At 74.2% G+C, this 57,671-nt stretch carries 18 protein-coding genes and 2 pseudogenes (1 of these 20 running past the window's edge); 12 read left to right on the forward strand and 8 right to left on the reverse strand.

From position 1 onward, the window contains the following. The 3 genes in view from JQN84_RS05270 to JQN84_RS05280 are tightly spaced (at most 59 nt apart) and all read left to right on the forward strand, a layout consistent with a single transcriptional unit that may run on beyond the window. A protein-coding gene (locus JQN84_RS05270) for a type I polyketide synthase (protein ID WP_443673886.1) crosses the window boundary here: on the forward strand, positions 1-3,820 show its 3' portion. The gene continues 944 nt to the left of window position 1, outside the view; 3,820 of the gene's 4,764 nt are visible here — the last part of the coding sequence; the start codon falls outside the window, past its left edge; the stop codon is at positions 3,818-3,820. Positions 3,821-3,879: 59 nt separating this feature from the next. Further along, a complete protein-coding gene (locus JQN84_RS05275) occupies positions 3,880-19,890 on the forward strand; it encodes a type I polyketide synthase (RefSeq protein WP_204957226.1) in 16,011 nt (5,336 codons plus the stop codon). Between the two features lie 11 nt (positions 19,891-19,901). Next, a complete protein-coding gene (locus tag JQN84_RS05280; protein WP_204957227.1) occupies positions 19,902-20,807 on the forward strand; it encodes a proline iminopeptidase-family hydrolase in 906 nt (301 codons plus the stop codon). A gap of 24 nt (positions 20,808-20,831) precedes the next feature. Here the strand turns inward: JQN84_RS05280 and JQN84_RS05285 are convergent, their stop codons facing one another. Further along, positions 20,832-21,296: a winged helix-turn-helix transcriptional regulator gene (locus JQN84_RS05285; RefSeq protein WP_204957228.1), complete on the reverse strand. Its 465-nt coding sequence runs from the start codon at positions 21,294-21,296 to the stop codon at positions 20,832-20,834. A 121-nt stretch (positions 21,297-21,417) separates the two neighbouring features. Here JQN84_RS05285 and JQN84_RS05290 point away from each other — a divergent pair, with 121 nt between their 5' ends. Further along, the gene (locus JQN84_RS05290) at positions 21,418-22,284 is read left to right on the forward strand and encodes an aldo/keto reductase family oxidoreductase (RefSeq protein ID WP_305070786.1); all 867 of its coding nucleotides are present in this window, start codon (positions 21,418-21,420) and stop codon (positions 22,282-22,284) included. 64 nt (positions 22,285-22,348) lie between these two features. Here JQN84_RS05290 and JQN84_RS05295 read toward each other — a convergent pair whose 3' ends face one another. Next, positions 22,349-22,603, reverse strand: a complete 255-nt coding sequence (locus JQN84_RS05295; RefSeq protein ID WP_204957229.1) for a phosphopantetheine-binding protein — start codon at positions 22,601-22,603, stop codon at positions 22,349-22,351. A 157-nt stretch (positions 22,604-22,760) separates the two neighbouring features. Here JQN84_RS05295 and JQN84_RS05300 point away from each other — a divergent pair, with 157 nt between their 5' ends. Further along, positions 22,761-24,356, forward strand: coding sequence for a D-alanine--poly(phosphoribitol) ligase (locus JQN84_RS05300; protein ID WP_204957230.1), 1,596 nt, complete (start codon positions 22,761-22,763; stop codon positions 24,354-24,356). Between the two features lie 129 nt (positions 24,357-24,485). Here JQN84_RS05300 and JQN84_RS05305 read toward each other — a convergent pair whose 3' ends face one another. The 4 genes from JQN84_RS05305 to JQN84_RS05320 all read right to left on the reverse strand — a co-directional run bounded on the left by JQN84_RS05305 (position 24,486) and on the right by JQN84_RS05320 (position 29,682). Next, positions 24,486-26,030, reverse strand: a complete 1,545-nt coding sequence (locus JQN84_RS05305; protein WP_204957231.1) for an AMP-binding protein — start codon at positions 26,028-26,030, stop codon at positions 24,486-24,488. 25 nt (positions 26,031-26,055) lie between these two features. After that, the gene (locus JQN84_RS05310) at positions 26,056-26,985 is read right to left on the reverse strand and encodes an ACP S-malonyltransferase (protein WP_204957232.1); all 930 of its coding nucleotides are present in this window, start codon (positions 26,983-26,985) and stop codon (positions 26,056-26,058) included. 64 nt (positions 26,986-27,049) lie between these two features. Continuing rightward, a complete protein-coding gene (locus tag JQN84_RS05315; protein ID WP_204957233.1) occupies positions 27,050-28,306 on the reverse strand; it encodes a pyridoxal phosphate-dependent aminotransferase in 1,257 nt (418 codons plus the stop codon). Between the two features lie 29 nt (positions 28,307-28,335). Then, positions 28,336-29,682, reverse strand: coding sequence for a KamA family radical SAM protein (locus JQN84_RS05320; protein WP_204957234.1), 1,347 nt, complete (start codon positions 29,680-29,682; stop codon positions 28,336-28,338). A 356-nt stretch (positions 29,683-30,038) separates the two neighbouring features. On the opposite strand from JQN84_RS05320, the gene JQN84_RS05325 reads away from it, so the two are divergent. The 5 genes and pseudogenes from JQN84_RS05325 (at position 30,039) to JQN84_RS05340 (ending at position 53,312) form a co-directional block, all read left to right on the forward strand. Further along, positions 30,039-31,226: a cytochrome P450 gene (locus JQN84_RS05325; protein WP_204957235.1), complete on the forward strand. Its 1,188-nt coding sequence runs from the start codon at positions 30,039-30,041 to the stop codon at positions 31,224-31,226. Continuing rightward, positions 31,223-31,459: a ferredoxin gene (locus JQN84_RS05330; RefSeq protein ID WP_088642118.1), complete on the forward strand. Its 237-nt coding sequence runs from the start codon at positions 31,223-31,225 to the stop codon at positions 31,457-31,459. The genes JQN84_RS05325 and JQN84_RS05330 overlap by 4 nt, the downstream gene beginning before the upstream one ends. A gap of 158 nt (positions 31,460-31,617) precedes the next feature. Then, positions 31,618-50,913: pseudogene (locus JQN84_RS05335) on the forward strand (SDR family NAD(P)-dependent oxidoreductase); the annotation flags it as partial. A 114-nt stretch (positions 50,914-51,027) separates the two neighbouring features. Next, positions 51,028-52,827, forward strand: a pseudogene (locus JQN84_RS32640) (type I polyketide synthase); the annotation flags it as partial. A gap of 218 nt (positions 52,828-53,045) precedes the next feature. Beyond that, positions 53,046-53,312 (forward strand): PqqD family protein, encoded by a 267-nt coding sequence (locus JQN84_RS05340; RefSeq protein WP_204928161.1) that lies wholly within the window; start codon positions 53,046-53,048, stop codon positions 53,310-53,312. 106 nt (positions 53,313-53,418) lie between these two features. Here JQN84_RS05340 and JQN84_RS05345 read toward each other — a convergent pair whose 3' ends face one another. Further along, positions 53,419-54,027, reverse strand: coding sequence for a TetR/AcrR family transcriptional regulator (locus JQN84_RS05345; protein ID WP_204957237.1), 609 nt, complete (start codon positions 54,025-54,027; stop codon positions 53,419-53,421). 82 nt (positions 54,028-54,109) lie between these two features. Here JQN84_RS05345 and JQN84_RS05350 point away from each other — a divergent pair, with 82 nt between their 5' ends. Continuing rightward, positions 54,110-55,858: an MFS transporter gene (locus JQN84_RS05350; protein ID WP_204957238.1), complete on the forward strand. Its 1,749-nt coding sequence runs from the start codon at positions 54,110-54,112 to the stop codon at positions 55,856-55,858. A 300-nt stretch (positions 55,859-56,158) separates the two neighbouring features. Continuing rightward, positions 56,159-56,935 (forward strand): thioesterase II family protein, encoded by a 777-nt coding sequence (locus JQN84_RS05355; protein ID WP_204957239.1) that lies wholly within the window; start codon positions 56,159-56,161, stop codon positions 56,933-56,935. Between the two features lie 174 nt (positions 56,936-57,109). Here the strand turns inward: JQN84_RS05355 and JQN84_RS31915 are convergent, their stop codons facing one another. Beyond that, the gene (locus JQN84_RS31915; RefSeq protein WP_204957240.1) at positions 57,110-57,379 is read right to left on the reverse strand and encodes a DUF5988 family protein; all 270 of its coding nucleotides are present in this window, start codon (positions 57,377-57,379) and stop codon (positions 57,110-57,112) included. Between the last annotated feature and the right edge of the window lie 292 nt (positions 57,380-57,671).

Below are 57,671 nucleotides of genomic sequence, written 5' to 3' on the forward strand. Positions count from 1 at the left end.
CCGGCTCGCCGGGCAGGAGATCGACGCGGTCGAGGCGCACGGCACCGGCACCCGGCTCGGCGACCCGATCGAGGCGCAGGCGCTGTTCGCCACGTACGGCCGGGACCGGCCCGCCGACCGGCCACTGTGGCTCGGCTCGCTGAAGTCCAACATCGGCCACTCGCAGGCCGCCGCCGGGGTCGGCGGGGTGATCAAGATGGTGCAGGCGATGCGGCACGGGGTGCTGCCCCGTACCCTGCACGTCGACGAGCCCAGCGGCGAGATCGACTGGTCGCCCGGCACGGTCAAGCTGCTCACCGAGCCGGTGGAGTGGCCGCAGACCGGCCGGGTCCGCCGCTGTGCGGTCTCCTCCTTCGGCATCAGCGGCACCAACGCCCACGTCGTGCTCGAAGAGGTGGCCCCGGCCGAGGAGGACGAGCAGCCGGCCACCCCGGCGGTGCTGCCGTGGGTGCTCTCCGGGCACACCGACCGGGCGCTGCGGGCCCAGGCGCGGCGGCTGCTGTCGCACCTGGACGCCGTACCTGCCGACCCGGCCGCCGTGGGGCGGACGCTGGCCGGCCGGGCGCGGCTCGACCATCGGGCCGTGGTGCTCGGCGGCGACCTGCCGGACCTGCGGACGGCGCTCGGCGCGGTCGCCGACGGGCTGCCCGCCGCCACCTCGGTCACCGGCACCGCCGACGCCGCCGGTCGGGTCGTCTTCGTCTTCCCCGGCCAGGGCGCCCAGTGGGTCGGCATGGCCGCCGCGCTGCTGGACTCCTCGTCGGTGTTCGCCGAGCAGATGGGCCGCTGCGCCACCGAGCTGCGCGCCTACGTCGACTGGGACCTGCTCGACGTGGTCCGGGGGGTGCCCGGCGCACCCTCCCTGGAATGGGTGGACGTCGTCCAGCCCGCCCTGTGGGCGATGATGGTCTCCCTCGCCGCCACCTGGCGCAGCTACGGCGTCGAACCCGACGCGGTGGTCGGCCACTCGCAGGGTGAGATCGCCGCCGCCTGTGTGGCCGGCGGGCTCTCCCTGGCCGACGGGGCGCGGGTGGTGACCCTGCGCAGCCGGGCCATCGGCGAGAAGCTGGCCGGCCGGGGCGGCATGGTCTCGGTCGGGCTGCCGGCCGACCGGGCGCAGGAGCGGATCGCCAGGTGGGCGGGCGACATCTCCCTCGCCGTGGTCAACGGTGCCGGTTCGGTGGTGGTCTCCGGCACCCCGGAGGCGCTGCGCGAACTCATCGCCGAGCTGAGCGAGGAGGGGGTGCGGGTCAAGCAGGTCGCCGTCGACTACGCCTCGCACTCCGCGCAGGTGGAGCTGCTGGAACACCGGCTGCTGGAGGACCTGGCCCCGATCAACCCGAAGACCGGGACGATCCGGATGCTCTCCACCGTCACCGGCGACTGGGTGGACACCGCCACCCTCGACGCCCGCTACTGGTACGACAACCTCCGCAACACGGTCCGGTTCGACCCGGCGATCCGCTCTCTCGCCGGGCAGGGCTGGACCGGGTTCGTGGAGGTCAGCCCGCACCCGGTGCTCGGCATGGGGATGCAGGAGACGCTGGAGTCGGCGGATCGGCCGACGGTGGTCACCGGCACCCTGCGCCGCGACGACGGCGGCCTGGACCGGCTGCTCACCTCCCTGGCCGAGCTGTACGTGCGGGGCGTCGACGTGGACTGGGCCGCCGCCCTGCCCGGCACCCGCCGGGCCGACCTGCCCACGTACGCCTTCCAGCACGAGCGTTACTGGATCGCGCCGACCGTCGCCGCCCCGGTTTCCGGCGGCACCGACGCCGGGTTCTGGGACGCCGTGGAACGCGCCGACGTCGACCTGCTCGCCGACGGGCTCGGCGTCGACAGCGCACTGGTCGGGGAGGTGCTGCCCGGCCTGACGTCGTGGCGGTCCCGGCAGCGTGACGTCGCCACCGTGGACGGTTGGCGGTACCGGGTGGTGTGGCGGCCGACCGAGGTGCCCACCGGCGGGCAGCTCACCGGCGTGTGGTGGGTGGTCGCCCCGGCGGCGCTGGCCGACGACGAGCGGCTGCGTACGCTCGCCGACGGCCTGACCGCCCGGGGCGCCGAGGTGGTCACCGTCACCGGCACCGACCACGCCGGCCGGGAGGCCCCCGCCGGGGTGCTGTCCCTGCTCGCCCTGGACGACGGCCCCGACCCGCTGGGTGTCGGCCTGTCCGCCGGGATCACCGCCACCGTGTCGCTGGTGCACGCGCTGGCCGCGTCCGACTTCAGCGGCCGGCTCTGGTGCGTCACCGCCGGTGGGGTCGGGGTGGACCGGTTCGAGCCGGTCGCCGACCCGGCCCAGGGCGCCCTGTGGGGCCTGGGCACGGTGCTCTCCCTCGACTACCCCGGCTGGTGGGGCGGCCTGGTCGACCTGCCCGCCGAGTGGACGCCGCAGACCGTCGACCGGCTGGCCGACGTGCTGACCGGCGGCGGCGAGGACCAGGTGGCGCTGCGGGCGGCCGGCACGCTGGCCCGCCGGATGGTCCGCCGTCCGGTGACCGGGGCGCCCGAGCGGCGTTGGCGACCCGCCGGCACCGTCCTGGTCACCGGCGGCACCGGCGGGGTCGGCGGGCACGTCACCGAATGGCTGGTCGGCAACGGCGCGCAGCGGGTGGTGCTGGCGAGCCGGCGCGGCCCGGACGCCCCGGGCGCGGCCGAGCTGACGGCCCGGCACCCGGAGGTCGAGGTCGTCGCCCTCGACGTGGCCGACCGGGACGCGGTCGCCGCGCTGCTGGCCGACCTCGGTGACGAGCTGACCGCCGTGTTCCACGCCGCCGGGGTGCTGCACCCCGAGGTGCCGTTGGGGCAGACCGGCCTGGACGACTTCGCCGACGTGTGCCGGGCGAAGGTGCTCGGCGCGGTGCACCTCGACGAGTTGACCGCCGACCGGCCGTTGGACGCGTTCGTGGTGTTCTCCTCAGGCGCTGCGGTGTGGGGCAGCGCCGGGCAGGCCGGGTACGCGACCGCGAACGCGTACCTGGACGCGTTGGCGCACCGGCGGCGCATTCGGGGCGCGGTCGCCACCTCGGTCGCCTGGGGTAGCTGGGGCGGCGGCGGTGGCATGGCCGGCGGCGAGGTCGGCGCGCACCTCGACCGGCTCGGCGTCGGCGTGATGGACCCCCGACTCGCCGTCGATGCGCTCGGACAGGCCCTCGACCACGACGAGAGCCACCTTGTCGTCGCCGACATCGACTGGGCCCGGTTCGCTCCCATCTACACCCTTTCCCGGCCCCGGCCGCTGCTGGCCGAGCTGCCCGACGCCGCACCGGAGGCCGCCGAGACCACCGAGGCGGGGGCGTCGTCGGCGCTCGCCGACCGGCTCGGCACGCTGCCCGAGGCCGAACAGCGCGCCCTGCTGCTGGAGACCGTCCGCACCAACGTGGCCGCCGTCCTCGGCTACGGCGACGCCGACCTGGTCGAACCGCAGCGGGCTTTCAAGGAACTCGGCATGGACTCGGTGACCGCCGTCGAGCTGCGCAACCGGCTCAGCGCCGCCACCGGCGTACGGCTCTCCGCCACCCTGGTGTTCGACCACCCCAACCCGACCGCCCTGGCCGACCAGCTCCGGGCCGAACTCGGCTACACCGGCGACACCGCCGGCGGCCTGCTGGCCGAACTGGACCGCCTGGAGGTCACCGTGGCCGGCCTGACGCCGGAGGAGATCGAACGCAACCGGGTCACCGCCCGGCTCCAGTCGCTGCTGGCGAAGCTCAACGAGACGCTCAGCACCACCACCGGCACCACCCTCGTCGACCGGCTGGAGACGGCCTCCGCGGACGACGTGTTCGACCTGATCGACAAGGAACTCGGCATGACCTGAGCCGCCACCGCGCTCCCGGAGCAACGTGTCCCGCTGGCAACGAGTTTGGTGAGGTTCGGATGGCGAACGAAGAGAAGCTCCTCGAGTACCTGAAGCGGGTCACCGCCGATCTGCACCGCACCCGGGAGCGGCTGCGCGAGGTCGAGTCGCAGGAGCAGGACCCGATCGCGATCGTCGGCATGGCCTGCCGCTACCCGGGCGGGGTCAACTCGCCCGAGGACCTGTGGCGGCTGGTCGCCGACGGTGTCGACGCCATCGGCGAGTTCCCCACCGACCGGGGCTGGGATACCGCCGCCCTCTACGACGCCGACCCGGACGCCGCCGGCAGCAGCTACGTCCAACAGGGCGGGTTCGTCCACGACGCCGACGAGTTCGACGCCGAGTTCTTCGGCATCTCTCCCCGCGAGGCGTTGGCCATGGACCCGCAGCAGCGGCTGGTGCTGGAGACGAGCTGGGAGGCGTGCGAACGGGCCGGCATCAACCCCGACACGTTGCGCGGCGGCCCGGTCGGCGTCTTCGTCGGCTGCGGCGGCCAGGACTACTGGGACCGGCTCACCGTGCTGCCCGAGCCGGTCGAGGCGTACATGAGCACCGGCAGCTCCGGGGCGGTCATCTCCGGCCGGGTCGCGTACAGCCTCGGGTTCGAGGGGCCGGCCGTCACCGTCAACACCGCCTGCTCGTCGTCGCTCGTCGCGCTGCACCTCGCCGCGCACGCGCTGCGGCAACGGGAGTGCGGGCTGGCGCTGGCCGGTGGCGTCACCGTCATGTCGACGCCCGGCGCGTTCGTCGCGTTCAGCCGGCAGCGGGGGCTCGCCTCCGACGGCCGCTGCAAGCCGTTCTCCGACGACGCCGACGGCACCGGCTGGGGTGAGGGCGTCGGCATGCTGCTGCTGGAACGACTCTCCGACGCCCAGCGCAACGGCCACCGGGTGCTCGCCGTCATCCGGGGTTCCGCGATCAATCAGGACGGCGCGTCCAACGGGCTCACCGCCCCCAACGGGGTGGCCCAGCAGCGGGTCATCCTCCAGGCGCTCGCCAACGCCGGCCTCACCTCCGGCGACGTCGACCTGATCGAGGCGCACGGCACCGGCACCACCCTCGGTGACCCGATCGAGGCGGAGGCGCTGATCGCCACGTACGGGCGGGACCGGCCGGCGGACCGGCCGCTCTGGCTCGGCTCGGTCAAGTCGAACATCGGCCACGCCCAGGCCGCCGCCGCCGTCAGCGGCGTGATCAAGATGGTGATGGCGCTGCACAACGGCGTCCTGCCCAAGAGCCTGCACGTGGGGGAGCCGTCCACCCACGTCGACTGGTCCGCCGGCACGGTGCAGCTGCTGACCGAGGCGCGGCAGTGGCCCGACCACGGCCAGCCGCGCCGGGGCGGGGTGTCGTCGTTCGGGGTGAGCGGCACCAACGGGCACGTGATCCTGGAGCAGGCTCCCCCCGTTGAGGTCGTCGAGTCGGCCGGGACCGCCGAGCCGCCGGTGGTGCTCTGGCCGCTGTCCGGCCGGTCGGCGGCGGCGCTGGCCGGGCAGGCCGCCCGGCTGCGGGAGTTCCTCACCGACGAACGGCCGGTCGACGTCGGGTTCTCGCTGGGCACCACCCGGGCCGCCGGCGCGTACCGGGGTGTGGTGCTCGGCGACGACGTGGCCGGTCTGGAGGCCCTGGCCGCCGGCGGTGGTGTGTCGGGTCGGGTGACCTCCGGTCGCACGGCGGTGGTGTTCACCGGGCAGGGTGCGCAGCGGGTGGGGATGGGTCGTGAGTTGGCGGCGGCGTTCCCGGTGTTCGCTACCGCTCTGGACGAGGTGTGTGCGGCGTTCGGGCCGTTGTTGGATGGTGATCTGCGGGAGGTGATGTTCACCGATCCGGATGGTGTGTTGGATCAGACGGGGTGGACGCAGCCGGCGTTGTTCGCGGTCGAGGTGGCCCTGTTCCGGCTGGCGGAGTCGTGGGGGTTGAAGCCGGATTTCGTGGCGGGTCATTCGATCGGTGAGTTGGCTGCCGCGCACGTCGCCGGAGTCTGGTCCCTCGACGATGCCTGTCGGGTCGTGGCAGCGCGTGGTGGTCTGATGCAGGCCCTCCCGGCGGGCGGGGCGATGCTGGCGATCGCCGCCCCGCTTGCCGAGCTGGACCTCGGTGACATCGACGTGGCGGCGGTGAACGGCCCCCGCGCGGTGGTGGTGTCCGGCACGGAGGAGCAGATCGGCGCGCTGGAAGCCTCCCTTGCGGTGAAGACCCGTCGACTGCGGGTGTCGCATGCGTTCCACTCGCATCTGATGGACCCGATGCTGGCCGAGTACGGGCGGGTCGTAGACGGCGTGACGGCGAGCCCGGCGGGTATCCCGCTGGTGTCGACCGCGACTGGTGATCTCGCCACCGATGCCGAGTTGGGTTCGGTCGGGTATTGGCAGGGTCAGGTGCGGGGGACCGTCCGGTTCGCCGACGCGGTGGCGGCTCTCGCGGCCCGTGGGGTGACCCGGTTCATCGAGATCGGGCCGGACAGTGTGCTCACCGCGATGGTCGCCAACTGCGTCGACGACGCGGTGACCGTCGCGTTGCAGCGGCGGGACCGGGAACAGGTCACCGCGTACGCCGCCGGGATGGCGCAGGCGTGGATCAACGGCGTCGACCTCGACTGGGCGGCGGTCAACCCCGGCGGCCGGACCGTCGACCTGCCCACCTACGCCTTCCAGCACCAGCGGTTCTGGCTGGACGCCCCGGCCGACCCCGGTGACGCCACCGCGATGGGCCTGGACTCCGCCGACCATCCGCTGCTCGGCGCGGCCGTCACCCTCGCCAACGCCGACGGGGCCGTCCTCACCGGCCGGCTCTCCCTCGACCGGCACCCGTGGCTCGCCGACCACGCCGTCGGCGGCGCGGTGGTCTTCCCCGGCACCGGCTACGTCGACCTCGCCCTGCACGCCGGGGCGCAGGTCGGCGTCGAGACCGTCGACGAGTTGACCATCGAAGCCCCGCTGGTCCTGCCCGAACACGGCGGCGTCCAGCTCCAGGTCGTCGTCGGCCCCGCCGGCACCGACCACACCCGCACCCTCCAGGTGTACGCCCGCAGCGCCGACACCGACGCCCCGTGGACCCGGTACGCCAGCGGGGTGCTCGCCCCCGGGCCGCGTACCACCGGGACCGCGCTCACGCAGTGGCCGCCGGCCGACGCCGAACCGGTGCCCATCGACGACCTCTACCAGCACCTGGCGGCCGGCGGCCTCGGCTACGGCCCGGTGTTCCGGGGCCTGCGCCGGGTCTGGCGGCGCGGCGACGAGTTCTTTGCCGAGGTCACCCTGCCGGAGGGGGTGGACGCCGACGGGTTCGGCCTGCACCCCGCCGTGCTCGACGCCGGCCTGCACGCCCTCGGCCTCGCCGACGGGGACACCTTCCGGGGACTCCCGTTCGCCTGGACCGGCCTCACCCTGCACGCCACCGGCGCGGCCGGTGTCCGGGTCCGGCTCACCCCGGTCGGCTCCGGGGTCCGGATCGCGGTCGCCGACGCGGTCGGCGCACCCGTCGCCACCGTCGACTCGCTGGTGCTGCGCCCCGTCCAGGCGACCCGCCCCGGCGGGGTCGCCGACGCGCTGTTCGACCTGACCTGGCCGGAGATCGGCACCCTCACCGGCACGGTCGTCCCCGCCTGGGCCCACCACCCGGCCACCGGCACCGCGCCGGCCACCCCCGACGTGGACCTGCTGGTGCTGACCGCCGGCAGCGCCGGGGACGTCACCGGTCCGCAAGCAGTGCACGACGAGGTGAACCGGGTCCTCGGCCTGGTGCAGGAGTGGCTGGCCGGCCCCGACACCCACCGGCTCGTGGTGCTCACCCGGCGTGCCGTCGGCGGCGACGGGACCGACCTGACCGGGGCGGCCGTCTGGGGGCTGCTCCGCTCGGCGCAGGCCGAGAACCCCGACCGGCTGCTGCTGGTCGACACCGACCCGGACGCGGACGTGGCCGGGACGCTCGCGCTGGCCCTGGCCACCGGCGAGCCACAGGTACGGGTCCGCGACGGCGTGGTCTCGGTGCCCCGGCTCACCCGTCAGGTCGTCGAACCGTCCACCCCGGACGCCCCGCTCTACGGCAGCGGCACGGTGCTGGTCACCGGTGCGACAGGTGCCCTCGGCGCGGCCGTGGCCCGGCACCTGGTGACCACGCACGGGGTGACCCGGCTGCTGCTGGTGTCCCGCCGGGGTCCCGCCGCGCAGGGGGCCGACGACCTGGTCGCCGAGCTGACCGCGGCCGGCGCGCGGGTCGAGTTGGTCGCCTGCGACGTGGCTGACCGGGATGAGTTGACCGCCGTGTTGGCCGGTGTGTCGGACCTGTCGGCGGTGGTGCACACCGCAGGTGTGCTCGACGACGGCGTGGTGTCGTCGCTGACCCCGGACCGGGTCTCGGCGGTGCTGCGGCCCAAGGTGGATGCGGCGTGGCTGCTCGACGAGGCGACCCGGGGTCGGGAGCTGTCGGCGTTCGTGTTGTTCTCGTCGTTGTCCGGGGTGCTGGGTGCGCCGGGGCAGGGCAACTACGCGGCGGCGAACGCGTTCCTGGACGCGCTTGCCACCACCCGTCGCGCTGCCGGGCTGCCGGCGGTGTCGTTGGCGTGGGGGCTGTGGGGTGAGGGTTCGGCGATGACCGACCGGCTCGGCGACGCCGACCGGGAGCGGATGTCCCGGGGCGGGGTGCTGCCGCTGACCACCGCCGACGGGCTGGCCCTGCTCGACACCGCCGTGGCCAACCCGTACCCGACCGCGGTGCCGGCCCGGCTCGACCTGGCCGCCCTGCGTACCCTCGGCGAGGACCTGCCGTTGCCGTTCCACGGCCTGGTCCGCCCGGCCCGGCGGACGGCCGCCCGTGCCGCCGCCGGCGTCGCCACCGGGTGGGCGGCGGACCTCACCGCGCTGTCCGCCGAGGAACGCGAACGCGCCGCGACCGCCCTGGTCCTCAGCCAGGTGGCGGCGGTGCTCGGGCACGCCTCCGCCGAACGCATCGACGCCGGCCGGGCGTTCCAGGAACTGGGCTTCGACTCGCTCACCGCCGTCGAGCTGCGCAACGGGCTCTCCGCCGCCACCGGCCTGCGGCTGCCCGCCACCCTGATCTTCGACTACCCGTCGCCGCGTGACCTGGCCCGGCACCTGCTCAGCGAGATCGCCGGCCCGGACGGCGTCGACGCCGTCCGGAAGGTCGCCACGACCGTCGCCGAGGACGAGCCGCTGGCGATCGTCGGGATGGCCTGCCGCTACCCCGGCGGCGTCACCTCGCCCGAGGACCTGTGGCGGCTGATCGCCGACGGCGCGGACGCCATCGACGGTTTCCCCACCGACCGGGGCTGGGACCTGGCCCGGCTCTACGACCCGACCAGCACCCGCCCCGACACCACGTACGTGGACAGGGGTGGTTTCCTCACCGACGCCGCCGAGTTCGACCCGGTCTTCTTCGGCATCTCCCCCCGCGAAGCGGTGATCATGGACCCGCAGCAGCGGTTGCTGCTGGAGGTGTCGTGGGAGGCGTTCGAGCGGGCCGGCATCGACCCGGGCACGCTGCGCGGCTCGTCCACCGGCGTGTTCGCCGGGGTCATGTACCACGACTACGTCTCCGGGCACAGCGCCGGCAGTGTCGTCACCGGTCGGGTGGCGTACACGCTCGGGCTGGAGGGGCCGGCGGTGTCGGTCGACACGGCGTGTTCGTCGTCGTTGGTGGCGATGCATCTGGCGGGTCAGGCGTTGCGGTCGGGTGAGTGTGATCTGGCGTTGGCCGGTGGGGTGACGGTGATGGCGACGCCGGAGACGTTCGTGGAGTTTTCGCGGCAGCGGGGGTTGGCGCCTGATGGTCGGTGTAAGCCGTTCGCGGCGGCGGCTGACGGGACGGGGTGGTCCGAGGGCGTCGGCGTGCTGGTGTTGGAGCGGTTGTCCGACGCGGTGCGCAACGGGCACCGGGTGCTGGGCGTGGTTCGCGGTTCGGCGGTGAACCAGGACGGCGCGTCGAACGGGCTGACCGCGCCGAACGGTCCCTCGCAGCAGCGGGTGATCCGGCAGGCCCTGGCGAACGCCGGGGTGTCGGCGGCTGAGGTGGACGTGGTGGAGGCGCACGGTACGGGCACCACGTTGGGTGATCCGATCGAGGCGCAGGCGATTCTGGCGACGTACGGTCGGGATCGGGAGCGGCCGTTGTGGTTGGGTTCGGTGAAGTCGAACCTGGGTCACACGCAGGCGGCGGCTGGTGTGGCGGGGGTGATGAAGATGGTGTTGGCGATGCGGCACGGGGTGGTGCCGCGTACGTTGCACGTGGACGCGCCGAGCCCGCACGTGGACTGGTCCGCCGGCGACGTACGGCTCGCCACCGACGAGGTGAGCTGGCCGGAGCTGGACCGGCCGCGTCGGGCGGCGGTGTCGTCGTTCGGCATCAGCGGCACCAACGCCCACCTGATCCTGGAACAGGCCCCCGAAACCGCGCCGCCCGCGCCGCCGGCCCCGACGCCGGTGCCGCTGTGGCCGGTCTCCGGCCGGTCGGCCAGCGGCCTCGCCGCCCAGGCTGCCCGTCTCGCCGACTTCCTCGCCGACGCCGACCTGGACCCCGCCGACGTGGCGTTGACCCTCGGCACCGGCCGGGCGGCCCTGGAGCACCGGGGGGTGGCCGTCGGTGACGGCGTCGCCGGTCTCCGCGCCCTCGCCGCCGGCCAGGGCGTGCACGGCCACCTGACCACCGGTCGTACGGCGGTGGTGTTCACCGGTCAGGGCGCGCAGCGGGTCGGCATGGGCCGTGACCTCGCGGCGGCGTACCCGGTGTTCGCCGCTGCCCTGGACGAGGTGTGTGCCACGTTCGCGCCCCTGCTGGACGGTGGTGATCTGCGGGAGGTGATGTTCGCCGACCCGGACGGTGTCCTGGACCAGACGGGCTGGACGCAGCCCGCTCTGTTCGCGGTCGAGGTGGCCCTGTTCCGCCTGGCCGAGTCGTGGGGGTTGAAGCCTGACTTCGTGGCCGGGCACTCCATCGGTGAGCTGGCCGCCGCCCACGTCGCCGGGGTGTGGTCCCTGGAGGACGCGTGCCGCGTGGTGGCGGCCCGGGGTGGCTTGATGCAGGCCCTTCCGGCGGGTGGGGCGATGCTGGCGATCGCCGCCCCGTTGGCCGAGTTGGACCTGGGCGACATCGACGTGGCGGCGGTGAACGGTCCCCGTGCGGTGGTGGTGTCGGGGACCGAGGAGCAGATCGCGGCGCTGGAAGCCTCCCTCGAGGTGAAGACCCGTCGGTTGCGGGTGTCGCACGCGTTCCACTCGCACCTGATGGACCCGATGCTCGCCGGGTACGGGCAGGTCGTCGAAGGGGTCACCGCCAACCCGGCGGGCATCCCGCTGGTGTCCACCGCGACCGGCGGCCTCGCCACCGACGACGAGTTGGGTTCGGTCGGATACTGGCAGGGTCAGGTGCGGGGCACGGTGCGGTTCGCCGACGCCGTCGCCGCCCTCGCCGCGCGGGGGGTGACCCGGTTCGTCGAGATCGGGCCGGACAGCGTCCTCACCGCCATGGTCGCCGACAGCGTCGGCGACGCGGTGACCATCGCGTTGCAGCGCCGGGACCGGGAGCAGGTCACCGCGTACACCACCGGGATGGCGCAGGCGTGGACCACCGGCGTCGACCTCGACTGGGCCGCCATCCACCCCGGCGCCCGGCAGGTCGACCTGCCCACCTACGCCTTCCAACGCCAGCACTACTGGCTCTACGACCCGGCCCTCGTCGGCGCCGGGCTGCTCGCCGCCACCCACCCGCTGCTCGACGCCACCGTGCCGCTGGCCAACACCGACGGCGTCGTCTTCACCGGCAGGTGGTCGCTGCACACCCACCCGTGGCTCGCCGACCACGCCGTCGGCGGGACCGTCGTGTTCCCCGGCACCGGCCTGGTCGAACTCGCCATCCACGCCGGCGACCAGGTCGGCGTCGGCCTGCTCGACGAACTGACCCTGCACGCGCCGCTCGTCGTCCCCGCCGCCGGCAGCGTCGAGGTGCAGGTCGCCGTGGAGCCGCCCGACCCGACCGGCCGTCGGGCCGTCCTGGTGCACTCCCGGGAACGCGACGACGTCCCGTGGACCCGGCACGCCACCGGCGTCCTCACCGCCGGGGACACCCCGGGTGTCGCGCTCACCGCGTGGCCCCCCGCCGACGCCGAGCCGCTGCCGCTGGTCGGCCTCTACGACGACCTCGCCACCGGCGGCCTCGACTACGGCCCGGTCTTCCAGGGCCTGCGCCGTGCCTGGCGGGCCGGTGACGAACTCTTCGCCGAGGTCGACCTCCCCGGCGGTACGGAGAGCGACGGCTACGGCCTGCACCCGGCCCTGTTCGACGCCGGCCTGCACGTCCTCACCCGCGCCGACGGCGACACCCCCCGGGGGCTGCCGTTCGCCTGGTCGGGGGTGACGCTGCACGCCACCGGCGCGACCAGCCTGCGGGTCCGGCTCACCCCGGCCGGCAGCGGGGTCCGGATCGCCGTCGCCGACGCGGTCGGCGCACCCGTGGCCACCGTACGGTCGCTGGTGCTCCGCCCCGTGCAGGTCACCGCCGGCACCGGTGTCGCCGACGCGCTGTTCGGCCTGGACTGGCAGCCGGTCACCGTCATCCCGACCGCCACCACCTGGACCTGGCACCCCGACACTGTCGGTGCCACCCCGACCGACGGCGGCTCCGCCGACGCGGTGGTGCTGCGGGCCGGCGGCACCGCCGACGTGCACGCCGAGCTGCACCGGGTGCTGGCGGTCACCCAGCGCTGGCTGGCCGGGGACGACCCCGCGCCGCTGGTCGTCCTCACCCGCCACGCCGTCGGCGACGACGTGACCGACCTGGCCGGCGCGGCGGTCTGGGGGCTGCTGCGTTCCGCGCAGGCGGAGAACCCCGACCGCATCCTGCTCGTCGACGCCGACACCGACCGGCCCGACGACGCCCTGCCGGCGGCCCTGGCGGCCGGCGACCCGCAGGTGTCGATCCGCGACGGCGTCGTCCGGGTGCCCCGGATCGTCCGCCGGACGCTCCCGGCGACCCCGTCGGACGCCCCGCTCTACGGCACCGGCACGGTGCTGGTCACCGGTGCGACAGGTGCCCTCGGCGCGGCCGTGGCCCGGCACCTGGTGACGGCGCACGCCGTGCCGAGGCTGCTGCTGCTCTCCCGCAGCGGCCCGGCCGCCGCCGGTGCCGACGACCTCGTCGCCGAGCTGACTGCCGCTGGCGCGCGGGTGGACCTGGTCGCCTGCGACGTGGCCGACCGGGACCAGTTGACCGCCGTCCTGGCCGATGTGCCGGACCTGTCGGCCGTGGTGCACACCGCCGGTGTGCTCGACGACGGCGTGGTGTCGTCGCTGACCCCGGACCGGGTCTCGGCGGTGCTGCGGCCCAAGGTGGATGCGGCGTGGCTGCTCGACGAGGCGACCCGGGGTCGGGAGCTGTCGGCGTTCGTGTTGTTCTCGTCGTTGTCCGGGGTGCTGGGTGCGCCGGGGCAGGGCAACTATGCGGCGGCGAACGCGTTCCTGGACGCGCTCGCTGCCACCCGCCGCGCTGCCGGGCTGCCGGCGGTGTCGTTGGCGTGGGGGCTGTGGGGCGAGGGCTCGGCGATGACCGACCGGCTCGCCGACGCCGACCGGGAGCGGATGTCCCGGGGCGGGGTGCTGCCGCTGACCACCACCGACGGGCTGGCGCTGCTCGACACCGCCGTCGCCGGCGGACCGGCCACCCTCGTCCCGGCCCGGCTCGACGTGCCGACACTGCGTACCCTCGGCGACCGGCTGCCCCCGGTGTTCCGCGCCCTGACCGGGCCGACCCGGCGCACGGCCACCGCCGCCAGCGCCGTCGACCGGGCGGGCGGCGACTGGCTGGCCGGCCTGCCGGAGCAGGAGCGGGCCGGTGCCGTCCGGCACCTGGTGCACACCCACGTCGCCGCCGTGCTCGGCCTCGCCGGCCCGGACGCGGTCGAGGCGGACCGCACCTTCCAGAGCCTCGGCTTCGACTCGCTCACCGCCGTCGAGCTGCGCAACGCGCTCTCCACGGCGGCCGGTCTGCGACTCCCGGCCACTCTGATCTTCGACTACCCGACGCCGGTGGCCCTCGCCGAGTTCCTGTACGGCGAGCTGAGCGGCGCGCTCGACGTACCGCAGGAACGGCGCAGCGCCACCACGGCGTTCGGTGACGAACCGGTGGCGATCGTCGGGATGGCCTGCCGCTACCCCGGCGGGGTGTCCTCCCCGGAGGACCTGTGGCGGCTCGTCGCCGACGGCGTCGACGCCATCGACGGCTTCCCCACCGACCGGGGCTGGGACCTGGCCCGGCTCTACGACCCGACCAGCACCCGCCCCGACACCAGCTACGCCGACCAGGGCGGCTTCCTGCCCGGCGCGGCCGGCTTCGACCCGGCGTTCTTCGGCATCTCGCCCCGCGAGGCCGTGCTGATGGACCCGCAGCAGCGGCAACTGTTGGAGGTCTCCTGGGAGGCGTTCGAGCGGGCCGGCATCGACCCCTCCTCGGTCCGCGGCTCCGCCACCGGTGTCTTCGCCGGCCTGATGTACCACGACTACGTGACCGGGCACAGCGCCGGCAGCGTCGTCTCCGGGCGGATCGCCTACACCCTCGGCCTCGAAGGCCCCGCCGTCACCGTGGACACCGCCTGTTCGTCGTCGTTGGTGGCGATGCACCTGGCGGGTCAGGCGTTGCGGTCGGGTGAGTGTGATCTGGCGTTGGCCGGTGGGGTGACGGTGATGGCGACGCCGGAGACGTTCGTGGAGTTCTCGCGGCAGCGGGGGTTGGCGCCGGATGGTCGGTGCAAGCCGTTCGCGGCGGCGGCTGACGGGACGGGCTGGTCCGAGGGCGTCGGCGTGCTGGTGCTCGAACGCCTCTCCGACGCCCGGCGGAACGGACACACCATCCTCGGTCTCGTCCGGGGCTCGGCGGTGAACCAGGACGGCGCGTCGAACGGCCTGACCGCCCCCAACGGGCCGGCGCAGCAGCGGGTGATCCGGCAGGCCCTCGCCAACGCCCGGGTGTCGGCCGCCGAGGTGGACGTGGTGGAGGCGCACGGTACGGGCACCACGTTGGGTGATCCGATCGAGGCGCAGGCGATTCTGGCGACGTACGGTCGGGATCGGGAGCAGCCGCTCTGGTTGGGTTCGGTGAAGTCGAACCTGGGTCACACGCAGGCGGCGGCGGGTGTCGCCGGGGTGATGAAGATGGTGCTGGCGATGCGGCACGGGGTGGTGCCCCGCACGTTGCACGTGGACGCGCCGAGCCCGCACGTGGACTGGTCCGCCGGCGACGTACGGCTCGCCACCGAGGCGGTCGACTGGCCCGCCAACGGCCACCCCCGTCGGGCGGCGGTGTCGTCGTTCGGCATCAGCGGCACCAACGCCCACGTCATCGTCGAGGAGTACCCGCAGCCCGTCGTGGCCCCCGAGCCGACGCCGGCACCGGCCGTGGTGCTCTGGCCGCTCGCCAGCCGCTCCACCACCGGCCTCACCGCCCAGGCCACCCGGCTGCGGGACTTCCTCACCGACGAACGGCCGGTCGACGTCGGGCATTCGCTGGCCGTCGGTCGGGCGGCGCTGGATCACCGGGCGGTGGCCGTCGGGGGTACGGCCGCCGACCTGGCCTCCTCCCTGGAGGCGCTGACCTCGGGTGCCGGCCTGTCGGGTCGGGTCACTGCGGGTCGTACGGCGGTGGTGTTCACCGGGCAGGGTGCGCAGCGGGTGGGGATGGGTCGTGAGTTGGCGGCGGCGTTCCCGGTGTTCGCGGCTGCGTTGGACGAGGTGTGTGCGGCGTTCGCGCCCCTGCTCGATGGTGATCTGCGGGAGGTGATGTTTACCGATCCGGATGGTGTGTTGGATCAGACGGGGTGGACGCAGCCGGCGTTGTTCGCGGTCGAGGTGGCCCTGTTCCGGCTGGCGGAGTCGTGGGGGTTGAAGCCGGATTTCGTGGCGGGTCATTCGATCGGTGAGCTGGCCGCCGCGCACGTCGCCGGAGTCTGGTCCCTCGACGATGCCTGTCGGGTCGTGGCAGCGCGTGGTGGTCTGATGCAGGCCCTTCCGGCGGGCGGGGCGATGCTGGCGATCGCCGCCCCGCTTGCCGAGCTGGACCTCGGTGACATCGACGTGGCGGCGGTGAACGGCCCCCGCGCGGTGGTGGTATCCGGCACGGAGGAGCAGATCGGCGCGCTGGAGGCGTCGCTTGCGGTGAAGACCCGTCGACTGCGGGTGTCGCACGCGTTCCACTCGCACCTGATGGACCCGATGCTGGCCGAATACGGGCAGGTCGTCGACGGCGTGACCGCCAACCCGGCGGGCATTCCGCTGGTGTCGACCGCGACCGGTGACCTGGCCGGTGACGACGAACTCGGCTCGGTCGAATACTGGCAGGGCCAGGTGCGGGGCACCGTCCGGTTCGCCGACGCGGTAACCGCCCTCGCCGCACGCGGAGTCACCCGGTTCATCGAGATCGGGCCGGACAGTGTGCTCACCGCGATGGTCGCCGACAGCCTCGACGACATGGTGACCATCGCGCTGCAACGCCGGGACCGGGAACAGGTCGAGGCGTACGCCACCGGGATGGCGCAGGCGTGGACCACCGGCGTCGACCTCGACTGGGCGGCGGTCAACCCCGGCGGCCGGACCGTCGACCTGCCCACCTACGCCTTCCAGCACCAGCACTACTGGATGCAGGACACCGGCGCGGACCGGGACGTCACCGCCGCCGGGCTGCTCGACGCCGGGCACCCGCTGCTGTCGGCCGTCACCACCCTGCCCGACACCGACGGGCTGATCGCCACCGGGCTGCTGTCCCGGCGTACCCACCCGTGGCTGGCCGAGCACGCGCTGGGCGACACGATCGTGCTGCCCGGCACCGGACTCGTCGAACTCGCCGTCCGGGCCGGGGACCAGGTCGGCTGCGGCCGGCTGGCCGAACTCACCCTCCAGGCGCCGCTGGTCGTCCCCGACGACGACGGCGTCCAGGTGCAGGTGGCCGTCGGCGCGCCCGGCGAGGACGGCGGCCGGCCGGTCACCGTCTACTCCCGGCACCGGGACGCGCCGTGGACCCGGCACGCCACCGGCCTGCTCACCCCGGCCCCGGCCGACCCACCGGCCACCCCGGCGACCGTCTGGCCGCCGGCCGCCGCCACCCCCGTCGACGTCGACGGGATCTACGAGCGGATGGCCGACGCCGGACTGGTCTACGGCCCGGTCTTCCAGGGCCTGCGGACCGCCTGGCGGCACGGCGACGAGGTGTACGCCGAGGTGGCGCTCCCCGCCGACGTGCTCGACGCCGACCGGTTCCACCTGCACCCCGCCCTGTTCGACGCGGCCCTGCACGCCGTCGGGCTGAGCCGGGGCGAGGGCCGGCCCGGCGTCCCGTTCTCCTGGACCGGGGTCACCGTCCACGCCACCGGTGCCGCCGCGCTGCGGGTCACCGTCACCCCTGCCGGCCCCGACGAGGTCGCCCTCACCCTCACCGACCAGGACGGCGCACCCGTCGCCCGGGTCGACTCGCTGGTGCTGCGGGAGATCGACGCGGGTCAGCTCACCGCCGCCCGCGCCAGCCGGCAGGAACACCTCTACCGGGTCGACTGGACCCCGGTGCCGCTGCCCGCCACCCCGGCCACCGGCCGGTGGGCGCTGGTCGGCGTCGACGAGTTCAAGGTGGCCGCCGCGCTCGACACCGTCGGCCTGCTCGCCGAAACACACCCCGACCTGACGGCCCTCACCGCAGCCCTGGACGCGGGCAGGGCCGCACCGGACGTGGTGCTGGTCGCCAGCGTCCAACCCGACGCCCGGGACCTCGCCGCCGGTGCCCGGCACACCACCGGGCAGCTGCTCACCCTGCTCCAGGGCTGGCTCGCCGACGAGCGGCTGGCGTCGTCCCGGCTGCTGGTGCTCACCCACGGCGCGCAGGGCACCCGGGTCACCGAACCGGCCGCCGCGGCGGCCTGGGGTCTGGTCCGGTCGGCCCAGTCGGAGAACCCGGGCCGGATCGTCCTGGTCGACCTCGACGACCACGACGGGTCGGCCCAGGCGCTCCCGGCGGTGCTGGCCGGCGGCGAACCGCAGCTCGTCGTCCGCGAAGGCGTCGCCCACGCCGCCCGGCTGGTGCCCGCCGCCGCGCCCGACGGCACCCCCGGCAGCACCTTCACCGACGGCGGGACCGTGCTGCTCACCGGCGCCACCGGCACCCTCGGCGGGCTCGTCGCCCGGCACCTGGTCGACACGTACGGGGTGCGGCACCTGCTGCTGGCCAGCCGGCGTGGGCCGGACGCCGACGGGATGGCCGCGCTGCGCGACGACCTCACCGCCCGGGGAGCGGAGGTCACCGTGGCCGCCTGCGACCTGGCCGACCGGGACGCGGTCGCCGCACTGCTCGCCGGGGTGCCCGCCGGGCACCCGCTGACCGGGGTGGTGCACGCCGCCGGGGTGCTCGACGACGGGATCATCCCGTCACTGACCCGGGACCGCCTCGACGCGGTGCTGCGCCCCAAGGTCGACGCCGCCACCCACCTGCACGAGTTGACCCGCGACGCGGACCTCACCGCGTTCGTGCTGTTCTCCTCGGCGGCCGGCGTGCTGGGCGGCCCGGGGCAGGGCAACTACGCGGCGGCGAACGCCTTCCTCGACGCGCTGGCCGGGGCACGGCGGGCCGCCGGACTGCCCGCCCAGTCCCTGGCCTGGGGGCCGTGGGCCGGCGGTGGGATGGCCGACGACCTCGGCGGCACCGACCGGGCCCGGATGTCGCGGGGTGGGGTGTTGCCGATGTCCACCACCGAAGGGCTGGCTCTGCTGGACGCGGCGCTGGCCCGCACCGAGGCGGTGCTCGTCCCGGTCAAGGCCGACCTGGGCACCCCGGCGGGCGACGAGGTGCCGGCGATCCTGCGGGCCCTGGTCACCCCGACCCGGCGGGCCGCGTCGGCAACGAACCGGCCCGACCCGGCCGCGCTGCGGCGTACCCTCGGCGGGCTGGACGCCGACGGCCAGCAGGCGCTGCTGGCCGACCTGGTCCGCTCGCGCGCCGCGACGGTGCTCGGCCACGGCGACGCCGCCGACCTCGACCCGGCGCTGCGCTTCGTCGAGCTGGGCTTCGACTCGCTCACCGCGATGGAGCTGCGCACCGCGCTCAACGAGGCGACCGGACTGCGGCTGGCCACCGGGGTGGTCTTCGACCACGGCAGCGTCGACGAACTCGCCGCGCTGCTGCGCACCGAGCTGGCCGCGCCACCGGCCGAGGAGCGGGCCGGCACGCCCGACGCCGCCGCCGACACGATGAGCGCGCTGTTCCGCACCGCCGTCAAGAGCGGCCGGGTGCAGCAGGGCCTGTCCCTGCTGTACGCGGTGGCCGACATCCGGCCCACCTTCGACGGGCCGGCCGACCTGCCGCAGGTCCCCGCCCCGCGCCGGCTCGCCCGGGGCGACCAGGGGCCGGCGATCATCTGCTTCCCGTCGCCGATGGCCCTCGGCGGCGACCAGCAGTACGCCCGGTTCACCGCCGAGTTCGGCGGCACCCGGGACGTATGGACCCTGCCGGTGCCCGGATTCGGCCGGGACGAGAGCCTGCCCGCCTCCGCCGACGCGGCGGTACGGGTCTTCGCCGAGATGGTCCGTCCGATCGCCGAGCAGGGGCCGTACGTGATCGTCGGATACTCCTCCGGCGGGTTGTTCGCCCACGCCACCGCCGGTGAGCTGGAGCGGCAGGGGCACGGCCCGGCCGGGGTGGTGCTGCTGGACACCTACCTCACCACCGGCAGCACCACGGCGACGTTCTTCACCCACATGCTCGACTCGCTGCTGGACCGGGAGGCCACCTTCGGCGAGTTCAGCAGCGCCCGGCTGTCGGCGATGGGCCGCTACGTCCGGCTGTTGCAGAGCTGCCCGGTGGAGGCGATCGACACGCCGGTGCTCTTCGTCCGGCCGCAGGAGTCCATCGTGGCCGGCGGGGACGACGACGGGTGGCGGGCCACCTGGGAGACCCCGCACACGCTCCGGGAGGTGCCCGGCGACCACTTCACCATGATGGAGGGGCAGGTCGCCACGACCGCCGGGGTGGTACGGGACTGGATCGCGCAGTGACGACACCGGGAGTGGACGACATGACACTGGCACCGACCGCGAAGGGCACCGTCGAGTTCGGTGACCACCGGACCTGGTACCGGGTGACGGGCGAGCTGCACGACGGCAAGCCGCCGCTGGTGGTGCTGCACGGCGGGCCCGGCAGCACCCACGACTACCTGCTGAACATGGCCGGGTTGAGCCGGTCCGGCTGGCCGGTGGTGCACTACGACCAGCTCGGCAATGGCGGCTCCACCCACCTGCGGGGCCGGGGCGCCGACTTCTGGACCGTCGAGCTGTTCCTCGCCGAACTCGACAACCTGCTGGACCGCCTCGGCATCGCCGAGGAGTACGTGCTGTTCGGGCAGTCCTGGGGCGGGGTGCTGGCGGCGGCCCACGCGGCCGACCGGCCGGCCGGGCTGCGCGGCCTGGTGATCGCCAACGCGCCCGCGTCGTACCCGCTGTGGCTGCCGGAGCTGGACGTGCTGCGGGCCGCGCTGCCCCCCGGGGTGGACGCGACGCTGCGCCGGCACGAGGCCGCCGGCACCACCGGCAGCCCGGCGTACACGGCCGCGATGATGGTGTTCTACCAGCGGCACGTGTGCCGGCGGAAGCCGTTGCCGCCGGAGCTGATGGCCACCTTCATGGAGATCAACGGCGATCCGACCGTCTACCACGCGATGAACGGGCCGAGCGAGTTCCACATCACCGGCACGCTGCGCGACTACTCGCTGCTCGACCGGCTGCCGCAGATCGACACCCCGACCCTGGTGATCAGCGGCGAGTACGACGAGGTCACCCCGGCGGCCGTGCGCCCCTTCCACGATCTCGTCCCCGGGGCCCGCTGGGAGATCATCGAGGGGGCCAGCCACCTGCCCCACCTGGAGACCCCGGAGCGGTTCACCGAGATCCTCACCCAGTTCCTCGACAAGCTCTGAGCCCCGACCGCCCCGGCGGCCCGCTCAGGCGGGGCGGGCCGCCGGGGCGGGGTGCCGGGCGTCGTAGGCCGCCCGGTGGGCGTGCACGTCGTCCAGGTGCGTTTCGGCCCACGTCTTGAGGGCACGCATCGTCTCGTGCAGCGAGAAGCCGAGGTCGGTCAGCTCGTAGGTGACCGTGACCGGCACGGTCGCCGTCGCGGTCCGGCTGACCAGGCCGTCGCGTTCCAGGGTGCGCAGCGTCTGGGTGAGCATCTTCTGGCTGACCCCGGCGAGCAGGCGGGACAGCTCCGAGTAGCGCATCGGTCGGGGGGTGCCGGCGCAGTCCGCGCCGAAGGGGTGCGACCCGTCGGTACGCAGCGCGGCCAGCACCAGCGCGACCCACTTGTCGGAGATCCGGGCGAGCAGTTCCCGACTGGGACACTGTGCCACGAACGCGTCGTACGCCACCGCCGTCTCCGCGCGGCGCTCGGCCGCCGTCCTCGTCGTCATCGCCGTTCCTCCCACAGTCGGTGTGCTACGCACTTTGAGGTGCCTACTTCCCATCAGAAACCTACCTCACCGATAGTGGTCCGGTACCAGCCCGTTCACCAAGAAAGGCCGAGGTAACCGCATGCTCACCCGTACTCTGCCCGGCGGCACCTGGACGCTGGGCGACCTGACCGTCAGCCGGTTCGGCTACGGCGCCATGCAGCTCGCCGGCCCCGGGGTGATGGGACCGCCCGCCGACCCGGACGCCGCCCTGGCCGTCCTGCGGGAGGTCGTCGCCCTCGGCATCACGCACATCGACACCAGCGACGCCTACGGGCCGCACGTCACCAACCGGCTGATCCGCGAGGCCCTGCACCCGTACCCCGAAGGGCTGCACCTGGTGACCAAGGTCGGCGCGACCCGGGACCCGCAGGGCGGCTGGCCCATCGCGCGCGAGCCGGAGCAACTGCGCCGGGCCGTCGAGGAGAACCTGGAAAACCTCGGCGTCGAGGCCCTGGACCTGGTCAACCTCCGACTCGGCGACGCCATGGGCCCCGCGGCCGGCTCCCTCGCCGAGCCGTTCGAGACGCTCCTCGCGCTCCAGCAGGAGGGCCTGATCCGGCACCTGGGACTGAGCAACGTGACGCCGGAACAGGTCGCCGAGGCGCAGTCGATCGCCCCGATCGTCTGCGTGCAGAACCTCTACAACCTGGCGTACCGCAGGGACGACGCGCTGATCGACAGGCTCGCCGGGCAGGGGGTGGCCTACGTGCCGTACTTCCCGCTGGGTGGCTTCAGCCCGTTGCAGTCCGCGGCGCTGTCGGCCGTGGCCGCCCGCCGGGACGCCACGCCGATGGCCGTCGCGCTGGCCTGGCTGTTGCAGCGCTCACCCAACATCCTGCTCATCCCCGGCACCTCGTCGGTGGCGCACCTGCGGGAGAACGTCGCCGGGGCGGCGCTGACCCTCACCGCCGAGGACCTCGCCGACCTGGAGGCGATCGGCCGCTGACCGGCAACCACGAACAGTGCCCGTGACCGGACCGGTCACGGGCACTGTTCGGGACGCGTGCCGCTCACACCGCAGCGGGCGCGCCCCGCATGTCGGTCAGCACGCGCCACAGCGTCTGCGGGGTGGCGAACGTCTCCATCGACATCGCCTCGTCGACGAAGCGCACGTCGTACTCGCTCTCCAGGGTGGCCAGCAGTTCGACCATGGCGAGGGAGTCCAGGCCGGAGTCGCGCAGGCTGGTGCCGGCCAGCAGCGTCTCCTCGGGGTCGAGGAAGGGCAGGTGCTGGCGCAGGATGGCCTCGAACCGTTGATCCCACATGTCCGCGATTCCTTCCGGTGCAGGGTGAACAGACGCTAACAACGCCCGTGGGCGCTGACGACCCGACAATTCCCCGGCCCTCGGCCGACCCGGGTAAGGGGTCGTTAGGGGGGTCGATGCGGGTGGGGGCCGGCGGGGCCGCCGATACGCTCCGGCCATGAGTCGAGAGAACTTCGCGCGCACGCATGCCTCCGTGGAGACGTTGCACGAGTTCCTGTTGGCGGGTGCCCGGCTGACGCCCGACAAGCCGGCCGTCATCCAGGCCGTCGGCGGCGAGGTCGGCTCCATCTCGTACCGTCAGCTCGCCCAGCGGGTCGACGGCTACGCCGCTGCCCTCGACGAACTCGGCCTGGACATCGGCGACCGGGTGATCCTGGAGTCGGACACCTCGCCGACCGCCATCGCGGTCTTCCTGGCCTGCTCCTCGCTGGGCCTGACGTTCATCCCGGTCAGCCCGGAGACCCCGGCCCAGCGGCTCGCGCTGATCGCCGAGAGCACCGCCGCCGCGCTGCACCTGCAACCCGTCGACGGCCGCCGCGAGGGTGTGCCCGCGCCGCTGGGCACCGCCCGGTTCGGCCCGGACGGCATCCAGGTCGAGCGGACGCCCGCGCCGCGCACCCGGCACCGCCGGGAACTGGTGCCCACCGACCCGGCCTACATGATCTTCACGTCCGGCACCACCGGCCGGCCCAAGGGCGTGGTGATGAGCCACCGGGGCGTGCTCGCCTTCTTCCGGGGGATGCTGCGGCACGGCATCGTCTCCGCCGAGGACCGGGTCGCCACCACCTCGCCGTTGCAGTTCGACTTCTCGCTGCTCGACATCGGCCTGGCGCTGGGCAGCGGCGCGGCCGTGGTGCCGGTGCCCCGGTCGCTGCTGCGCTGGCCGCGCCGGTTCGTGCAGTTCCTCGCCGACAGCGGCGCCACCCAGGTCAACGGCGTGCCGTCGATCTGGCGGGGGGTGCTGCGGCACGAGTTCGCCGGGCTGGCCGCGCTCGGCGAGCAGATCCGCGGGGTGCTCTACTCGGGCGAGAACTTCCCCCTGCCCGAGATGCGGGAGCTGCAACGCGCCCTGCCGCACGCCCGGGTGGTCAACTGCTTCGGCAGCAGCGAGTCCATCGCCGCGTCCTTCACCGACGTGCCCAACCCGCTGCCCGAGGACGTCGACCGGATCTCCATCGGCCACGCCCACCCGGGCGCGGAGATGCTGCTGATCGACGAGGACGGCCGGCCGGTCGACGAGCCGGGTGTCGTCGGGCAGATCCACCTGCGCAGCGCCGCCCTGTTCCACGGCTACTGGAACGACCCGGAGGCCACCGCCGCCGCGCTGGTCCCCGACCCGCTCAACCCGGCCACCGGGCAGGTGGTCTTCCGCACCGGCGACCTGGCCTACCGGGGCGAGGGTGGGGAGCTGTACTTCACCGGCCGGGCCGACTCCCTGGTCAAGATCCGGGGCAACCGGGTCGAGCTGGGTGAGGTGGAGCGCCGGGTCCGCGAGTTCCCGGGCATCGCCGGCGCCGCCGCGCTGATGCTGCCGCAGGAGGGCAAGGACCCGGTGCTGGCCGCGTTCGTGGTGCTCGACGAGGGCGTCACCGGTGTGGAGGAGATGGAACTGGGCGCGTTCTGCCTGGAGGCGCTGCCCGACTACATGGTGCCGCAGCAGGTCCGGGTGATCGACGAACTGCCGGTCAACGCCAACGGCAAGATCGACCGCCGGGCCCTCGCCGAGCGCGCCGGACAGCCCGCGCAGCGCTGACCCGGCCCCCGACGGCCCCTGGCCGGTCCCTTCAGGAGGGGGACCGGCCAGGGGTTTTCTCCTGCCGGCACCCGGGGGTGGACGGCACGATGCCCGGCCCGGAGTGCTCCGGGCCGGGGATCGACAGGGTCAGTTCCCGGCGGCCTCGCGGGCCAGCCGGGCGCGGTCGACCTTGCGGTTGGAGTTCAACGGGAACTCCGGCACGTGCCGGTACGACCGCGGCAGCATCCCCTTGGGCAGGATCTGCCGCAACTGCCGGGACAGCTCCGCCGGGGCGGTCGGCGCACCCGTGTAGAAGACCACCAGTTCGGTGCCGCCGGCCCCGGTACGGGCCACGGTCACCGCGTCCTCGATGCCGGGGCAGCCCCGCAGGGCGTGCTCGATCTCGGCCAGCTCCACCCGCCAGCCGTGCACCTGCACCTGCGAGTCGAGCCGACCCAGGTAGATCAGCTCCTTGTTCTCCAACCGCCGGACCCGGTCCCCGGTGCGGTACCAGCGCCGGCCGTCGCGCAGCAGGAACCGGCCCTCGTCGTCGGCCGGGTCGAGGTAGCCGGGGGTGAGCTGCGGGCCGGTGATGCACAGCTCCCCCTCCACCTCGCTGGCCGTGCCGTCGGCGTCGAGCAGCACCCCGTCGTGCCCGTCGTGCAGCGTCCCGATCGGGACCAGACCGTTGACGCACAGCCCCGGCGAGGTCTGCGGCGACCAGCGGTGCCCGGTGATGGTCACGGTCAGCTCGGTCGGGCCGTAGATGTTCTCCAGCGTCGACCCGGGGGCCGATGCCTGCCAATCCACCGCGTCCGCCGCGTGCAGCGCCTCCCCGGCGAAGAAGCTCCACCGCAGCGACGGCATCGCCGCCGCCGCCAGCCGGCCGGTCCGCCGGACCAGGGTGATCGCGCTCGGGGTGGAGAACCACACCGTCAGGCCCCGCTCGGCGACGAACGCCGGCACGTCGCGGTAGGCCGCCGGCGGCACCGGGTGCACGCTCGCCCCCGCACCCCAGGCGCAGAACAGGTCGAACATCGCGCAGTCGAAGTTCAGGTCGAACGACTGGGAGAACCGGTCGTCCGGACCGAAGTCGTATCGGTCGTCCAGCACCGAGAAGTAGTGCCGCAGGTTCCCGTGGGTGATCGGCACCCCCTTGGGTCGCCCCGTCGACCCCGAGGTGAACAGCACGTAGGCGACGTCGTCCGGGCCGGCGGCGCGGGGCGTGGCCAGCGGCGTCGCCCCCACCACCGGCAGCCGCAGCCCGCTGCCGCTGCCGCGCGGGTCCACCACCGGCGCGAACACCGGCACCCCGGCCACCGCGTCGCCCAGCTCGGCCCGGACCGCCAGCCCGGCCTCGTCGAGCAGCAGGGTGGACACCCCGCACGCGGTGAGCATCCCCGCCGTCCGGGCCGCCGGGAACTCCGGGTGCAGCGGTACGGCGGTCGCGCCGACGTACAGGGTGGCCAGCAGCCCGGCGTACGACTCCAGGGTCTTGCCGGCCAGGATGCCGACCACCCGGGGCGGCCCGTCCGGGCCGGCGGCCAACGCCCCCGCCCAGCGCAACGCGGTGGCGTGCAGCTCCTCGTAGCTGACCGGCCCGGACGGCAGATGCAGGGCGGTGGCCCGGGGCGCCGCGGCCAACCCCTGGAGGAACCGGCCGTGCAGGGCGTAGTCGGTGTGCTGGGTCATCTCGTCCTCCGTGCTCTGCCGACCGTCAGGCGGCAACGCTGCGGCGGATCGGCCGCAGCGCCCGCCGGGGGTCCACGATGGTGGTCCGGAAGTTGCGGACGGTCGCGCCGACCCGGCCCCACAACCGGTCCGGTCCGCAGACGTGCACCGTCTGCACCCCGGACCGCTGGAACGTGGCGACCACCTCCGGCCAGCGCACCGGGGTGACGATCCCGTCGAGCAGCATCGTCCGTACGCCGTCGGCGGTGGTGCGTACGGTGCCGTCCTGGTCGGCGACGACCGGGATCTGCGGGTCGGTGAAGTGCAGCGACCCGAACAGCTCCGCCTCCACCCGGTCGCGCAACGGCCCGAACGCGGCGGCGTGCAGCGGCGGGTCCATCACGTACAGCGGCAACCCACCGCCGGCCCGCAGCCGCTGCGCCAGCCAGTCGGTGCGCCCCTCGTGCAGGGTCACCATCCAGAAGTCGGTGTCCACGTAGCAGGAGATCTCGTACCACTCGCCGGCCTCGTCCAGCTCGGCCAGGATCTCCCGCAGCCGCTCGGCCGGGGTACGGACGAACGACATCGTCACCACGCCCCGCTGCTCGGCGGTGAAGTACTCCGTCTCGATCCGGGACAGCCGCGCCGTCATCCGGACCGCCTCGGCGAAGTCCAGCGCGCCGCTGAACACGGCGGCGGCCTTGCCCCCGAAGCTGGGCCCGGCGATCAGGTCCGGCCGCAGGTCCATGGTCCGTTCCGCCCACCGGGCCAGCGCCACGCAGTTGACCAGGAAGGCCACCTGCGCGTACTCGGAGTAGTCGCTGTCGCTGTCGCGGTACCTGGCGAACAGGTCGTAGTCCAGGGCGTCGCTGGCGGTGGCGAGCAGCTCGCGGGCGTCCCGGTCGATGAGCATGAACTTCGCGACGTCGGCGAAGTCGCACGGACCCATCCCGGGGAAGACGATGGCGCTGGTCATCTGGGGCGTCCTTGTCGTCGGGGCAGACCGGCACCGGCGCGGTCGGCGGGGGAGTCGGTGCGGGTCACCGGGGAAGCTTGGCCAGGGCCTGCTCGATGCGGACCAACGCGTCGGCGACGTGCGGCACCGTCAGCGGGTCGGCGGCGGTCTGCGTCTGCCGCTGCTGCTCCCGGGTCTCGCCGTAGAGCATGCTGGTGGCGGCCCGGAACCGCAGCGCCTCCGGCCGGTCGCCGAAGTGGTGGCCGGAGAGCACCGCTATGCCCAGCTCCTCCAGCAGGTAGCGCTGCAACCCTGCGCCGTCGGTGATGCCCTGCTCGGCCAGCGGCTCGCGCAGCGGCGCGAAGTCCGGGTAGACGTAGAACGCGCCGGTCGGCGGCCGGCAGGTGGCACCCGCCTCCACCATGATCCGGTGCACGGCGCCGGCCACCGCGCCGTGCAGCGCGGCGTCCTCGACGAGCCGCTCGCGGATCTCCGGCGGCTCGGCGAAGGCGTACCGGGCGACCGACTGCATCGGCCCGGCCAGGGTGGACCAGATCTCGCTGGCGACCGAGGCCACGTCGGCCCGGAGGCGCTCACCCCACCCGCCGGCCGGGAACCGGGCCGCGCCGATCCGCCAGCCGCCGAGCGCCAGGTTCTTGCTGAGCCCGGTGAGCACCACGGTCCGCCGGGGGGCGACCTCGGCGGGGGAGAGCAGGTCCGTGCCCGGGGTGTGCAGGATGTCCCGGTAGATCTCGTCCGAGACGATCAGCAGGTCCTCCTCCTCGGCGATCGCGCACAGCTCGCGGACCAGGTCGTCCGGGGCGTGCGTGCCGGTCGGGTTGTCCGGCGAGGTGAGCACCAGAAGGCGCGGGTCGTGACCGAGCACCCGGGCGGCGCGGATCGTCTCCCGCAGCGCCGCCGGGTCGGGCACCCCGCCGCACGACTCGGGGACCGGCACCCCCAGCGCGGTCTTGCCGGCCAGCCGGGCCTGCGGGGCGTAGGTGACCCAGCTCGGCGCGGCGAGCAGGGTGTCCCCGCCGACGACCAGTTGCAGGGCCATCAGCAGCGGCTTGCTGCCCGGCGCGATGATCACCTGGTCGGCCTCGGTGGGCAGCCGGCGACGGGAGAAGTACCCGGCCACCGCGTCCAGGGTGGCGGCGTCGCCGACCACCGGCCCGTAGGCGTTACGGTCGCCGCCTTCGGTCAGTGCCCGCAGCAGCGGCGGGAACACCGGCAGGCGGGACTCGCCGAAGCCCAGGTGCACGATGGACTCGCCGGCGGCGATGCGCTGTGCGACCAACTGGTCGAGTGCGAGGTTGGGCGAGATCTTCCGGCCGGCCATCGCCAGCTCCCTTCGGGTCGGTGGGTGGTTCAGGCGGTGACGGCCGCGCCGGGGCGGGCCGCGCTGGGGCTGACCGCGGCGAGGATGTCCGCCGGGGCGCTCGGGTCGATCTCCAGGTCGCTCAGCCAGGCCGCGTCGGCCGACCAGCGGGCCCGGAACGGCCTGCCGACCAGCCGCCGGTCGCGGGCCTGGATCAGCCGGAGCTGGAAGAAGTCGCCGTCCGGGGTCCGCTCGACGCCGTCGACCAGGACCTTGCCGGGGGTGGCCGACATGACCGGTCCGCGCACCGTCCGGGCCAGGCCGGGCAGGTCCTGGTACGCGGTACGGAAGATGTCGGCGGCCCGGGTCAGCGGCACCTGGAAGTAGTCCCGGGGACCGGTGTCCCGCTCGACGAACATGTAGTAGGGCACCGCGCCGACAGCCAGCTCCGCCCGCCACATCTCGCTCCAGGCGCGGGCGTCGTCGTTGACGTAGCGGATCAGCGGGGCCTGGCAGTAGACCACCGCCCCGGTCGACCTGATCCGGGCGATGGCCCGGCCGGCGACCTCGGTGGCCAGCTCCCGGGGGTGGCTGAAGTGCGCCATCACCGCGACACTGCGCCCCGATGCGACCACCTGCTCGAACAGCCGCAGCAGGTCGTCGGCGTCGCTGTCGGAGACGAACCGGTACGGCCAGTAGGCGACCGCCTTGGTGCCGAACCGGATGGTGCGCACCGTGTCGACGGCCAGCAGCGGCTCCACGTGGCTGCGCAGCCGCTCCGTCGACATGATCATCGGGTCGCCCCCGGTGACCAGCACGTCGGTCACCGCCGGGTGCCGGTGCAGGTAGCTCACCAACTGCTCCGGGCCGGGTGCGGCGAACCGCAGGTCGGCGTCCCCGACGAACTGTGCCCACCGGAAGCAGTAGGTGCAGTACGCGTGGCAGGTCTGCCCCTGCTGCGGGAAGTACAGCACCGTCTCCCGGTACTTGTGCTGCATGCCCGGCAACTCCTGGCCGTCCAGGCTGGGCACGTTGTGCTGCTGCTGCCCGGACGGGTGCGGGTTGAGCCCCGCGCGGATCCGGGCCACCTCGCCGCGCAGCCCCTTACGGTCACCGGCGCGCAGCAGGTCGCCGACGATCCGCTCGTCGGCGGCGGCGAGCATGCCGCGCTGCGGGAACACCAGCCGGAAGATCGGGTCGTCCGGGATACGGTCCCAGTCGATCAGGTGCGACAGGACGTACTCGTTGACCCGGAACGGCAGCACCTGGGAAATGGTGCGGACCGCGTGCAGATTGTCGGCCGACAATCCGTACCGGGCGCCCAGCTCTTCGATGTGGTGCGGCCCGAAGGAGTGGAACCGCCCCGGATCGGCGGTCGTGGAAACGAGCAGGGACATCAACCATCCTCCATGGGGGGTTGCGCCCACCGACGTGGCGTGACTCAATCACCGGTGCGCGCCCGCGAGAATCGCTCGACGGTCAACAGCGCGTTGCCTCGCCCACACGCTAGTGGCGGCCCGTCCGCCCGGACCCCTAGCGGAACCCCAGAGCCGCCCCTTAGCGCAGCCGGTAGGGGGAGGCTAGGGGCGTCGCGGGGGTGTAGGTGGATTTCCTTTCCTGATTACGTATCCCTCGCCTGGTCCGGCCGGCGCCCGGCGTGTCGCCCGGATACGCCGTACCGCACCGAGCGGCCGAAGAACATCGACGCCAGCGCCGGATCACGTGCGCCCGGTGCGACCCGAGGGAGTGCTCCGTGACGATCGATCAGGAGATCCGTAAATATCCGTTCAGCGAGGCGCCCGGGATCGACATCGACCCCGTCTACGGGCTGCTGCGCAGCACCGAGCCGCTGGCCCGGGTGCAACTGCCGTACGGCGAGGTGTCCTGGCTGGCCACCCGGTACGAGGACGTCAAGACCGTGCTGACCGACCCGCGGTTCAGCCGGGCCGCGGCGCAGGGCAAGGACCAGCCCCGTACCCGCGAGGAGATGACCTACGAGGGCATCATCGGGCTCGACCCGCCGGACCACACCCGGCTGCGCAAGCTCGCCGGCAAGGCGCTGACCGCCCGCCGGGTCAACGAGATGCGCGAGGGCGCCCAGCGCATCGCCAACGAGTACGTCGACGAGATGATCGCCAAGGGTTCCCCGGGTGACCTGGTCGAGCTGTTCGCCCTGCCGTACCCGATCACCGTCATCTGCGAGCTGCTCGGGGTGCCGTTCGAGGACCGGGCCCAGTTCCGGATCTGGACCGAGGGGCTGACCAGCACCAGCGAGCAGCTGATGGTCTACGCCGAGCAGCTGTTCGGCTACATGGGCAAGCTCGTCGCGCAGCGCCGTGAGCAGCCCACCGACGACCTGCTCGGCGCGCTGGTCAAGGCCCGCGACGAGGGCGACCGGCTGACCGAGCAGGAACTGCTGTCCATCGCCGGGGTCGGGCTGCTGCTCACCGGCGTCGAGACGGTCTCCACGCACATCCCCAACTTCGTCTACGCGCTGCTCACCCACCCGGAGCTGATGGCGCAGCTGCGCGCCGACCGGAGCCTGGTGCCGGCGGCCGTGGAGGAGCTGCTGCGGATGATCCCGCTGAACCCGGCCGCCATGTTCCCCCGGTACGCGGTGGAGGACGTGGAGCTGAGCGGGATCACCGTGCGTGCCGGTGAGCCGGTGCTGGTCTCCCTGCCCGGGGCCAACCGGGACCCGGAGGTCTTCGACAACCCGGAGACCTTCGACTTCACCCGCGAGCAGAACCCGCACGTCGCGTTCGGCCACGGCCCGCACCACTGCCTCGGCGCGCAGCTGGCCCGGATGGAGCTGCAGGTCGCCCTGCACACCATCCTGGACCGGTTCCCCGAGCTGAGCCTGGCCGACGGCGACGCGGGCGTGTCGTGGAAGTCCGGCCTGCTGGTCCGGGGCCCGAACAAGCTGCTGGTGGCCTGGTGACCGCTGTGGACACCAGGTGGACCGTCACCGTCGACCGGGACGCCTGCATCGGCACCGGGGTCTGCGCCGGCGCAGCCCCCCGCCAGATCGAGATCCGGGCGGGCAAGGCGTCCGCCCTGGCCCCGGAGACCGCCCCCGACGAGGCGGTCATCGACGCCGCCGACATGTGCCCGATGTCCGCGATCACGGTCCGCGACGCCGCCTCCGGCGCGCTGCTCGCGCCCGAGGAGTAACACCGCCCCGACCGGTGAACCCACCGGTCGCCGCGAGGCCGCCGCGACCGGTCCCCCTACCGGTCGCGGCGGCCTTGCCGTGATCGGGCGCCGAAAGCCGACACACCGAGCCGGGCGTCGAACCCGGAGACCTAGTGGAGCGTGCCATGAGCGAGTCCGTGAACCCCACCGGTGCCGAGCCCGACGCCCTGTCGGCACTGCGGCGACGGCTGGAGGGCCGCACGGCCGACGAGCAGGACCGGGCGCTCACCGCGCTGGTCCGGGAGCAGGCCCGCGACGTGCTGCGGACCGTACTGCCGGACGGCCCGGACGCGGTCGAGCCCGGCCGGCCCTTCCGCGACCTGGGCTTCGACTCGCTCGCCGCGGTCGAGCTGCACCGTCGGCTCGCCGCCGCGACCGGCCTGGACCTGCCGGTCACCCTGGTCTTCGACCACCCGACGCCGCAGGCGGTCGGGCGGCTGCTGCGGACCCTGCTCGGTGGGGACGCCGCGCCCGCGCCGGTCGCCGCGCCGCTGCGCCGGCCCGCCGCCGACGACGAGCCGATCGCGGTGGTCGGTATCGGCTGCCGCTACCCGGGGCACAGCACCTCCGCCGACGACCTGTGGCGGCTGGTCTTCGAGGGCCGGCACGTGATCAGCGACTTCCCGACCGACCGGGGCTGGGACACCGACGGCCTCTACGACCCGGACCCGGGCAAGCCGGGCAAGACCTACGTGCGCCAGGGCGGTTTCCTGGAGGGCGCGGCCGAGTTCGACGCGGACTTCTTCGGCATCAGCCCGCGCGAGGCGATGACGATGGACCCGCAGCAGCGGCTGGTGCTGGAGACCGCCTGGGAGGCGCTGGAGGACGCCGGGATCGACTCGGCGTCGCTGCGCGGCAGCCAGACCGGTGTCTTCATCGGCGCCGAACCGCAGGAGTACGGACCCCGGCTGCACGAGGCCCCGGAGGGCCTGGACGGCTACCTGCTCACCGGCAACGCGCCGAGCGTGGTGTCCGGCCGGCTCGCCTACACCTTCGGCTTCGAGGGCCCGACGCTGACCGTGGACACCGCCTGCTCGGGTTCGCTGGTCGCCCTGCACCTGGCCTGCCAGGCCGTGCAGCGCGGCGAGTGCACCACGGCGTTGGCCGGTGGGGTCGCGGTGATGGTGCACCCGGGCGCGTTCACCGCGTTCAGCCGGCAGCGGGGCCTCGCCCCGGACGGGCTGTGCAAGCCGTTCGCGGCGGCGGCCGACGGCACCGGCTGGGCCGAGGGGGTCGGCATCCTGGTGCTGGAGCGGCTCTCCGACGCCCGCCGCAACGGCCACCGGGTGCTCGGGGTGATCCGGGGTTCGGCGATCAACCAGGACGGCGCGTCCAACGGGTTGACCGCCCCGAACGGGCCGTCCCAGCAGCGGGTGATCATGTCCGCGCTGGCCTCGGCCGGTCTGGCCGCCACCGACGTCGACCTGGTCGAGGCGCACGGCACCGGCACCCGGCTCGGCGACCCGATCGAGGCCCAGGCGATCATCGCCACCTACGGCCGGGAACGCCCCGCCGACCGGCCGCTGTGGCTCGGTTCCCTCAAGTCCAACATCGGCCACTCGCAGGCCGCCGCCGGCGTCGCCGGGGTGATCAAGGTGCTGATGGCGATGAAGCACCGGGTGCTGCCGCAGACCCTGCACGTCGACGCGCCCACCCCCAACGTGGACTGGTCGGCCGGCACCGTCGCGCTGCTCACCGAGGCCCGCCCGTGGGACGACCCGGGCCACCCGCGCCGGGCCGGGGTCTCCTCGTTCGGGGTCAGCGGCACCAACGCGCACGTCATCGTCGAGGAGCCGCCGGCTGTCGACGACGAGGCCGTGCCCGCCGTGCCGCAGCTGCCCAGCGAGGTGCTTCCGGTGGTGCTCTCCGCCCGCAGCGAGGCGGCGCTGCGCGACCAGGCCGCCGCGTTGCTCGCCGTCGTGGACACCGACGGGGACGCCCCGGAACTGCTCGACGTCGCGTACTCGCTGGCCACCACCCGGACCGCGCTGGAGCAGCGGGCGGTGCTGGTGGCCCGGGACCGGCCCGGGGCCAGCCGTGACCTGGCCGCCCTCGCCGCCGGTGGCGACGTGCCCGGCGTACACCTGGGCCAGGCCACCGGTGGTGGGCTCGGCTTCCTGTTCACCGGGCAGGGCAGCCAGCGGCTGGACGCCGGCCGGCAGCTGCACCGCAGCTACCCGGTCTACGCCGCCGCGTTCGACGACGCCTGCGGCTGGCTCGACCTGCAACTGGACGTGCCGCTGGCCGACGTGCTGTTCGCCGAGCCCGGCACCGCCGAGGCGGCCCTGCTCGACCAGACCGCCTACACCCAGTGCGCGCTGTTCGCGGTGGAGGTCGCCCAGTTCCGGCTGCTGGAGTCGTGGGGGGTCCGGCCGGACCTGCTCGCCGGGCATTCGATCGGTGAGCTGGCCGCCGCCCACGTCGCCGGGGTGCTCTCGCTGGAGGACGCCGCGCTGCTGGTCGCCGCCCGGGGCCGGCTGATGCAGCAGCTCCCCGCCGAGGGCGCGATGATCTCGGTGCAGGCCACCGAGGAGCAGGTCCGCCTGCTGCTGGCCGGGCGCGAGGAGCAGGTGGGCCTGGCCGCGGTGAACGGCCCGACCTCGGTGGTGGTCTCCGGCGACGAGGACGCCGTGCTGGAGGTGGTCGCCGCCCTCGCCGCCGCCGGGCACAAGACGAAGCGGCTCAAGGTCAGCCACGCCTTCCACTCGCCGCTGATGACGCCGATGCTCGCCGAGTTCGGCCGGCTGGCGCACGTGCTCACCTACCGCCCGCCGACCATCCCGGTCGTCTCCACGGTCACCGGCCGGCCGGTGCTCGCCGGTGAACTGTGCGACCCCGACTACTGGGTGCGGCACGTGCGTGACAGCGTCCGGTTCGCCGACGCCGTCCGGGCGATGGTCGACGAGGGGGTCACCACCTTCCTCGAACTGGGTCCGGCCGGTGTGCTCTCCGCGATGGGTCCGGCCTGCCTCGACGACGACGCCGACGTGGTCTTCGCCCCGCTGCTGCGCGCCGACCACGACGAGGAGACCGACGTCGTCACCGCCGTCGCCCGCGCCCACGTGCGGGGCGTGCCGGTGGACTGGACGGCGTTCTTCGCCGCCCGGGGGGCCCGCCGGGTCGCGCTGCCCACGTACCCGTTCCAGCGTCGCCGGTTCTGGATGGAATCCGGTGGCGGCAGCGCCGACGCGACCGGCTTCGGTCAGCTCGCCGCCGGGCATCCGCTGGTCGGCGCGGTCGTCGGCCTGGCCGGCGGCGAGGGCGTGGTGCTCACCGGTCGGGTGTCACTGCGCAGCCACCCGTGGCTGGCCGACCACACCATCTCCGGGGTGGCGCTGCTGCCCGGCACCGCCTTCGTCGAGCTGGCCGTGCGGGCCGGCGACCAGGTCGGCTGCCCCACCGTCGAGGAACTGACCCTGGAGGCTCCGCTGGCGCTCGACGAGCGCGGTGTCGCCCTCCAGGTGGTCGTCGGCGTCGCCGACCCGGCCGGCCGCTGCCCGGTGGCCGTCTACTCGCGGCCCGACGGGTCCGACCCGGACGACCAGCTCTGGACCCGGCACGTCAGCGGCTTCCTCACCCCGGAGTCCGCCGACGCCGGGCAGCCGCTCACCCAGTGGCCGCCGCGCGACGCCCGCCCGGTCGACCTGGCCGGCATCTACGCCGAACTCGCCGACCAGGGCTACGGTTACGGCCCGGTCTTCCAGGGCCTCAAGGCCGTCTGGCGACACGGCCAGGAGGTGTACGCCGAGGTCGCGCTCCCCGCCGACAGCCGGGCCGAGGCGGCCCGGTTCGGCCTGCACCCGGCGGTGCTCGACGCCGCCCTGCACGCCATCGACGCGGCCCGCCGGGGCGAGCCCACCGACGACGAGGTGCGCATCCCGTTCGCCTGGAACGACGTCACCCTGCACGCCGCCGGTGCGGCCGAGGTGCGGGTGCGGATCGCCCCGGCCGCCGGGGACAGCGTGTCGGTGACCCTCGCCGACGCCACCGGCGCACCGGTGGCCACGGTGCGGTCGTTCGTCTCCCGGCCGGTCTCCACCGCCCAGCTCACCGCGGCCCGGGGCGGCTACCACGAGCGGCTGTTCCGGCTGGAGTGGACGAAGCTCGGGCACCGGCCCGCCCCGGCGGGCACCCCCCGCTGGGTGGTGCTCGGCGACGAGCGGATCGGCTCGGCCACCCGGCACGCCGACCCGGCCGCGCTGGGTGCCGCGATCGACGCCGGCGCGACCGCGCCCGAGTTCGCGTTCGTCGGGGTCGCCGCCGGTGACGTCCGGGCCGCCACCGCCGGTGCGTTGACGTTGGTGCAGCAGTGGCTGGCCGACGCGCGGCTGGCCGGCACCCGGCTGGTCTTCGTCAGCCGTGCCGACGACCTCGCCACCGAGGCGGTCTGGGGTCTGCTGCGGGCGGCGCAGACGGAGAACCCGGACCGGTTCGTCACCGTCCGGCTCGCCGACGCCCCCGCGCCGCTGCTGGCCGCCGCCCTGGCCACCGGCGAACCGGAACTGCGGGTACGCGACGGGGAGATCAGTGTGCCCCGGTTGGCCCGGGTCGCCACCACCCCCGACGGCAGCGACGACGCCGGTTGGCCGACCGACGGTACGGTGCTGGTCACCGGCGGCACCGGCGGGCTCGGCGCGCACGTCGCCAGGCACCTGGCCGGCAACCACGGCGTACGTCATCTGCTGTTGACCAGTCGTCGTGGGCCGGCGGCGGCCGGTGTGGCGGAGCTGCGCGCGGAGCTGGAAGCGGCCGGCGCGAGCGTCGAGGTGGCCGCCTGCGACGCGGCCGACGCCGATGCCCTGGCCGCGCTGCTCGCCGCCGTCCCGGCCGACCGGCCGCTGCGGGCGGTGGTGCACGCCGCCGGCATCGTCGACGACGGGACGATCGGCTCGCTCACCCCGCAGCGGATCGACGCGGTGCTGAAGGCCAAGCTGGACGGCGCGGTCAACCTCGACCGGTTGACCCGCGACGCCGACCTGACCGCGTTCGTGCTCTTCTCCTCCCTGGCGAGCCTGCTCGACTGCGCCGGGCAGGGCAACTACGCCGCCGCGAACGCCACCCTGAACGCGCTGGCCGTCACCCGCCGGGCGCAGGGACGGCCCGCCGTCGCCCTCACCTGGGGCCTGTGGACCGGCGACAGCGGCATGGGCGGCCAGTTGGACGCCGCCGCGTTGCAGCGCATCGAGCGGTCCGGCATGCCCGGCCTCAGCCCGGCCGAGAACCTGGCCCTGCTCGACGCGGCGCTCGGCGTCGACGAGCCGGTGCTCGCCCCGATCCGGGTCGACCTGACCGCGCTGCGCAACCGGCCCGACGGGGTGCCGGCGCTGCTGCGCGGCCTGGTACCGCTGCCGGCCCGGCGGGCCGCGCAGGCCGCCGGCCCGGCGGACGCCGCGCAGGGGCTGGCCCGGCAGTTCGCCGGCCTCACCCCGGCCGAACGGGACCGGGTCACCCTCGACCTGGTCCGCGCGCACGTCGCCGCCGTGCTCGGCCACGACGGCGCGGAGGCGATCGAGCCCCGCCGCGCCTTCAACGAGCTGGGCTTCGACTCGCTGGCCGCGGTGGAGCTGCGTAACCGGCTCAACGCCGCCACCGGGCTGCGGCTGCCGGCGACCCTGGTCTTCGACTACCCGACGCCGGTGGCGCTCGCCGAGTTCGTGGTCTCCACCGTGCTCGGCACCGACGTGGACGTGGTGGTGCCGGAGCTGGCGTCGGCCTCGTTCACCCAGGAGCCGATCGCGATCGTCGCGATGAGCTGCCGCTTCCCCGGCGGGGTGAGCACCCCGGAACAGCTGTGGGAGCTGCTGGAGGGCGGCGTGGACGCGGTCTCCCCGTTCCCCACCGACCGGGGCTGGGACCTGGCCGGCATGTACGACCCGGAGCCCGGCAAGCCCGGCAAGACGTACTCGATGGAGGGTGGTTTCCTCTACGACGCGGCCGACTTCGACGCGGACTTCTTCGGGATCAGCCCGCGTGAGGCGGTCGCGATGGACCCGCAGCAGCGGTTGCTGCTGGAGACGTCGTGGGAGGTGCTGGAGCGGGCCGGGATCGACCCGACCTCGCTCAAGGGCAGCCCGACCGGTGTCTTCGCCGGCGTCATGTACCACGACTACGCCCTGCGCCTGCACCAGGTGCCCGACGAACTGGCCGGCTACCTGGGCAACGGCAGCCTGGCCAGCATCGTCTCCGGCCGGGTCGCCTACACCCTCGGCCTGGAGGGGCCGGCGGTGTCGATCGACACCGCCTGCTCGTCGTCGCTGGTGGCGATCCACCTGGCGGTGCAGGCGCTGCGGGCCGGGGAGTGCTCGCTCGCTCTGGCCGGTGGCGTCACGGTGATGTCCACCCCGGACACGTTCATCGACTTCAGCCGCCAGCGGGGCCTGGCCAAGGACGGCCGGTCCAAGTCGTTCGCGGCCGGGGCCGACGGCACCGGCTGGGGTGAGGGCGCCGGCATGCTGCTGCTGGAGCGGTTGTCCGACGCACGGGCCAACGGCCACCAGGTGCTCGCGGTGATCCGGGGCTCGGCCACCAACCAGGACGGCGCGTCCAACGGGCTCACCGCGCCGAACGGCCCCTCGCAGCAGCGGGTGATCCGGCAGGCGCTGGCCTCCGCCGGTGGCATCCCGGCGACCGAGGTCGACGCCGTCGAGGCGCACGGCACCGGCACCGCCCTCGGCGACCCGATCGAGGCGCAGGCGCTGCTGGCCACGTACGGGCAGGGCCGGCCGGGTGAGCGTCCGCTCTGGCTCGGCTCGATCAAGTCGAACATCGGGCACACCCAGGGTGCGGCGGGTGTCGCGGGCGTGATCAAGATGGTGTTGGCGATGCGCAACGGGCTGCTGCCCCGCACCCTGCACGCCGACGAGCCGTCGCCGCAGATCGACTGGTCGGCCGGTGAGGTGCGGCTGCTCACCGAGGCACAGCCGTGGCCGGCGCTGGACCGGCCGCGCCGGGCGGGCGTGTCGTCGTTCGGGATCAGCGGCACCAACGCCCACGTCATCGTGGAGGAGGCCCCGCCGGTCGAGCTGGAGGGCGAGATCGTCGCGCCGCCGGCCGTGCTGCCGTGGGTGCTCTCGGCCAAGACCGAGGAGGCGCTGCGCGCCCAGGCCGCCCAGCTCCGGGCCGCCGTGTCCGCCGCCACCACCGACCCGGGCGACCTCGCGTACACGCTGGCGAAGGGGCGGGCGGCGCTGGACCGGCGGGCCGTCGTCGTCGGTGACGTCACCGACTTCCTGACCGGCGCGGACGCCCTGGTCGCCGGGGCCGCGGTGCCGACGCCGTTGCAGGGCGGCTCCGGGGTGGTGTTCGTGTTCCCGGGGCAGGGTTCGCAGTGGGTGGGGATGGCGGTGGAGTTGTTGGATTCGTCTCCGGTGTTTGCGGAGCGGGTCAATGAGTGTGGGGTGGCGTTGTCGGAGTTTGTGGATTGGCGGTTGGTGGAGGTTTTGCGGGGTGTGGAGGGTGCTCCGTCGTTGGAGCGGGTTGATGTGGTGCAGCCGGTGTTGTGGGCGGTGATGGTGTCGTTGGCGGGGTTGTGGCGGTCGTTTGGGGTGGTGCCGGATGCGGTGATTGGGCATTCGCAGGGTGAGATTGCGGCGGCGGTGGTGGCGGGTGGTTTGTCGTTGCGGGATGGGGCGTTGGTGGTGGCGTTGCGGAGTTTGGCGATTGCGGAGGTGTTGGCGGGTCGGGGTGCGATGGCCTCCATCGGCCTGCCCGCCGAGCGGGTCCGCGAGCGCCTCGACGCCTACGACGGCCGGGTGTCCATCGCCACCGTCAACGGGGTGTCGTCGGTGGTGGTCTCCGGTGACCCGGACGCCGTCGACGACCTCGTCGCCGCCCTCAGCGCCGAGGAGGTGCGGGCCAAGCGGGTGAACGTGGACTACGCGTCGCACTCGGCCCAGGTGGAGCTGATCGAGCAACGGCTGCGCGAGGACCTCGCCGAGGTGTCGCCCCGGTCGTCGACCGTGCCGTTCTACTCCACGGTGACCGCCGGGGTGCTGGACACCACCGGTCTGGACGCCGGTTACTGGTACACCAACCTGCGGCAGACCGTCCGGTTCGAGGAGACCACCCGGGTGCTGCTGCGGGCGGGGATGCGGGTGTTCCTGGAGTGCAGTGCGCATCCGGTGCTGACCATGGGTGTCGAGGAGACGGCCGCCGATGCGGGGGTCGAGGTGGCCGCCGTCGGGTCGCTGCGCCGGGGCGAGGGCGGGCTGCGTCGCTGGCTCACCTCGCTGGGTGAGGCGTTCGTCCGTGGGGTGCCGGTGGACTGGTCGTCGGCGTTGCCGGCGCGTCCGCGTGGTGAGGTGCCGCTGCCGACGTACCCGTTCCAGCGTCGCCGCTACTGGATCGACGCGACCAGCGGCACGACCGACGTGGCGTCGGTGGGCCTCGGCGCGGCCGGCCACCCGCTGTGGGGGGCGTCGGTGGCGATGGCCGAGTCGGGCGAGGTGCTGTTCACCGCCCGGATCTCGTTGGACACCCACCCGTGGCTGGCCGACCACGCCGTCAACGGCACCGTCCTGCTGCCCGGCGCGGCCTTCGTCGAGATGGTGCTGCACGCCGGTGACCACGTCGGCCTCGGCCACCTGGAGGAGCTGACCCTGCACGCCCCGCTGCTGCTCGCCGAGCGCGCGGCCGTGCAGGTGCAGCTGCTGATGACCGCCGCCGACGAGTCGACCCGGCGGACCGTCAGCGTCCACTCCCGGGCCGAGCATGCCGAGGCGGAACAGCCGTGGACCCGGCACGCCACCGCCGTGCTCACCGACACCCCGGCCGCCGCCGGCTTCGACCTGTCGGCGTGGCCGCCGTCGGGGGCGGTGCCGGTGGCGACGGCGGGGTTGTATGACGAGCTGGTGGTGCAGGGGTACGAGTATGGTCCGGTGTTCCAGGGGGTGCAGGCTGCCTGGCGGGTTGGTGAGGTGGTGTTTGCTGAGGTTGCGCTTCCGGAGGAGGCGCATGGTGAGGCGGCGCGGTTCGGGGTGCATCCGGCGTTGTTGGATGCGGCGTTGCAGGTGGTGGGGATCGGTGAGCCGGTGCCGGTGGGTCGTCCGCCGTATCTGCCGTTCGCCTGGACGGATGTGACGCTGCACGCCACGGGCGCGACCGCCCTGCGGGTGCGGGTCACCCCGACCGGCCCGGAGGCGGTCACCCTGCATCTGGCCGACCCGACCGGTGCGCCGGTCGCCGAGATCGGCTCCCTGGTGTCCCGGCCGGTGCAGCTCGCCGCCGCCACCACCGAGGGCAACCTCTACCGGGTCGACTGGACCACCGTCGCGGTGCCCGCCACCCCGACGACGCCCTCGTGGTCCCACCTGGCGGATCTCGCCGACGAGGTGCCGGAGCTGGTCCTCGCCCGGCTCACCGATGACGGACCGGTCGCCGACGTCGAGGTCGCCGCGCGGACCGCGGTGGGTACGGCGCTCGCGCTGCTGCAGCGCTGGCTGGCCGACCCCCGGTTGGCCGAGTCCCGGCTGGTGGTGCTCACCAGCGGCGCCGCCGACCAGGTGACCGACCTGGTGCACGCCCCGGTGTGGGGTCTGGTGCGGGCCGCCCAGGTGGAGAACCCGGGTCAGTTCGTGCTGGTGGACGCCGACCCGGAGACCCCGGTGGAGGAGATCCTGGCGGCGGTCGGCACCGGTGAGCCGGAGTTGTCGGTGCGCGACGGTCAGGTGCGGGTGCCGCGCCTGGCCCGCGCCGCCGCCGGGGACCCGGTGTGGCGGGCCGACGGTGCGGTGCTGGTGACCGGCGGCACCGGTGTGCTGGGCGGGTTGGTGGCCCGGCACCTGGTGGAGGTGCACGGGGTGCGGGACCTGGTGCTGACCTCGCGGCGTGGCCTGACCGCGCCGGGTGCGGAGGAGCTGCGGGACGAGTTGACGGCGTTGGGTGCCTCCGTGGAGGTGGTGGCCGCCGACCTGGCCGACCGGGACGCCGTCGCCGGGGTGCTCGACGCCATCCCGGCGTTGACCGCCGTCGTGCACACCACCGGCGCGCTGGACGACGGCACCGTCGCCGCGTTCACCGACGCGCAGCTCGACACCGTGTGGCGGGCCAAGGCCACCCCGGCCTGGCATTTGCACGACCTCACCCGGGACCGCGAGCTGTCCGCGTTCGTGCTGTTCTCCTCGGCCGCCGGCGTGGTCGACGGCTCCGGGCAGGGCAACTACGCCGCCGCCAACGTCTTCGTCGACGCCCTGGCCGCGCACCGGCGGGCCCTCGGTCTGCCGGCCACGTCGCTGGCCTGGGGTTTCTGGGAGCAGCGCAGTGGGATGACCGCGCACCTCGGCGACGCCGACGTGGCCCGGATGGCCCGCTCGGGCGTGCTCGGCATCGGCACCGACCAGGGCCTCGCCCTGCTCGACGCGGCAGTGGCCACCGACGAGGCGCTGCTGGTGCCGGTCCGGCTGGACACCGCCGCGCTGCGCGCCCAGGGTCAGCAGCTCCCGGCCCTGTTCCGGGGCCTGGTCCGGCTCCCGGCCCGGCGCGCCGCCGGTGCGACCGCGACGCCGGTCGGCGGCTCGGCCCTGCACCGGCAACTGCTCGGCCTCGCCGACGCCGACCAGCGGCGGCTGCTGCTCGACCTGGTCCGGGCCAACGTCGCCGGGGTGCTCGGCCACGAGAGCCCGGCCACCGTCGAGCCGTCCCGGGCGTTCCGGGAACTCGGCTTCGACTCGCTGGCCGCCGTCGAGCTGCGCAACAAGCTCAACACCGCCACCGGGCTACGGCTGCCGGCGACCCTGGTCTTCGACTACCCCAACCCGACCGCGCTCGCCGACTACCTGCACACCAGGATCCTCGGCGCGGCCACCCCGCAGGCCCCGACCGTGGCCACCCCCGTCGCCGACGACGAACCCGTCGCCATCGTGGCGATGAGCTGCCGTTTCCCCGGCGGGGTCCGCACCCCCGAGGACCTGTGGCGGCTGCTCGCCGACGGCACCGACGCGATCACCCCGTTCCCCACCGACCGGGGCTGGGACCTGGCCGGCATGTACGACCCGGAGCCCGGCCGGACCGGCAAGACGTACGCCATGGAGGGTGGTTTCCTCTACGACGCGGCCGACTTCGACCCCGACTTCTTCGGGATCAGCCCGCGTGAGGCGGTCGCCATGGACCCGCAGCAGCGGCTGCTGCTGGAAACCTCGTGGGAGGCCCTGGAGCGGGCCGGCATCGACCCGAACTCGCTGCGCGGCAGCCTCACCGGCGTCTTCGCCGGGGTCATGTACCACGACTACGCCAGCCGGCTGCCCGAGGTGCCCGAGGAACTCGCCGGCTACCTGGGCAACGGCAGCATGGCGAGCGTCGCGTCCGGCCGGATCGCCTACACCCTCGGCCTGGAGGGGCCGGCGGTCAGCGTCGACACCGCGTGCTCGTCGTCGCTGGTCGCGATCCACCTGGCCGTGCAGGCGCTGCGCTCCGGCGAGTGCTCGCTGGCGCTGGCCGGCGGCGTCACCGTGATGTCCACCCCGGACACGTTCATCGAGTTCAGCCTCCAGCGGGGCCTGGCCGCCGACCACCGGTGCAAGTCCTTCGCGGCCGGCGCGGACGGCACGGCGATGTCCGAGGGCGTCGGCATGCTGCTGCTGGAGCGGCTCTCCGACGCCGAACGGCACGGCCACCACGTCCTCGCGGTGGTGCGGGGTTCGGCGATCAACCAGGACGGCGCGTCCAACGGCCTCACCGCCCCGAACGGTCCCTCACAGCAGCGGGTGATCCGGCAGGCGCTCGCGGCGGCCGGTGGCATCCCGGCGACCGAGGTGGACGCCGTCGAGGCGCACGGCACCGGCACCACCCTCGGCGACCCGATCGAGGCGCAGGCGCTGCTGGCCACGTACGGGCAGGAACGTCCCGGGGACCGGCCGCTCTGGCTCGGCTCGGTGAAGTCGAACATCGGGCACACCCAGGGTGCGGCGGGTGTCGCGGGCGTGATCAAGATGGTGTTGGCGATGCGCAACGGGGTGCTGCCCCGCACCCTGCACGTGGACGAGCCCACCCCGCAGGTGGACTGGTCGGCCGGTGAGGTGCGGCTGCTCACCGAGGCGCAGCCGTGGCCGGCGCTGGACCGGCCCCGCCGCGCCGGGGTTTCCTCGTTCGGCATCAGCGGCACCAACGCCCACGTCATCCTCGAACAGGCGCCCCCGGCCGAGGAGCCGCCGGTCGACGCCCCCGAGCCGGAGCTGCTGCCCTGGGTGCTGTCGGCCCGTACCGACCAGGCCCTGCGGGAGCAGGCCGCCCGGGTGGCCGACGTCGCGGGCGACGGGTCCGTCAAGGCCGGTGACCTCGCGTACGCGCTGGCGACCGGTAGGGCGCTGCTCGACCGCCGCACGGTGATCGTCGGTGACCGGAGCGACTTCGTCGCCGGGGCGCGGGCGTTCGCCGCCGACGGCACCGCACCCGGCGTGCTCCGGGGCGGCACGGTCTTCGTGTTTCCGGGGCAGGGTTCGCAGTGGGTGGGGATGGCGGTGGAGTTGTTGGATTCGTCTCCGGTGTTTGCGGAGCGGGTCAATGAGTGTGGGGTGGCGTTGTCGGAGTTTGTGGATTGGCGGTTGGTGGAGGTTTTGCGGGGTGTGGAGGGTGCTCCGTCGTTGGAGCGGGTTGATGTGGTGCAGCCGGTGTTGTGGGCGGTGATGGTGTCGTTGGCGGGGTTGTGGCGGTCGTTTGGGGTGGTGCCGGATGCGGTGATTGGGCATTCGCAGGGTGAGATTGCGGCGGCGGTGGTGGCGGGTGGTTTGTCGTTGCGGGATGGGGCGTTGGTGGTGGCGTTGCGGAGTTTGGCGATTGCGGAGGTGTTGGCGGGTCGGGGTGCGATGGCCTCCATCGGCCTGCCGGCACAGGCGGCGGCCGAACGGCTGACCGGCTACGCCGACCGCATCTCGATCGCCACCGTCAACGGCACCTCCTCGGTCGTCGTCTCCGGTGACCCGGACGCCGTCGACGACCTGGTCGCGACGCTGACCGCCGAGGGCCTGCGGGCCAAGCGGGTGAACGTGGACTATGCGTCGCACTCGGCGCAGGTGGAGCTGATCGAGCAGCGGCTGCGTGCCGACCTCGCCGAGGTCACGCCGCGGGCCGCCACCGTCCCGTTCTACTCGACAGTCACCGGCGGGGTGCTGGACACCACCGGTCTGGACGCCGGTTACTGGTACACCAACCTGCGGCAGACCGTCCGCTTCGAGGAGACCACCCGCGCCCTGCTCGACGCCGGGATGCGGGTGTTCCTGGAGTGCAGCGCGCATCCGGTGCTGACGATGGGTGTCGAGGAGACGGCCGCCGATGCGGGGGTCGAGGTGGCCGCCGTCGGGTCGCTGCGCCGGGGCGAGGGCGGGCTGCGTCGCTGGCTCACCTCGCTCGGTGAGGCCTTCGCCCGGGGCGTCACCGTCGACTGGTCGCCGGTGCTGCCGGCGCGTCCGCGCGGTGAGGTGCCGCTGCCGACGTACCCGTTCCAGCGCCGCCGCTACTGGCTGAACGCCACCGGTGGCAGCGCCGACCTCACCTCCGCCGGTCTCGGTTCCGCCGGGCACCCGCTGTGGGGGGCCGCCGTCACCATGGCCGAGTCCGGTGAGGTTCTGTTCACCGGCCGGATCTCGTTGGACACCCACCCGTGGCTGGCCGACCACGCCGTCAACGGCACCGTCCTGCTGCCCGGCACCGGTTTCGTCGAACTCGTCCTGCACGCCGGGGACGACGTCGGGCTCGGTCACCTCGACGAGTTGACCCTGCACGCCCCGCTGATCCTGCCCGAGCAGGGGGCCGTACAGGTGCAGTTGCTGCTCGCCGCCGCCGACGACACCGGCCGCCGGACGGTCACCGTGCACTCCCGGCCGGAACACACCGGCAGTTGGGTCCGGCACGCCACCGGCGTGCTCTCCGCCGACGTCACCGACCCCGGCTTCGACCTGCGGGTCTGGCCGCCGTCGGGTGCGGTGCCGGTGCCGACGGCGGGGTTGTATGACGACCTGGTGGTGCAGGGGTACGAGTATGGTCCGGTGTTCCAGGGGGTGCAGGCTGCCTGGCGGGTTGGTGAGGTGGTGTTTGCTGAGGTTGCGCTTCCGGAGGAGGCGCATGGGGAGGCGTCGCGGTTCGGGGTGCATCCGGCGTTGTTGGATGCGGCGTTGCAGGTGGTGGGGATCGGTGATCCGGTGCCGGTGGGTCGTCCGCCGTTGCTGCCGTTCGCCTGGACGGACGTGACGCTGCACGCCACCGGCGCGACCGCCCTGCGGGTGAAGGTCACCGCCAGCGGCCCGGAGTCCGCCACCCTGCACCTGGCCGACCCGGACGGCGAACCGGTCGCCGTGATCGGCGCGCTGGTGTCCCGGCCGGTCCAGCTCACCGCCGCCGCCCCGACCGACGGGGACCTCTACCACGTCGACTGGGTGACCGTGCCCACCGGCACCGCCGCCGAGTCGTGGGGCTACCTGGAGGGCCTCGGCCTCGGCGTCCCCGACGTCGTGCTCGCCCCGCTCGCCCCGCCCGCCGCCGACCTCGACCCGGCCACCGCCGCCCGTACGACGGTGGGGGAGACCCTCGCCCTGCTCCAGTCCTGGCTGGCCGACCCGACCCAGGCCGCCGCCCGGCTGGTCGTGATCACCGACGGCGCCGTCGACGGCGGCACCGACCTGGCCCACGCCCCGATCTGGGGCCTGGTCCGCGCCGCGCAGGCGGAGAACCCCGGCCAGCTCGTGCTGGTGGACGCCGACCCGGAGACCCCGGTGGAGGAGATCCTGGCGGCGGTCGGCACCGGTGAGCCGGAGTTGTCGCTGCGCGACGGTCAGGTGCGGGTGCCGCGCCTGACCCGCGCCACCACCCCCGGTGGGTCCTGGCGGGCCGACGGCACCGTCCTGGTCACCGGCGGCACCGGTGTGCTGGGCGCGCTCGTCGCCCGGCACCTGGTGACGGTGCACGGGGTGCGGGACCTGGTCCTGACCTCGCGGCGTGGGTTGACCGCGCCGGGTGCGGTGGAGTTGCGCGACGAGTTGACCGGCCTCGGGGCCACCGTCGAGGTGGTGGCCGCCGACCTGGCCGACCGGGACGCCGTCGCCACCCTGCTGGACGGCATTCCGGCGTTGACCGCCGTCGTGCACACCACCGGGGTCCTCGACGACGGCCTGCTGACCGCCCTGACCCCGGCACAGCTCGACACCGTGTGGCGGGCCAAGGCCGACCCGGCCTGGCACCTGCACGAGCTCACCCGCGACCGGGAGCTGTCGGCGTTCGTGCTGTTCTCCTCCGCCGCCGGGGTCCTCGACGGGGCGGGCCAGGCCAACTACGCCGCCGCGAACGTCTTCCTCGACGCCCTGGCCGTGCACCGGCGGACGCTCGGTCTGCCGGCCACGTCGCTGGCCTGGGGTTTCTGGGAGCAGCGCAGTGGGATGACCGCGCACCTCGGCGACGCCGACGTGGCCCGGATGGCCCGCTCCGGCGTCCTGCCGCTGGACTCCGACCGGGGTCTGGCCCTGCTGGACGCGGCGGTCGCCGGCGACGAGGCGCTGCTGGTGCCGGTCCGGCTGGACACCGCCGCGCTGCGCGCCCAGGGCCAACACCTGCCGGCCCTGTTCCGCGGCCTGGTCCGGCTCCCGGCCCGGCGGGCGGCAGGTGGCCAGGCCACCCCGGCCACCGGCTCCGGCCTGCACCGGCAGCTCGTCACCCTCGGCGCGGACGACCAGCACCGGGTGCTGCTCGACCTGGTCCGGGCCAACGTCGCGGCCGTCCTCGGCCACGACAGCGGCACCGCCGTCGAGCCGGCGCGGGCGTTCAAGGAACTCGGCTTCGACTCGCTGGCCGCCGTGGAGCTGCGCAACAAGCTCAACACCGCCACCGGGCTGCGGTTGCCGGCGACCCTGGTCTTCGACTACCCCAACCCGACGGCGCTGGCCGGTTACCTGCACGGCGCGCTCCTCGGCGGTCCGGCGCAGGCACAGCCGACCACCGTGGTCCGGCCGGTGGTCGACGAACCCGTCGCCATCGTCGCGATGAGCTGCCGCTTCCCCGGCGGGGTCCGCACCCCCGAGGACCTGTGGCAGCTCCTGGTCGACGGCACGGACGCCATCTCGCCGTTCCCCACCGACCGGGGCTGGGACCTCGACCACCTCTACGACCCGGAGCCCGGCAAGCCCGGCCGGACGTCCTCGCTGGAGGGTGGTTTCCTCTACGACGCGGCCGACTTCGACCCGGACTTCTTCGGCATCGGCCCGCGTGAGGCGGTCGCCATGGACCCGCAGCAGCGGCTGCTGCTGGAAACCTCGTGGGAGGTGCTGGAGCGGGCCGGGATCGACCCGACCTCGCTCAAGGGCAGCCCGACCGGGGTGTTCACCGGTGTGATGTACCACGACTACGGCAGCCGGCTGTCCGAGGTGCCCGAGGAGTTGGCGGGTTACCTGGGCAACGGCAGCATGGCGAGCGTCGCGTCCGGCCGGATCTCGTACACCCTCGGGCTGGAGGGGCCGGCGGTCAGCGTCGACACCGCGTGCTCGTCGTCGCTGGTGGCGATCCACCTGGCCGTGCAGGCGCTGCGCTCCGGCGAGTGCTCGCTCGCGCTGGCCGGCGGGGTCACGGTGATGTCCAAGCCGGACACGTTCCTCGACTTCAGCCTCCAGCGGGGGCTGGCCTCCGACGGCCGGTGCAAGTCCTTCTCCGCCGACGCCGACGGCACCGGAATGTCCGAGGGCGTCGGCATGCTGCTGCTGGAGCGGCTGTCCGACGCCGAACGGCACGGCCACCACGTCCTCGCGGTGGTGCGGGGTTCGGCGATCAACCAGGACGGCGCGTCCAACGGGTTGACCGCCCCGAACGGCCCCGCCCAGCAGCGGGTCATCCGGCAGGCGCTGGCCGCCGCCGACGTCCGCCCCGACGAGGTCGACCTGGTCGAGGCGCACGGCACCGGCACCACCCTCGGTGACCCGATCGAGGCGCAGGCGGTCCTCGCCACCTACGGTCAGGACCGGCCGCAGGACCGGCCGCTCTGGCTCGGCTCGATCAAGTCGAACATCGGCCACACCCAGGGCGCGGCCGGCGTCGCGGGTGTGATCAAGATGGTGTTGGCGATGCGCAACGGGCTGCTGCCCCGCACCCTGCACGCCGAGCAGCCGTCGCCGCAGGTGGACTGGTCGGCCGGGGCGGTGCGGCTGCTCACCGAGGCACAGCAGTGGCCGGCACTGGAGCGGCCCCGCCGCGCCGGGGTCTCCTCGTTCGGCATCAGCGGCACCAACGCCCACGTCATCATCGAGCAGGCACCGGCGGTCGAGGCGACGCCCGCCGACGGGGACGCCCGGCACACCCCGCCGGTGCTGCCCTGGCTGCTCTCCGCCCGCTCGGCGCAGGCGCTGCGCGCCCAGGCCGGGCTGGTCGCCGACACCGGGGCCACCCTCGACGTGGCGTACTCGCTGGCCACCACCCGGGCGGTGCTGGAGCGTCGGGCCGTGGTGGTCGCCCCCGCCGGGGACGACGCGGTCCGCGCCCTGCGCGCCGCCGCCGAGGGCACCGACCCCGCCGAGTGGGTGCAGGGGACGCCGTCAGCGGGCAGGTTCGCCATGCTCTTCACCGGCCAGGGCGCACAGCGCCTCGGCATGGGCCGCGAGCTGGCCGCGGCGTACCCGGCGTTCGCCGAGGCGTTCGCCGAGGTGTGCGCCCACCTGGACGCGCAGCTCGACCGGCCGCTGCGGGAGGTGCTCTACACCGAACCCGACGTCGCCGACGCCGCGCTGCTCGACCAGACCGTCTACAGCCAGAGCGCGCTGTTCGCCATCGAGGTGGCGCTGTACCGGCTGCTCGAATCCTGGGGCGTCCGGCCCGACCTGGTGGCCGGGCACTCCATCGGCGAGATCAGCGCCGCACACGTCGCCGGGGTGCTGTCGCTGCCCGACGCGGCCACCCTGGTCACCGCGCGTGGCCGGCTGATGCAGGCGATGCGGGAGGACGGCGCGATGGTCGCCGTCGAGGCATCCGAGGACGAGGTACGCCGGGAGCTGGCCGGCCGGGAGACCGAGCTGGGTGTCGCGGCGGTCAACGGACCCCGGTCCGTGGTGATCTCCGGTGACCACGACGCCGTCGGTGCCCTCGCCGACGACTGGCGGGCCCGGGGACGCCGCACCAAGCGGCTGCGGGTCAGCCACGCGTTCCACTCCCCGCACATGGAGCCGATGCTCGCCGAGTTCCACCGGGTCGCCGCCGGTTTGACCTTCGCCGCGCCGCAGGTGCCCGTGGTGTCCAACCTGACCGGTCGGCTCGCCGACCCCGACGAGATCACCACCCCCGGCTACTGGGTGCGGCACGTCCGGGAGGCGGTCCGGTTCAGCGACGGGATCGCCACCCTGGAGGCGGCCGGCGTCACCACGTTCCTGGAGGTCGGGCCGGACGCGGTGCTCACCGCGATGGGCCGGGAGTGCGTCACCGACACCGGCGGTGTCGCCCTGGTGCCGGTGCTGCGCGGCGGCCGGGACGAGGCGGCGACCCTGCTGACCGCCCTCGCCACCCTGCACACCCGGGGCGTCCCGGTGGACTGGCGGGCCTGGTTCGCGCCCACCGGCGCCCGGGTCACCGACCTGCCGACGTACCCGTTCCAGCGGCGTCGGCTCTGGCTGGACGCCCCGGCGGGCGGCGGTGACGTGCCGGCGCTGGGTCAGCGCCCGGCCGCCCACCCGCTGCTCGGCGCGGTCGTCGGGCTGGCCGGTGTCGACGGCACCGTGCTGACCGGCCGGCTGTCGCTGCGGACCCACCCGTGGCTTGCCGAACACGACCTCGCCGGGACGGTGCTGCTGCCCGGCACGGCGTTCGTCGAGCTGGCCGTCCGCGCCGGTGACCAGGTCGGCTGCGCCCAGGTGGAGGAGTTGACGCTGGAGGCCCCGCTGGTCGTCCCGCCCCGGGGCGGCATCGACCTCCAGGTGGTGGTCGCAGCGCCCGACGCGACGGGACGCTGCCCGGTCACCGTGCACTCCCGGCCTGAGGACGGCGTCGACGGGTGGACCCGGCACGCCACCGGCGTGCTGGCCCCGGCCGCGTCGACCGCGCCGGCCGGCGCGGCCGGCGACGCCTGGCCGCCGGCCGGGTCCACCCCGGTCGACCTGGCCGGCCGCTACGACCGGCTGGCCGACGCCGGCTACCACTACGGCCCGCTGTTCCAGGGCCTGCGGGCCGCCTGGCGCAACGGCGACGAGGTGTACGCCGAGGTGGCGCTCCCCGACGAGGCGACGTCCACGGCCGACCGGTTCGGCCTGCACCCGGCGCTGTTCGACGCGGTGCTGCACACCCTCGACCTGACCGGGGACGAACCGGACGACGACCTGCTCCGGCTTCCGTTCGCCTGGCGCGGGGTCACCCTGCACGCCACCGGCGCGACGGCGCTGCGGGTGCGGCTGCGCCCGACCGGCCCGCAGGAGGTGTCGTTCGACCTGGCCGACACCACCGGCGCGCCGGTCGCCTCGGTGGCCTCGCTGGTGGTCCGGCCGCTGGCCGCCGACCAGCTGGGCGGGGCGCGGGCCGCACACCGCTCGTCGCTGTACCAGCTCACCTGGGCCGCGGTGGAGACGCCGCAGGGCACCGGCGACGCCACGACCGTGGTCCTCGGCGACGACGACCTCGGCCTCGGGGTGCCCCGGTACGCCGACCTCGCCGCGCTCGCGGCGCAGGCCGACGGCACGCCGGGCACCGTCGTGGTGGCCTGGCGTTCCCCGTCGGACTCGCCCTCGGTGGTGGCCACCGGGGCGCTGTCCCTGGTGCAGGGGTGGCTCGCCGACGACCGGTTCGCCGGTGCCCGGCTGGCGTTGGTGACGACCCGGGCGGTCGCCACCGCCGACGGCGAGGACGTGCCCCGACCGGTGGACGCCACCGTCTGGGGGCTGGTCCGGGCCGCGCAGGAGGAGAACCCGGGCCGGCTGGTCCTGATCGACGTCGACGGGCCGGACGCGGCGGCGGTGCGGGCGGCGCTGGCCGTCGACGGCGAACCGCAACTGGCGGTCCGTCGGGGTGGCCTGCTCGCACCCCGGCTCGCGGCGTTGCCGGTGCCCGACGGTGAGCTGCCCGTCGGCACCGACCCGACGGGCACGGTGCTGGTCACCGGCGGCACCGGCGGCCTGGGCCGGCTGCTCGCCGAGCACCTGGTCACCCGGCACGGCGTACGGCGGCTGCTGCTGGCCAGCCGGCGCGGTCCGGCGGCCCCGGGCGTGGACGAGCTGGTCGGCCGGCTGACGGCGGCCGGTGCGGAGGTGACGGTGGCCTCCTGCGACCTGGCCGACCGGGCGGCGGTGGCGGCCCTGCTCGACGGGGTGCCCGCCGAGCACCCGCTGACCGGGGTGGTCCACGCGGCCGGGGTGGTCGACGACGGGCTGCTGCCGACGTTGACCCCGCAGCGGGCGGCGGCGGTGCTCGGCCCCAAGGCGGAGGCCGCCCGTCACCTGCACGAACTCACCCTGCACCGGCCGCTGCGCTGGTTCGTGCTGTTCTCCTCGGCGGCGGCCACCCTGGGTGGCGCCGGCCAGGCCAGCTACACCGCGGCGAACGCCTACCTCGACGCCCTCGCCCAGCACCGGCGGGCGCACGGTCTCGCCGGCACCGCGCTGGCGTGGGGCCTGTGGGCCGAGGCGGGCAGCGGGATGACCGGTCACCTCGGTGCAGCGGACCTGCGCCGGATGGCCCGTTCCGGGGTGGCCGCACTGTCCACGCCCGACGCGTTGGCGCTGTTCGACGCGACCCTCGGGCCGGTGCCGGCGGTGGCCCTGCCGGTCCGGCTTGACCTGGCCGCGATCCGGTCCCGGGCCGACGGGGTGCCGCCGCTGTGGCGCGGCCTGGTCCGGACGCCGGCCCGGCGGGCGGCGGCCGGTGCGGCCGGCCCGGTGGCGGGGGAGCGGCCGCTGGCCGACCGGCTGGCCGGCCTGTCGCCGGATGACGCCGACCGGACCGTGACCGAACTGGTCCAGGCCCGCGCGGCCGAGGTGCTGGGGCACGACCGCCCGCACCTGCTGGACGTGGACAAGGGCTTCCTGGAGCTGGGCTTCGACTCCCTGGCGGCCGTGGAGTTCCGCAACAGCCTCGGTGCGGCGACCGGGCTGCGGTTGCCGGCGACTCTCATCTACGACCACCCCAGCCCGGCGGCGGTGGCCCGGTTCGTCCGGTCCGAGATGGCCGGTGACCTGCCGGCCGCGCCGTCGCTGGAGGCGGAGCTGGCCCGGTGGGAGACGCTGCTGGACGGCACCGTGCCGGACGAGGCGGAGCGGGGCCGGATCACCGTCCGGCTCCAGGCGCTGATGTCCCGGTGGAACGCGGCGTACGGGGCGGCCGAGGTGACGTCGGACGCCCGGGACCTGGCGTCGGTCACCGCGGACGAGTTGTTCGACATCCTCGACGACGAGTTGGAAGCGTCGGACTGACCCTCTTCCGAGGAGGCCCGAGGTCCGCCGACCCCCACGGGTGGCCGGCGGACCTCGGGCTTCCTCCCCGCGTACGGGTGGGGTTTTGTCCACCTTCGACGTGGGTCCATGGCCGTACCGTGTCACCGTCCGACCTCATACCGTAGTGAGCGGGCCTGGTGGACGTCACGGTTCGCCGCAGGGTGCCACCAGGGTGGACACGGGGAGAGGCAGGGAGGATGCGGGTGCGACTCGAACAGGGCATCGTCGCCAAGGTCACCCGGAACGGGCAGCTTGAGCTGATCTCCGAACGGAGCGGGCTGCGATACCGGTTCGGGGCGACCGCCGCCGCGATGTGGATCGCGTTGCAGCAGCAGGGCGGTTCGCTGGAGCGGGCGGCCGGTGTGCTGGCCCGGCAGTGGTCGGCCGATCCGGCGGTCACCCGGCGCGACTTCGACGTCTGGCTGGAGGACATGCTCCGCGCCGGCCTGGTCCGGGTGGAGTGACCGGTCCGGCGGGTCCGCCCCGACCCCTATCCCGACCCCCTGTACGCGGGCGGCGGTGGGTCGTACCCCTGTCCGGTCGGTCGGGACGCGACCCGGCGGGTGGGGGTCAGGCGTCGGAGGACGGGGTTTCGGGGTCGCCTGATTCGTTGACCGCGCCGACGATCACCCGCAGTGCCTCGGCCAGGTCCTTGCCGGAGGGGGCGGCCTCGGGATCGAGCAGCCGCTGCACCGTCAGGCCGGTCATCAACGCCAGCAGGAACGAGCCGACGGCCTTGCGGGTCGCCTCGGGGACGTTCTCGCCCCCGTTGCGGATGACGAAGGTGGCCAGCGCGGGCCGGGCCCGGGTGTACGTCTCGGCGAGCTGTTCGCGCAGCACCGGCAGGTGCTCGGCCAGCGCGAACGCCTCGATTCCGGCGACCCAGAGCGGCCGGTGCGTGCCGAACGACTCCACCAGGCCGGTCCACATGGTCTCCAGCCGGTCCATCAGGTCGGGCTGGGTGCCGTCGCGCAGCACCCGGTCGATCTCGACGCCCCACTCCTCGAACGCCTGCACCAGGGCGGCGGTCAGCAGCGCCTCCTTGGAGCCGAAGTGGTAGCCGATCGACGCCAGGTTCGTGTCCGACGCGGCGACGATGTCGCGGGCGGTGGTGCGTGTGTAGCCGCGCTCGTAGAGGCAGACCCTGGCCCCTGCCAGCAGGCGTTCCCGATGACCCACGGGCGTCACCCTACTCGGAACCACCCCCTAATTCATCCATCGGATGTATACGAGCGTCTAAATCCGGTGGTAGCTTTCGGCCATGGCTACAGCGCAGGCAAAGGCCGGCCGCCGCGAGTGGATCGGCCTCGCGGTACTCGTCATGGTGACACTGATCATCAGCATGGACATGACCGTGCTGTCGTACGCTCTGCCGTTCATCACGGCGGACCTTGAGCCGACCAGCAGTCAGCTCCTCTGGATCACGGACGTCTACGCCTTCGTGCTGGCCGGCCTGCTGATTCCGATGGGGACCCTGGGGGACCGGATCGGGCGCCGCCGGCTGCTGATGATCGGCGCGGCGGTGTTCGGTGCCGCATCCGTGGCCACGGCCCTCTCCACCAGTCCCGGCATGCTGATCGGGACCCGGGCGGTGATGGGTGCCGCCGGTGCGACGCTCATGCCGTCGACCATGTCGTTGATCCGCAACATGTTCCACGACGAGAACGAGCGCCGGGCCGCGATCGGCATGTGGGCGGCCGGCTTCTCCGCCGGTGGCGTCATCGGCCTGGTGGCCGGCGGGGCGCTGTTGCAGTACTTCTCCTGGGGCACCGTCTTCGAGATCAACGTGCCGATCATGCTGCTGCTGCTGATCCTGGCCCCGTTGCTGCTGCCCGAGTTCCGCAACCCCGCCGCCGGCCGGCTCGACCTGCTCAGCACGGTGCTGGCGTTCGTCGCCGTGCTGCCGATGATCTGGGGCATCAAGCAGTTCGCCGAGGACGGCATGACCTGGCCACCGGTGGCCGGTGTGCTCGCCGGTCTGCTCTTCCTGACCGTGTTCGTCCTGCGTCAGCGCCGGCTCGCCGACCCGGTGATCGACGTCCGGCTGTTCCGCGCCCCCGCGTTCAGCGCGGCCGTGGTGATGAACGTGCTCGCCAACTTCGCGCTGGTCGGGTTCATGTTCTTCATCAGCCAGTACCTCCAGTTGGTGCTCGGGCTGCGGCCGTTCACCGCCGGCCTGTGGTCGCTGCCGGCCGCCGGCGCGGCGGGCATCGGCGCGGCGGTGCTCGCGCCGATGCTGGCGCAACGCTTCCGGCGGGCCTACGTCGCCGCCGGGGGGCTGCTGGTGGGTGCCGCCGGCTGCCTGGTGCTCGCCCAGGTCGGTGACGACTCGGGGCTGGCCATGGTGGTGGTGGGCCAGGCGCTGATGACGGGTGGCATCGCGATGGTGCTGACGCTCAGCGCCGAGTTGATCGTCTCCACCGCGCCGCCGGAGCGGGCCGGCGCGGCGGCCGGGCTCTCCGAGACCGGCAGCCAGTTCGGCGCGGCGCTCGGTGTGGCGATCCTCGGCAGCATCGGCACGTACGTCTACCGGCGGCAGCTGTCCGGTGGGGCCCCCGACGGCGTCCCGGCCGACTCCTGGGCGACCGCCCGGGAGACCCTGGGTGGCGCGGTCGAGGAGAGCCGTACCCTCTCCGCCACCGCGGCGGACACGCTGGTCGCGCTGGCCCGGGCCGCCTTCGCCGACGAACTGCGGGTCGCCGCGGTCGCCGCGGCCGGCATCCTGGTGGTGACTGCGGTCCTGGCCGCCGTGCTGCTGCGCAACGTGGGGGCCTCGGTGCCCGGTCAGGATCCGTCAGGCGGACCCGCCGACGCCGGGCCCGCCGGCACCCCGGCGGTCGACCCGGACGCTGCGGCCGTCTCGGCCGATCCGGCCGGGACGGGGGGCGACCCGGCGACCCGGGCGGAGCAGACCGCGGCGGAAGGACGCCTCGACACCGAGCCGCCGGCGGTCCGGATCGGGCCGGACTCGACCCCCCAACCGTCCCGGCCGGCACATCCGGTGGCCTGACCGTACGGTTCCGACGGTGGCGTTCCCGCGGTGGGCGGGGACGCCACCGTCGTCCGTGCCGCCGGTCGTGACGGTGCCGGGCTAGGGGCCCGGTGCCCCGCTTAGGGGTTGTCCCGGCGTTTCGGACGTTCCTACGCTCGCTTCGACAGCGGGCACCGGCGTCACACGGGGGGCGTCGGTTCGACATCCGTGCCCGGCGGGTCGGTCGGCGCGTCGGTCGAGCCGTCGGCACGGGGGTTGGCCCGCTGGAGACGTCCTGCTGTGGGCGCACCCGCAGCGCCGATCCGTAGGGGACCAGTGATGACGGCAACGCTCGAGAACGACCTCTGGGTGCGGCGGTTCCACCCGTCGCCGACCAGCGCGATCCGGCTGGTGGCGTTGCCGCACGCCGGTGGCTCGGCCAGCTATCTGTTCCCGGTCTCCCGGGCCCTCACGCCCGCCGTGGAGGTGCTGGCGATCCAGTACCCGGGTCGGCAGGACCGCCGGCACGAGCCGGTGCTGGATTCCGTCGCCGCCCTGGCCGACGGGGTGTTCGAGGCGCTGCGGCCGTGGCTGGACCGGCCGGTGGCGCTCTTCGGGCACAGCATGGGTGCCGTGCTCGCCTACGAGGTGGGGCTGCGGTTGCAGACGCGGACGGGTCAGCCGCCGGTGCGCCTGTTCGCCTCCGGTCGCCGGGCGCCGTCCCGGGTCCGCGACGAGCGCTACGTGCACACCCGCGACGATGCCGGCGTGCTGCGGGAACTGGCCCGGCTCAGCGGTTCGGACCCGAGGGTGCTGGGTGACCCGGAGCTGCTGCCGATGATCCTGCCCGCGGTGCGCGGCGACTACAAGGCGGTGGAGACCTACCGGACCGACCCGGACCAGCGCCTGGACGCCCCGATCACCGTGCTGACCGGGGACGCGGACCCGGTGACCACGTTGGACGAGGCGCACGACTGGGCGAAGCACACCAGCGGCGAATGCGACGTGCGGGTCTATCCGGGTGGGCACTTCTACCTCAACGACCACGCCGCCGACGTGATCAAGCTGATCGGCGCGCAGTTGCACCACGCGGTCTCCGGCGGCCCGGCGGCCTGACCGGATCCGCGCCCGCTACCGGGAGGATCGTCCCCCGGGACGGGCGTTGCGGGGTGGGAACCGGTGGGCATCCGCCCGACGCCGCCGAACCGGGCGACGGGGCACCGACCGCACCGGGTGCGGACAACACGACGGGCGGGACGCCGGTGGCCGGCGTCCCGCCCCTCGTACCGCTCATTCGGCGATCTTCGTCCGCATGGTCCAGCGGAAGACCACCACCCGCGAGGCGTCGTCGTTGAGGCCGTCGTGGTCACTGGAACGCTCGAAGTGCTCGTAGCCGCCCAGGTAGGGCACCTTGATCCGGCCGGTGCCGGCCGGCGCGCTGTGGGCCCGCTCGACGGCCGTCAGCCCGACCGGGCCACCTTCGAGCACCACGTCGAAGTGGTCGCCGCCGCGAACGTCGCTGAACCGCCGCGCGCTGCTCACCCGGGTGAGATCGTCCACGCTTTCCTCCTCGGCTGGGGGCGGGAGACGCGATCGACAGTGTTTCGCGTCACTGCCCTCGGATGCCTCCAGCGTGGCGGCACCGCCGGTCGGCGCATACCCGGAAGCGACCCCTAACTCCCGACCGGGGGCCAGATTTCAACGGCCGGCCAACCTGCGGTTACTTTGCGGCCCGGTGAGTCGCATTTGTGATAGCCCCCGGCTTGCCGCAAGGGTACGGCATTGACCAATGCTTATGAATTGCTTCTGTAATAGAGCTGTCTTCTCCCTGAAACTCAATTTTTGCTCAAGA

Source organism: Micromonospora humidisoli (assembly GCF_016900955.1).
Lineage (GTDB): Bacteria > Actinomycetota > Actinomycetes > Mycobacteriales > Micromonosporaceae > Micromonospora > Micromonospora wenchangensis.

What these genes read in the sequence shown, in the direction of transcription:
- JQN84_RS05275 (WP_204957226.1), top strand. Translation starts at nt 3,880, where the DNA reads ATGGCGAACGAAGAGAAGCTCCTCGAGTACCTGAAGCGGGTCACCGCC.
- JQN84_RS05285 (WP_204957228.1), bottom strand. Translation starts at nt 21,296, where the DNA reads ATGACGACGAGGACGGCGGCCGAGCGCCGCGCGGAGACGGCGGTGGCG.
- JQN84_RS05290 (WP_305070786.1), top strand. Translation starts at nt 21,418, where the DNA reads ATGCTCACCCGTACTCTGCCCGGCGGCACCTGGACGCTGGGCGACCTG.
- JQN84_RS05295 (WP_204957229.1), bottom strand. Translation starts at nt 22,603, where the DNA reads ATGTGGGATCAACGGTTCGAGGCCATCCTGCGCCAGCACCTGCCCTTC.
- JQN84_RS05300 (WP_204957230.1), top strand. Translation starts at nt 22,761, where the DNA reads ATGAGTCGAGAGAACTTCGCGCGCACGCATGCCTCCGTGGAGACGTTG.
- JQN84_RS05305 (WP_204957231.1), bottom strand. Translation starts at nt 26,030, where the DNA reads ATGACCCAGCACACCGACTACGCCCTGCACGGCCGGTTCCTCCAGGGG.
- JQN84_RS05310 (WP_204957232.1), bottom strand. Translation starts at nt 26,985, where the DNA reads ATGACCAGCGCCATCGTCTTCCCCGGGATGGGTCCGTGCGACTTCGCC.
- JQN84_RS05315 (WP_204957233.1), bottom strand. Translation starts at nt 28,306, where the DNA reads ATGGCCGGCCGGAAGATCTCGCCCAACCTCGCACTCGACCAGTTGGTC.
- JQN84_RS05320 (WP_204957234.1), bottom strand. Translation starts at nt 29,682, where the DNA reads ATGTCCCTGCTCGTTTCCACGACCGCCGATCCGGGGCGGTTCCACTCC.
- JQN84_RS05340 (WP_204928161.1), top strand. Translation starts at nt 53,046, where the DNA reads ATGCGGGTGCGACTCGAACAGGGCATCGTCGCCAAGGTCACCCGGAAC.
- JQN84_RS05350 (WP_204957238.1), top strand. Translation starts at nt 54,110, where the DNA reads ATGGCTACAGCGCAGGCAAAGGCCGGCCGCCGCGAGTGGATCGGCCTC.
- JQN84_RS05355 (WP_204957239.1), top strand. Translation starts at nt 56,159, where the DNA reads ATGACGGCAACGCTCGAGAACGACCTCTGGGTGCGGCGGTTCCACCCG.